The 57,671-nt window shown below is 55.6% G+C and carries 49 protein-coding genes, 1 pseudogene and 1 riboswitch (2 of these 51 running past the window's edge); of the genes and pseudogenes, 24 read left to right on the top strand and 26 right to left on the bottom strand.

The genetic code is table 11. From position 1 onward, the window contains the following. The 3 genes from groL to AC1AY0_RS01795 all read right to left on the bottom strand — a co-directional run. Nucleotides 1–1,433: the 5' portion of a chaperonin GroEL gene (gene groL, locus AC1AY0_RS01785; RefSeq protein WP_476523336.1), read on the bottom strand. It extends 193 nt beyond the left edge of the window; the window shows 1,433 of its 1,626 coding nt (coding positions 1–1,433); it begins with the start codon at nt 1,431–1,433; its stop codon lies beyond the left edge, outside the window. 268 nt (nt 1,434–1,701) lie between these two features. Continuing rightward, nucleotides 1,702–1,941: a cold-shock protein gene (locus AC1AY0_RS01790; RefSeq protein ID WP_476524190.1), complete on the bottom strand. Its 240-nt coding sequence runs from the start codon at nt 1,939–1,941 to the stop codon at nt 1,702–1,704. Between the two features lie 294 nt (nt 1,942–2,235). Continuing rightward, the gene (locus AC1AY0_RS01795; RefSeq protein WP_476524192.1) at nt 2,236–2,922 is read right to left on the bottom strand and encodes a LytR C-terminal domain-containing protein; all 687 of its coding nucleotides are present in this window, start codon (nt 2,920–2,922) and stop codon (nt 2,236–2,238) included. Between the two features lie 124 nt (nt 2,923–3,046). On the opposite strand from AC1AY0_RS01795, the gene AC1AY0_RS01800 reads away from it, so the two are divergent. The 9 genes from AC1AY0_RS01800 (at nt 3,047) to AC1AY0_RS01840 (ending at nt 11,264) form a co-directional block, all read left to right on the top strand. Beyond that, nucleotides 3,047–3,736: a uracil-DNA glycosylase gene (locus tag AC1AY0_RS01800; protein WP_476524194.1), complete on the top strand. Its 690-nt coding sequence runs from the start codon at nt 3,047–3,049 to the stop codon at nt 3,734–3,736. Nucleotides 3,737–3,831: 95 nt separating this feature from the next. Then, the gene (locus tag AC1AY0_RS01805) at nt 3,832–4,923 is read left to right on the top strand and encodes an AAA family ATPase (protein ID WP_476524195.1); all 1,092 of its coding nucleotides are present in this window, start codon (nt 3,832–3,834) and stop codon (nt 4,921–4,923) included. Continuing rightward, entirely contained in the window at nt 4,920–5,867 is a 948-nt protein-coding gene (locus AC1AY0_RS01810) for a DUF58 domain-containing protein (RefSeq protein ID WP_476524197.1), read from the top strand. Before AC1AY0_RS01805 ends, AC1AY0_RS01810 begins: the two co-directional genes overlap by 4 nt. A gap of 2 nt (nt 5,868–5,869) precedes the next feature. Beyond that, a complete protein-coding gene (locus AC1AY0_RS01815; RefSeq protein ID WP_476525938.1) occupies nt 5,870–6,433 on the top strand; it encodes a hypothetical protein in 564 nt (187 codons plus the stop codon). Beyond that, nucleotides 6,430–7,488, top strand: a complete 1,059-nt coding sequence (locus AC1AY0_RS01820) for a VWA domain-containing protein (protein ID WP_476524199.1) — start codon at nt 6,430–6,432, stop codon at nt 7,486–7,488. Before AC1AY0_RS01815 ends, AC1AY0_RS01820 begins: the two co-directional genes overlap by 4 nt. After that, nucleotides 7,485–8,522 (top strand): vWA domain-containing protein, encoded by a 1,038-nt coding sequence (locus AC1AY0_RS01825; RefSeq protein WP_476525634.1) that lies wholly within the window; start codon nt 7,485–7,487, stop codon nt 8,520–8,522. The genes AC1AY0_RS01820 and AC1AY0_RS01825 overlap by 4 nt, the downstream gene beginning before the upstream one ends. Nucleotides 8,523–8,605: 83 nt before the next feature. After that, a complete protein-coding gene (locus AC1AY0_RS01830; RefSeq protein WP_476524304.1) occupies nt 8,606–9,094 on the top strand; it encodes a DUF6466 family protein in 489 nt (162 codons plus the stop codon). Nucleotides 9,095–9,321: 227 nt separating this feature from the next. Next, entirely contained in the window at nt 9,322–9,651 is a 330-nt protein-coding gene (locus tag AC1AY0_RS01835) for a hypothetical protein (RefSeq protein WP_476525636.1), read from the top strand. A 2-nt stretch (nt 9,652–9,653) separates the two neighbouring features. Next, on the top strand, nt 9,654–11,264 hold the full coding sequence (locus tag AC1AY0_RS01840; protein WP_476524204.1) for a PGAP1-like alpha/beta domain-containing protein: 1,611 nt from the start codon (nt 9,654–9,656) through the stop codon (nt 11,262–11,264). A 6-nt stretch (nt 11,265–11,270) separates the two neighbouring features. Here AC1AY0_RS01840 and AC1AY0_RS01845 read toward each other — a convergent pair whose 3' ends face one another. From AC1AY0_RS01845 to AC1AY0_RS01860, 4 genes are all read right to left on the bottom strand, one after another. Further along, entirely contained in the window at nt 11,271–12,203 is a 933-nt protein-coding gene (locus tag AC1AY0_RS01845) for a sensor histidine kinase (RefSeq protein ID WP_476524205.1), read from the bottom strand. An 11-nt stretch (nt 12,204–12,214) separates the two neighbouring features. After that, nucleotides 12,215–13,096 (bottom strand): hypothetical protein, encoded by an 882-nt coding sequence (locus AC1AY0_RS01850; protein ID WP_476524207.1) that lies wholly within the window; start codon nt 13,094–13,096, stop codon nt 12,215–12,217. Then, entirely contained in the window at nt 13,093–14,085 is a 993-nt protein-coding gene (locus tag AC1AY0_RS01855) for an ATP-binding cassette domain-containing protein (RefSeq protein ID WP_476524209.1), read from the bottom strand. Before AC1AY0_RS01855 ends, AC1AY0_RS01850 begins: the two co-directional genes overlap by 4 nt. Nucleotides 14,086–14,204: 119 nt before the next feature. Continuing rightward, on the bottom strand, nt 14,205–15,038 hold the full coding sequence (locus AC1AY0_RS01860) for a response regulator transcription factor (RefSeq protein WP_476524211.1): 834 nt from the start codon (nt 15,036–15,038) through the stop codon (nt 14,205–14,207). Between the two features lie 54 nt (nt 15,039–15,092). Here AC1AY0_RS01860 and purB point away from each other — a divergent pair, with 54 nt between their 5' ends. The 3 genes from purB (at nt 15,093) to AC1AY0_RS01875 (ending at nt 19,565) form a co-directional block, all read left to right on the top strand. After that, complete coding sequence (gene purB / locus AC1AY0_RS01865; protein WP_476524213.1) at nt 15,093–16,529, top strand: adenylosuccinate lyase; 1,437 nt, start codon at nt 15,093–15,095, stop codon at nt 16,527–16,529. 110 nt (nt 16,530–16,639) lie between these two features. Beyond that, on the top strand, nt 16,640–19,054 hold the full coding sequence (locus tag AC1AY0_RS01870; RefSeq protein ID WP_476524214.1) for a lysylphosphatidylglycerol synthase transmembrane domain-containing protein: 2,415 nt from the start codon (nt 16,640–16,642) through the stop codon (nt 19,052–19,054). 229 nt (nt 19,055–19,283) lie between these two features. Then, on the top strand, nt 19,284–19,565 hold the full coding sequence (locus AC1AY0_RS01875; RefSeq protein ID WP_476525638.1) for an HU family DNA-binding protein: 282 nt from the start codon (nt 19,284–19,286) through the stop codon (nt 19,563–19,565). A gap of 86 nt (nt 19,566–19,651) precedes the next feature. Here the strand turns inward: AC1AY0_RS01875 and pafA are convergent, their stop codons facing one another. Genes pafA through AC1AY0_RS01905 form a run of 6 tightly spaced genes read right to left on the bottom strand, consistent with a single transcriptional unit; the run spans nt 19,652 to nt 26,228 of the window. Continuing rightward, complete coding sequence (pafA, locus tag AC1AY0_RS01880) at nt 19,652–21,112, bottom strand: Pup--protein ligase (protein ID WP_476524215.1); 1,461 nt, start codon at nt 21,110–21,112, stop codon at nt 19,652–19,654. Then, nucleotides 21,112–21,315: a ubiquitin-like protein Pup gene (locus tag AC1AY0_RS01885; protein WP_476524217.1), complete on the bottom strand. Its 204-nt coding sequence runs from the start codon at nt 21,313–21,315 to the stop codon at nt 21,112–21,114. The genes pafA and AC1AY0_RS01885 overlap by 1 nt, the downstream gene beginning before the upstream one ends. 9 nt (nt 21,316–21,324) lie before the next feature. Then, nucleotides 21,325–22,194, bottom strand: coding sequence for an inositol monophosphatase family protein (locus AC1AY0_RS01890; RefSeq protein WP_476524218.1), 870 nt, complete (start codon nt 22,192–22,194; stop codon nt 21,325–21,327). A gap of 11 nt (nt 22,195–22,205) precedes the next feature. Continuing rightward, nucleotides 22,206–23,876 (bottom strand): depupylase/deamidase Dop, encoded by a 1,671-nt coding sequence (gene dop, locus AC1AY0_RS01895; protein WP_476525640.1) that lies wholly within the window; start codon nt 23,874–23,876, stop codon nt 22,206–22,208. A 27-nt stretch (nt 23,877–23,903) separates the two neighbouring features. After that, complete coding sequence (gene arc, locus AC1AY0_RS01900; RefSeq protein ID WP_476524221.1) at nt 23,904–25,469, bottom strand: proteasome ATPase; 1,566 nt, start codon at nt 25,467–25,469, stop codon at nt 23,904–23,906. Nucleotides 25,470–25,529: 60 nt separating this feature from the next. Next, nucleotides 25,530–26,228, bottom strand: coding sequence for a DedA family protein (locus AC1AY0_RS01905; protein ID WP_476524223.1), 699 nt, complete (start codon nt 26,226–26,228; stop codon nt 25,530–25,532). Between the two features lie 38 nt (nt 26,229–26,266). On the opposite strand from AC1AY0_RS01905, the gene serB reads away from it, so the two are divergent. The 4 genes from serB to fmt all read left to right on the top strand — a co-directional run bounded on the left by serB (nt 26,267) and on the right by fmt (nt 31,122). Further along, nucleotides 26,267–26,965 (top strand): phosphoserine phosphatase SerB, encoded by a 699-nt coding sequence (gene serB, locus AC1AY0_RS01910; protein WP_476525641.1) that lies wholly within the window; start codon nt 26,267–26,269, stop codon nt 26,963–26,965. A gap of 51 nt (nt 26,966–27,016) precedes the next feature. After that, nucleotides 27,017–29,236, top strand: a complete 2,220-nt coding sequence (locus AC1AY0_RS01915; protein ID WP_476525643.1) for a primosomal protein N' — start codon at nt 27,017–27,019, stop codon at nt 29,234–29,236. 81 nt (nt 29,237–29,317) lie between these two features. After that, nucleotides 29,318–30,022 carry an HAD family hydrolase gene (locus tag AC1AY0_RS01920; RefSeq protein ID WP_476525645.1) on the top strand — a complete coding sequence of 235 codons (705 nt, stop codon included), beginning with the start codon at nt 29,318–29,320 and terminating at the stop codon, nt 30,020–30,022. 125 nt (nt 30,023–30,147) lie between these two features. Next, nucleotides 30,148–31,122: a methionyl-tRNA formyltransferase gene (gene fmt / locus AC1AY0_RS01925; protein WP_476525646.1), complete on the top strand. Its 975-nt coding sequence runs from the start codon at nt 30,148–30,150 to the stop codon at nt 31,120–31,122. Between the two features lie 165 nt (nt 31,123–31,287). Here the strand turns inward: fmt and AC1AY0_RS01930 are convergent, their stop codons facing one another. Further along, nucleotides 31,288–31,686 (bottom strand): hypothetical protein, encoded by a 399-nt coding sequence (locus AC1AY0_RS01930; protein ID WP_476525647.1) that lies wholly within the window; start codon nt 31,684–31,686, stop codon nt 31,288–31,290. 145 nt (nt 31,687–31,831) lie between these two features. Here AC1AY0_RS01930 and AC1AY0_RS01935 point away from each other — a divergent pair, with 145 nt between their 5' ends. After that, complete coding sequence (locus AC1AY0_RS01935) at nt 31,832–32,506, top strand: LuxR C-terminal-related transcriptional regulator (protein ID WP_476525648.1); 675 nt, start codon at nt 31,832–31,834, stop codon at nt 32,504–32,506. 174 nt (nt 32,507–32,680) lie between these two features. Beyond that, nucleotides 32,681–33,799 (top strand): sensor histidine kinase, encoded by a 1,119-nt coding sequence (locus tag AC1AY0_RS01940; protein ID WP_476525649.1) that lies wholly within the window; start codon nt 32,681–32,683, stop codon nt 33,797–33,799. A gap of 131 nt (nt 33,800–33,930) precedes the next feature. On the opposite strand, the gene ilvD is transcribed toward AC1AY0_RS01940, so the two are convergent. Next, nucleotides 33,931–35,796 carry a dihydroxy-acid dehydratase gene (gene ilvD / locus AC1AY0_RS01945; protein ID WP_476525651.1) on the bottom strand — a complete coding sequence of 622 codons (1,866 nt, stop codon included), beginning with the start codon at nt 35,794–35,796 and terminating at the stop codon, nt 33,931–33,933. A gap of 216 nt (nt 35,797–36,012) precedes the next feature. On the opposite strand from ilvD, the gene rpoZ reads away from it, so the two are divergent. Beyond that, on the top strand, nt 36,013–36,327 hold the full coding sequence (rpoZ, locus tag AC1AY0_RS01950) for a DNA-directed RNA polymerase subunit omega (RefSeq protein WP_033890206.1): 315 nt from the start codon (nt 36,013–36,015) through the stop codon (nt 36,325–36,327). A 196-nt stretch (nt 36,328–36,523) separates the two neighbouring features. Beyond that, a riboswitch (SAM riboswitch) is annotated at nt 36,524–36,584 on the top strand. Further along, nucleotides 36,580–37,800, top strand: a complete 1,221-nt coding sequence (gene metK / locus AC1AY0_RS01955) for a methionine adenosyltransferase (protein WP_476525652.1) — start codon at nt 36,580–36,582, stop codon at nt 37,798–37,800. It overlaps the preceding riboswitch by 5 nt. A 58-nt stretch (nt 37,801–37,858) precedes the next feature. On the opposite strand, the gene guaD is transcribed toward metK, so the two are convergent. From guaD to AC1AY0_RS01990, 7 genes and pseudogenes are all read right to left on the bottom strand, one after another. Further along, the gene (gene guaD, locus AC1AY0_RS01960) at nt 37,859–39,226 is read right to left on the bottom strand and encodes a guanine deaminase (protein ID WP_476525653.1); all 1,368 of its coding nucleotides are present in this window, start codon (nt 39,224–39,226) and stop codon (nt 37,859–37,861) included. Nucleotides 39,227–39,323: 97 nt separating this feature from the next. Next, nucleotides 39,324–40,733, bottom strand: coding sequence for an MFS transporter (locus AC1AY0_RS01965; RefSeq protein ID WP_476525655.1), 1,410 nt, complete (start codon nt 40,731–40,733; stop codon nt 39,324–39,326). A gap of 50 nt (nt 40,734–40,783) precedes the next feature. Continuing rightward, on the bottom strand, nt 40,784–41,743 hold the full coding sequence (locus AC1AY0_RS01970) for a nucleoside hydrolase (protein WP_476525657.1): 960 nt from the start codon (nt 41,741–41,743) through the stop codon (nt 40,784–40,786). 214 nt (nt 41,744–41,957) lie between these two features. Continuing rightward, complete coding sequence (locus tag AC1AY0_RS01975; protein ID WP_476525658.1) at nt 41,958–43,973, bottom strand: ABC transporter ATP-binding protein; 2,016 nt, start codon at nt 43,971–43,973, stop codon at nt 41,958–41,960. Continuing rightward, nucleotides 43,970–45,769, bottom strand: a complete 1,800-nt coding sequence (locus AC1AY0_RS01980) for an ABC transporter ATP-binding protein (RefSeq protein WP_476525940.1) — start codon at nt 45,767–45,769, stop codon at nt 43,970–43,972. The genes AC1AY0_RS01975 and AC1AY0_RS01980 overlap by 4 nt, the downstream gene beginning before the upstream one ends. Before the next feature lie 152 nt (nt 45,770–45,921). After that, nucleotides 45,922–46,389: pseudogene (locus tag AC1AY0_RS01985) on the bottom strand (MarR family winged helix-turn-helix transcriptional regulator); the annotation flags it as partial. Between the two features lie 203 nt (nt 46,390–46,592). Then, nucleotides 46,593–48,845 (bottom strand): exo-alpha-(1->6)-L-arabinopyranosidase, encoded by a 2,253-nt coding sequence (locus AC1AY0_RS01990; RefSeq protein WP_101625185.1) that lies wholly within the window; start codon nt 48,843–48,845, stop codon nt 46,593–46,595. 241 nt (nt 48,846–49,086) lie between these two features. Between AC1AY0_RS01990 and AC1AY0_RS01995 the strand changes: the two genes are divergently transcribed. Next, on the top strand, nt 49,087–49,680 hold the full coding sequence (locus AC1AY0_RS01995) for a TetR/AcrR family transcriptional regulator (RefSeq protein ID WP_101625184.1): 594 nt from the start codon (nt 49,087–49,089) through the stop codon (nt 49,678–49,680). A gap of 11 nt (nt 49,681–49,691) precedes the next feature. On the opposite strand, the gene AC1AY0_RS02000 is transcribed toward AC1AY0_RS01995, so the two are convergent. Then, nucleotides 49,692–50,342 (bottom strand): TetR/AcrR family transcriptional regulator, encoded by a 651-nt coding sequence (locus AC1AY0_RS02000; protein ID WP_101625183.1) that lies wholly within the window; start codon nt 50,340–50,342, stop codon nt 49,692–49,694. Nucleotides 50,343–50,539: 197 nt separating this feature from the next. Here AC1AY0_RS02000 and AC1AY0_RS02005 point away from each other — a divergent pair, with 197 nt between their 5' ends. The 3 genes from AC1AY0_RS02005 (at nt 50,540) to AC1AY0_RS02015 (ending at nt 53,792) form a co-directional block, all read left to right on the top strand. Next, nucleotides 50,540–51,811 (top strand): MFS transporter, encoded by a 1,272-nt coding sequence (locus AC1AY0_RS02005; protein WP_101625182.1) that lies wholly within the window; start codon nt 50,540–50,542, stop codon nt 51,809–51,811. A 68-nt stretch (nt 51,812–51,879) separates the two neighbouring features. Beyond that, the gene (locus AC1AY0_RS02010) at nt 51,880–52,809 is read left to right on the top strand and encodes an alpha/beta hydrolase (protein ID WP_242689598.1); all 930 of its coding nucleotides are present in this window, start codon (nt 51,880–51,882) and stop codon (nt 52,807–52,809) included. Between the two features lie 17 nt (nt 52,810–52,826). Beyond that, nucleotides 52,827–53,792, top strand: a complete 966-nt coding sequence (locus AC1AY0_RS02015) for a TDT family transporter (RefSeq protein ID WP_133124959.1) — start codon at nt 52,827–52,829, stop codon at nt 53,790–53,792. Nucleotides 53,793–53,885: 93 nt separating this feature from the next. Here AC1AY0_RS02015 and AC1AY0_RS02020 read toward each other — a convergent pair whose 3' ends face one another. From AC1AY0_RS02020 to AC1AY0_RS02030, 3 genes are all read right to left on the bottom strand, one after another. Next, entirely contained in the window at nt 53,886–56,240 is a 2,355-nt protein-coding gene (locus tag AC1AY0_RS02020; protein ID WP_101625357.1) for a glycoside hydrolase family 3 N-terminal domain-containing protein, read from the bottom strand. Nucleotides 56,241–56,377: 137 nt separating this feature from the next. Then, nucleotides 56,378–57,016, bottom strand: a complete 639-nt coding sequence (locus tag AC1AY0_RS02025) for a TetR/AcrR family transcriptional regulator (protein WP_476525661.1) — start codon at nt 57,014–57,016, stop codon at nt 56,378–56,380. Nucleotides 57,017–57,121: 105 nt separating this feature from the next. Further along, nucleotides 57,122–57,671: the 3' end of a glycoside hydrolase family 31 protein gene (locus AC1AY0_RS02030; RefSeq protein ID WP_476525662.1), read on the bottom strand. The gene runs 1,955 nt beyond the window's last position; only the last 550 of its 2,505 coding nucleotides appear in the window; its start codon lies beyond the right edge, outside the window; the stop codon is at nt 57,122–57,124.

A 57,671-nucleotide genomic window follows, 5' to 3' on the forward strand; every position in this document is an offset into this window, starting at 1 on the left:
CCTTCGCCGTCCGGCAGAGAACGAACCTTGTTGATCACCACGTCGCCGGACACGCCAGCGTTCTCAGCGATCTGCTTGATCGGGGCTTCGATGGCGCGGAACACGATAGCGGCACCGGTAGCCTCTTCGCCGGTCAGAGAGGTCACAGCCTCATCGGACTCAGCCTTGGCAGCAGCCTGAACGAGGGCCACACCACCACCAGGCAGCAGGCCTTCCTCGATAGCAGCCTTAGCGTTGCGCACTGCATCTTCGATGCGGTGCTTGCGCTCCTTGGCCTCAACCTCGGTAGCAGCGCCGACCTTGATGACGGCCACGCCGCCGGCCAGCTTGGCGAGACGCTCCTGCAGCTTCTCGCGATCGTAATCGGAATCGGTGTTCTCGATCTCAGCGCGAATCTGAGCAACGCGAGCGTCGATGTCTTCCTTGGAGCCAGCACCCTGAACGATGGTGGTCTCATCCTTGGAGACGATGACCTTCTTGGCGTGGCCGAGCACGGACACGTCGATGGAGTCGAGCTTCAGGCCCAGTTCGTCGGAAACAACCTGAGCACCGGTCAGGATGGCCATATCCTGCAGCATGGCCTTACGGCGATCGCCGAAGCCCGGAGCCTTGACAGCGCAAGACTTGAAGGTGCCGCGGATGTTGTTCAGAATCAGGGTCGGCAGAGCCTCGCCATCAACGTCCTCAGCGATGATCAGCAGCGGCTTGCCGGTCTTCATGACCAGCTCAGCCACGTGGACGATGTCCTGCTGAGAGGACACCTTGCCGGAGGTCAGCAGGATGTACGGATCTTCGAGAACAGCGGTCTGGTCGTCAGCATTGGTGACGAAGTACGGAGCGATGTAGCCCTTATCGAAACGCATGCCCTCGGTGAAGTCGAGGTCCAGGCCGAAGCGGTTGTTGTCTTCAACGGTCACAACGCCGTCCTGGCCGACCTTGTCCAGAGCTTCAGCGATCTTCTCGCCGACCTCAGGATCAGCAGCGGAAATGGTTGCGGTAGCAGCAATCTGGTCCTTGGTCTCAACGTCCTTGGCAGCTGCAACGAGCTCCTTGACGATGACCTCGGTGGCCTTCTCAATGCCGCGACGCAGAGCGATCGGGTTGGAACCAGCAACAACGTTCTTCAGGCCCTCGTGAACCAGGGACTGAGCCAGCACGGTTGCAGTGGTGGTGCCATCGCCGGCGACGTCGTCGGTCTTCTTGGCGACTTCCTTGACCAGCTCAGCGCCGATGCGCTCGTACGGATCCTCGAGATCGATCTCCTTGGCGATGGACACACCATCGTTGGTGATGGTCGGAGCACCGTAAGTCTTGTCAAGCACAACGTTGCGGCCCTTCGGACCCAGGGTGACCTTGACGGTGTTGGCGAGCTTGTCGAGGCCCTCCAGCATGCCCTGACGGGCTTCCTCATCATAAGCAATGATCTTTGCCATGGTTGTGTGTTCCTCCAAATGGCTATGTATACCGGTTATCACTCGCAAGTATCGAGCCGAGACCACCGGCCGTCAGCTGCCGGTTATCACTCTCGACCTCCGAGTGCTAACTGAGACATTAGCACTCACCGACCGAGAGTGCCAACATTGCGTTTGGCGATTGCGCTATGGGCATGAAATTAGACGTAGGGAATTGCAGGAGAATACAAAAAAGTCCCGGCTGCAACCAACCAGCCGAGACTTTCAGCGTCATCACAGGTAAAACCACTCACTCGGAACGTTCTTCGCCAGAAGACAACTTGACGACGTCCTTAGCCTGAGTACCTTTACCGGACGAAACGGGCGTGTACTCCACCCGGTCGCCCTCATACAGCATCTTGAACTTGTTGTTGCTGCCGTCGTCCTTGATTTCCGCGTAATGCACGAAAACGTCCTCGCCGCCGCCGTCCGGCTGTATGAACCCGAACCCCTTCTTGGCAAGGAAGAACTTTACGGTACCTTGTGCCATATTTGATCTTTCCTTTGTTCCCTAGGCGTCGCGAAAAATGCCAATAGGGAACGTAGAAAGAACCGCATCGCGCTCCCCCCTACCTCGCGACTAGTGAAAGATTGTACCGTGAAGAGGGAACATTACAAATCATTAATCAAAGTAATCGGTGAAAATGTCTCACGTAATGAGCTGAAATCAACTTGTAATACTCAATAATGTGTAGCAAAACCATAGCAAAATGCCGCCCCGGGCGTTTACCCAGAACGGCATTCAATCATATCCGCTATTCGATATTCGTTACCTCAGCGGCTATTAGTTCATCAGCACTACGGTAATCGGAGCAGCCAATCCCTGCACCTGCTGAACCGTGCTGATACCCAAGGTGTTAGCCACATCCTGAGCAGTCGCCTTATCCGATTCATTCTCGTACCACACAACCGTAGCTGACGGCAATGAGCCAGTCGGGTTGGCCGCTACCACGCTGGTGTAGCCGGAAGTCTGCAGTACGTCAGCCTTCTGGCCAGCGTAACCGGAAACGCCAGTGCCATTCACCACGCGAACCTGAGTGGCCTTATTTACAGTAGCGGTTTCGGTCTGCTGCTGCGTGCTCTGATCGCTGCTGGACGTATCAGAAGAAGTGCTGGAATCCGACGATGAAGAATCGGAGCTGGACGAATCCGTGGAATCCGACTGAGTCGAATCGGAAGAATCAGAAGAAGAATCGGACTTGGTTGTATCCGACTTTGTTGTTGACTTGGTGGTTGTGCTCGCCGTAGTCGACGTCTGAGTAGACTTCAAATTCAACAGATTCTGATATTCGCCACTGCTGACAGCCCAAGCAGTGAAACCGCACAACGCCGCAACAATAATGACAACAATAAACGGTGCAATGCGAGTAATCACCGGGCGAGAGCCACGGTGTGCGCCGACCGGACCCGCCGGTGGATTATCGAAGAGGTCCTGCTCATACGATTCGTAGGTCACCTTGTCGCGTGCCATAAGCCGCCCTCCTTAATGCAAAACTACCCACGAGTGTAACCGTCCGGCACGAAATGGGCTACCGCGCCGCCTGCTATGAACCGGACGTGCACCGTATATGCACGTTTGGCTACAGTATTGAACCATGATCAAACCGTTGAGCGAACTGGTTGAACCAGGCTGGGCCAAGGCGCTGGCCCCAGTAGAGCCGAACATCCATCAGATGGGCGATTTTCTGAGAGCCGAAAATGCGGCTGGCAGGCCGTGGCTGCCCGCAAGCCATAATGTTCTGCGCGCTTTTACCATTCCTTTTGACTCCATCAAAGTACTGATTGTTGGCCAAGACCCGTACCCCACGCCAGGCCATCCTGTGGGCCTGAGCTTCTGCGTGGCTCCCGACGTGCGCCCACTGCCGAAAAGCCTTATCAATATTTATAAGGAACTGGTGGATGATCTTGGCGTGCCGATGCCTGCCAATGGCGATTTGACGCCATGGACTGAGCGCGGAGTCATGCTGCTCAACAGATGCCTGACCGTAGGAGTCGGACGCCCCAACTCACATCAGGGCAAAGGCTGGGAGCAAGTTACCGAGGCAGCCATCCGTGCATTGAACGCCCGTGTTGATGCTGAAGGCAAGCCCAAACCATTAGTGGCTATTCTCTGGGGGCGAAATGCGCAGAGTCTCGAACCACTGCTGACCAACGCTTTCATTATTAAATCTCCGCATCCGAGCCCACTGTCTGCATCCCGTGGATTCTTTGGCTCCAAACCATTCTCTCGCGCGAATCAAGCACTGGTTTCCATGGGTGCTTCTGCAGTGGATTGGCAACTGTGATTCACTAGCCAGGCAATGCTGTTTGAGTGTGCAAGCTTGGGAAAATCAATCATTTCCCAAGCTTGCAGTCAGCGTAGGTAGTTACAGTGGTGGGCATGACTTTGTTCCCCACGCAACCACAATTGCCTCCGCAACCGTCTGTTCAGCGCCCGTTGGCCACTCCCGTAGCGGCACCGGCTCCAGGAACCGCAGCCCCTCTGGGCCTTGATGACGCCAAGCGTGCACGCATGCTGGCGGATACCATTCGTTCGAGGTTCTCCCAGACGCTGGTCGGTCAGGATAATCTGCGCGAATCGTTAATCGTCACTTTGGTCGCTGGCGGCCATATTCTTATTGAATCCGTGCCTGGTCTAGCGAAAACCACTGCGGCACAAACGCTGGCAACCTGTGTTTCCGGCTCGTTCAAGCGCGTGCAATGCACGCCTGATTTGATGCCGTCCGATCTTACCGGCACACAGGTGTTTGACTTCGCATCTCAGAAGTTCACCACGCAGATCGGCCCGATTCACGCTAATTTTGTGTTGCTCGATGAGATCAACCGTTCCAACGCCAAAACTCAGTCAGCCATGCTTGAAGCCATGGCTGAAGGTGCCACCACTATCGGTGGCCAGCGCATCGCTTTGCCGAAGCCGTTCATGGTGATCGCCACGGAAAACCCCATTGAGGAAGAAGGCACGTTCAACCTGCCTGAAGCCCAGATGGATCGCTTCATGATGAAAGCTGTGATGACCTACCCCACCGCCGATGAGGAAACCCGCATGCTGGCCATGCTGACCCGACGCGGCTCGGATATGATCGGTCCGGATACCATCACCGGCGAACGCATCACGGTGAACGATGTGGAATTCCTGCGCAAGGCGGCACGTCGAGTGCATGTCTCCGATGCCATCATGAAGTACGCGGTTGATATCGCCGCCACTTCTCGTGGCGCTGGCTCTCGACCGATTAAGGGCTTGTCTTCGCTGGTTCGTCTGGGTGCTTCTCCACGCGCCACTATCGCGCTGACCCGTATCGGTCAGGCAAAGGCACTGCTCTCCGGCCGCGATTACGTGATACCGGAAGATATCAAGGCGTTCGCCCATGAGGTGCTTCGCCACCGTATCGTGCTCACGTTTGAGGCTCTTGCCGATGGCGTGGTCAGTGATCAGATTGTCGATAAGATCGTCGAAACGGTTCCTGTTCCGTGAGTTCAGATTCTATTCGTAGGAAAATCGAGACCCTCGGCACCCAAATCAGCCTTCCCACCGTGCGTAAGGCATTGGGTGTTCTGGAGGGTGAGCATGCGTCCGGCCGCCGTGGCGGTGCCGGTGACGTTATGGATGTGCGCGCCTATGAGCCCGGGGATGAATCCCGCCTAATCGACTGGAAAACCAGCGCCAGGCAGGGCCAACCCATGGTGGTGCAACGCGAGAGGCTATCCACTTCCCGCGTATGGCTGCTTATGGACGTGGGCCGTGAAATGACCGGCATGTGCCCTTCGGGCGAGCACGCGTATGATGTGGCCGCCAATGCGTTGCGCATGTTCGCGGCCTTGTCTCTGCGCCGCTCAGATGACGTATCCATCGTGTTCGGTGACGAGGCGAGCATCACTCGTATCCCGTTCAACGGTGGTTTTGCGCAGTTTGAACGAACTCTGGACGCATCCCTCAATCGCACGTGGAATCACAAGCGCAATATTGATGCGCTGCTCGAGTATGCCCGCCGTATCAAGGATCAGCATGCACTGATTGTGCTGGCAACCGACGAGTTGGCCATTGCGGAGCGTCATATTACGGAATTCCGCCGTATCGCGAGAACCCATCCGATAGTGCTTATCGATGTGGCGACGCTGAATCCTTTCAAACCACTGGCGAAGGGGCATGCCGCCCCGCTGGATGGCGTGACCAACCGCAGGGTGCCGGCTTTTTTGCGTGCAGCAACCAGCGCACAACAGGTGGAAACACATCGTCAGTATCTTGCAGCCGCATTGGAGCAGGAATTGAACCGTACCGGATCGTTCATGATTCACGCCGGCTCCAGTGAGGAGATGTTTGACCGTTTCGTGCAACTGGTGTCTGTAGCTTTGGCTCGAACCACTCGTAATCAGCTGGGCAGCATGCCTGAATTGAGTCTGGCAGGTGATCGTTCATGACCATGACGATCCTCCCTCGTGCTGTCAATCATGCGGTAAATCTTGCTGTAGATCCCAGCGATCTGCATCCAGCAGACGCACTTTCCATCACCGGGCCACTGATTGCCGTGATTGCCGTATGCCTACTGCTGGCCATCGGTCTGATCATTGCCGTCGTGGTATTGTCTCGCCCGCCGCGCAAGCCGCGTACAGACAAACAGCTGCGCGGAGCGCATCGCAACGCCAGCGCCAAAGCCCAATGGCGCGCACGCATTGATGATGTGCTGACTCGGTACGCCAATGGCGAGCTCGTTCGTGAAGACGCATTCGTGGAACTTGCTTTGATTGCCCGCGAATTCGCCACGGCAGCCAGCGGCAGATCGCTCAAATCCAGCACGCTTGCCGATTTGACTCGCATTGATCGTTCCACTGCGAACAGGCAGGGGCTGGACATGCTGAGTCAAACTATTGAGGCATTGTATCCGCCGGAATTCGCGGATTCGGCGTTCAATATCCACGCGCAAACAGTAACAGTGGAACAGGCCGCGGAATGGGTCTCTAATCTTGTGGAAAGGTGGCGAGCATGATGCTAGCTTGGCATTGGCCTTGGGCTGCACTCGCCGGCGCCTTAGTGGCACTGGCTATTATCGTGCTAGCCATCGTGCTGAAACGGCGCAATAACGCTTCTGACGAGGCGGTGTTCTCACTGGATGATGATCTCAATACAGAGCATGCCTCCCGTCTATTCCGTCAATGGCGCGCGTTGAACCGTATTGCTGTGGTCATGCTTGCATTGGCATTGATATTGGCTATTGCGCTGATCGCACGCCCTTCTCAAGTGGATGCCAGTGATGAACGAGCTTCAAGCAGAGATATTGTTTTGTGCTTGGATGTATCCGGTTCTACGTTGCCGTACGATCGCGAGGTCATTGACACCTATTTGGAATTGATCAAGCATTTCCAAGGCGAGCGTATCGGCTTGAGTATTTTTAACTCCACATCACGCACTGTGTTCCCGCTTACCGATGATTATGATCTGGTAACCGAGCAGCTCACTGCAGCCAGCAAAGCATTGAAGGGTGTGGAAACCCAGGACGATATCGATAAGATGTCGGATGCGGATTACCAGAAAATCGCGGACTGGTTGGAAGGTACGCAGAACAGAAAGGATGCTACATCTCTGATTGGCGATGGTGTGGTGTCTTGTGCGGCTATGCTGCCCGGTTTCGCTTATGGTTCCGCTAGTGAGGCGAATGCCGAACGTCAGCGTGCTGCATCGATTGTGCTGGCCACCGATAATGTGGTGTCCGGAAAGCCTACGTATTCATTGTCTGAAGCCCTTGATCTGACTACGCAAACCAAGATTTCCGTAGATGGTCTCTACTCTGGCCCGAAGTCGAGCGAGAACGATCAGGCGACGCTGGATATGAAGTCTGCCATCGAATCCCATGGTGGAGTATTCCTCACCCAATCCAATGGCCAGTCCGTTAACGAACTGGTTAAGGATATTCAGTCTCGAAGGGATACCGAATCGGAAAGCAAGGCCAAGGCTTCAATGTCTGACGCTCCCGGCTGGTGGACATTGGCTGCGGTGATAGCGCTGATTGTTGGCATTGCTTGTGCATGGAGGTTGAAGCGATGAATGGATTCACCTTCTCCCCCGCTCTTGGCTGGATTGCAGGCGGCAGTCTCGCTGGAGCACTGGCTGTGATGGCTATTGCTGAGATTGTGCAGTTTGTTCGCCGGGGCAAGGCCAATGCCACGGATGAAACCGTGTGGGCATGTGTGCGCCGAACGCTGATGCTGGCGGTAGCCGCATTGATGGTGTTGACTCCGAGTGTGGTGGCTCCTACTACGTCTCGTGCCATCAATGCTACGGATGTGATTATTGCTGTGGATACGACTGGTTCCATGGCTGTTTCCGACGCGCAATATGGTTCCAGTGAGACCATCAGCCGTATCGAAGCTGCACGTAAGGCAGTGCACGGTATCACCGCTACATATTCTGATGCCAGCTTTGCTGCGCTTCGGTTCGGGGCTTCCGGCACATTGGATGTTCCGCTGACTCCTGATGCTCCCGCTATTGATAATTGGGCGGATACGTTGGCTGTGGAATCCACATCCGTGTCTTCCGGTTCGAGTCTGGATGCTCCAATCGATCAGTTGTTGGTGACGGCCAAGTCGATTCGTGATGCTCATCCTGATGATGCCATTGTGTTGTATCTCATCACCGACGGTGAGCAGACCTCGAATGTGGCGAGGAGGTCTTTCTCTTCCCTGCGGCAGTATGTAGATGATGGTTTCACTGTAGGCGTGGGCTCCACTGAGGGCGGCAAGATTCCGGTAATTGCTGATGGTGTGAGTGCCGGCGACTCAAGCACTACTGATCAGTGGGTTACCGACCCGGATACCGGTCAGCCTGGTATTTCGAAAATGGATGAAAAGAATCTCAAGGATATCGCCGATGAGATTAGCGGCACTTTTATTGCCGTCAATGAATCCACTACGTTGGCCGACCAGACTTCCAGTAAAACCTCTCAGCAATGGCGTGTTACCACTACGACTAAGGAACGCACGCGCACCACTGCAGTGGTTTGGCCATTGGCGATTGCGCTGGCCGTGCTGCTGGCTTGTGAGTTCGGCGCTTGGATTGCCACTTCGAGGAGATTGCTATGAATGCTTCTGCAACAGCACCTAACAAAGCACGACGAGCGCGAGTATCGCTTGGTGTGCGTATCGCGTTGATTGTCATCGCGGTAGTGCTGATGGTGGCGGCAGGTGTCGCAGCTGCGAATCTTTCCGCTACCATCAAATTCAATCAGGCTACAGCATCGCTGACTTCGAATCTTAAGGCTGCGCAGGATTCTTCCACTGATGTGAGCACGTTGAATGCACAGCAGCAACAGACTGATGCTCAATTTGCTGAGGCTGGTCAGATGCGTGCAGTGCTGTTGCCTCAGATTCGTGATGCCATTGATACCAACGCTTCTATCTCTGCTGAGCTGACGAAAATCACATTGAAGCAGGCTGAAGTGCAGCAGAATGGTGAGAGTTCGCAGGCTGAAGCTGCGCAGGCTTCCGGTTCTTCGCAGTCGAACGCTAAAAAGGGTGGCGCGCTAACTGAAGAGCAGAAGAAGCAGGTGGAAGAGCTGATGAAGGCGAATCAGCAATCCACGGACACGCAATCGAATACCAAATCCGAGCAGAAAACCACACAAAACAATGGCAACACCACCAAACCATGGTGATACGTGATTTTTTACTGCCTCCTTTTGGCTCCCCTTGTCAGGGGAGCTGTCGGCGAAGCCGACTGAGGGGTAGCCTCACGGAGCCAGCGCAAATTTCGGTATAGCAATCTACTCTGGGCTGGTTTATGCACAACAAATGTGTATAAACCAGCCCTTTTTTCATAAGCTAGAACCACATAGGTCGATTCGGCTGGACAGACGATTGCACTATCCCTTTAGCTGGATTCATGAACACTTTTATGATGAATCCCAGCTCCAGTACGCTCTCCTCTCCGAACCATATCGGAGGGTTCGCCGGCAACACGGTGACGCCGTTTGATTATGGTTCCTGCCCATGCCATGCCGCCGTAGAACGTAGCCGCAATCTCATTGGCGTGCAGCAAGCCGCCACGCTTGCGGTCTGCGACCGTTATGCCACAGCTTCAGCTCAGGCAAAGAACATTGTCTGGACCGGCAATGCCGCCAATCTATTCCGCAGGAATCTGGACCAGCTCACACAAGCCTGCCAAGTATTGGCTTCTGACATGGATGCCACCTATCGACTTGCATGGGGGTAATCATGACTGAATCCGCATATTACTGGCAAGTGGAATCCTCGGTCTATGGCGGTGTCGGCTATGCTCCTGCCACTTTGGAGGAATATACGGCGATTGCCAAAGCTTTGGACGCTGAAGCGTCTGGTTTTGACGCGCTTGCTACATCATGGAGTAGCGCTGCACTGCAATTGCAATTACACCGTACTAGTGCGCCAATGTGCCCAGCGCTGAGCACTGGCGACCCAACAACTGCAGCAGCCGGTCATAGCACTCTTGCATATGCCGCGTTGGGCAACCGTTGCCAAGAACATGCATTGGCGTGCCGCAAACTCAGTGCTGAGTTATCGAGCACGGCAAGTCTGCTTATTCGTGCTCACGCTTTGTATTCGGAAGCTGAATTATCCGTGCGACGCGTGTTCACCGAAGCGATTCAGGCCGGCACACAGTACAAGCCTGGGCATGCCATGATTGGCACTGCCGCAGTGGCGATGGGTGGTCTTATCTCCGGTTGGGTGATTGAGGGTAAGCCCAATGCATCGTGGATGTCTACCTCCACGTATCCTTTCCAGGAAGGCGTGTTGAGCGGTATCGGCGCAATGATGTCCGGTATTGCCATAGGCAAAGGCGTGGCGCACACCGATGAGGTCAATAAGGGCGCAGGCAAAATCGCCAATATTTCCGGGCCTGTAAAAGACATTGTGCAGGGCAATCATATTGAAATTACCGAAGTGTACGCGCGCAACGAGGTAGTGCGATCGAGCACTAGCGTGGGCGAATCTATGGAGAATCTACGCCGTCTTGCCGAAGAAAGGCTCGGCAAAATTCATCTCGATAGTGGTCTTGAATATGGCACTATAGCCATTCAGCGATATCAGAAAACCGATGGCACCAACGCTTGGCTGGTTACCATCCCGGGCACTGACGGTAAAGCAGATTCACCTTTCGGCTGGGAACAGAATGTGGAGCTGATGAGCTCAGACAAGGAACGCCGCATGCGTGCGGACAGCGTGCGTATGGTGACTGAAGCTATGCAACAGGCTGGCATTGGCAAAGATGAACCGGTGGCGTTGATTGGGCATTCGCAAGGCGGCATTGTGGCGGCCACTATTGCTTCCGATTGGGCGGAGGATTACAACATCGAGCATGTGGTTACCGCGGGTTCGCCGGTTGCCAATCATCCGATTCCGGCCGATACATGGGTGACCAGTGTGGAAATCGACGATGAGCTCGTGGCTGCTTTGGATGGAGCTGCAAACCCAAATACCAAGAATTGGCTGACTGTTCGCGGTCATGTCTCCCCTGCGCCAGCAGCTACTTCCAGCACCATTAACGCCGATGGCTCCTGCACGCCTGGATCAACGCCGATTTATGGCGAAACAGCGTATGATGCTGCACCTGTGGCTGGTGGCGCTACGGACGGTCGGGAAATCAGCCATTGGATCAAATACCATCAGGCCGCCTATCAGAACGCCACTGATTTAGGATCACCGGCATTGCAGCGGCACGAGTCGCATTTCCAAAACGTTATCGATGGCGAACTGAAGGAAACCCGCTACTTCCAGGGCCGTATGACCTCCAGCACTGTTCAGGCACCAGCTGACTATTCCGCGCAGATGAATCTCATGCACGAATAGCGTCGGTTAACTGTGAGATTCGCCCGGCATATGCTGCAAGGTGATAATGAGGGAAGGAGTGGAATCGGTTCGGTTCACTGTTGCAGAGAGGTGTAGATGCATGGCATGCGCCAAAGATTGGGCGACAGCAAGCCCTAATCCGGAACCTCGTTTGCCGCGTGCATCATCAGCCTGATAGAAACGATCGAACAGCTGGGCCGGATCAATTGATTCGTCCTCCGATTCCGTAATGGGATTAGCGAAGGTTACCGTATCGCCATGTTGTCTCACTACCGGCGCACCGCTACCATGGCGCAATGCGTTGGTGATGAGATTGTCGACAATGCGGCGCAATGCCGTGGCATCAGCCTCTAATGCAAAACGCTGATCGTCGAATTGAAGGCTTGGCTCCCAGCCATGCTCCTCAAACTCTGGGTAATGCCCAACCAGAACTTCGGCGATAAGCGGATAGAGTTCCACCCGTTCAACATCGAGCGTCTGATCAGGATCATTAGCACGGGCGTAGGCAAACAGCTGGTCAAGCAAGCCGTGCATATCATCCAACCGGTGGAGGGCTACCGTCAGATGACGGCGCCAAGAGGCAACGGATTGCTCGGTGTGATCGTCCTCAATATGCTCATCCAATGCCAACTGGATATGCCCCTGCGCACCCATCAACGGCGTGCGCACGTCATGTGCGAGCGCTGATAACTCACGCTGGAACTCCTGCGTTTTGGTCATCATCGCAATACGCTCGGATTGAATCGCATCCAGTTGACCATTAATCGCTCGGGCCAGTTCACGGAACGCGCTACCCGGCAGCTGTACATCCAGACGCGAGTTGCTTCCCGCAGGCCGTTCGTTCAGAAATCTCGCCATGCGTCGCATCTCGCGTCCATAGACCACAGCTGTCACGGTAATGCCCAGCACCAACCCGACTACCAGTCCCACAATCATCATGACACCCATCGTCAGCACACGTCACGATGCCGATTAACCAGTAACGCTGCTCCGGCCGAGAACGCAATCCAGCCCATATAGCAAATCAGAGCGTGCGCCCATACCGGCATGCCAAGATCAACGCCGTTAACCGTCGTAGCGAATAAGCCGAAACTATTGGAATAGAGCCGCGCATTATACGAGGGCAGCCAAAATACCGCATATTCCAACCATGAAGCATGCAAGGCCAGAATCGACAGCGCAATCGTCAATAACGATCCCAACATGCCCGTGCCAATGATTACTGAAGCAGCAATGCCAAGCGCTTTGCTGCGCACAATCATTGTCAATGACACGATAATCATAATGAATGCGATTGCACCGAGCACAGTAATGCCGCAATATTCCAAATAGGCGCTCAGGCTTTCCGCATGCCGGAAATGAACGCCTAGTGCAAGGCACGCCAGTTCAAGCGACACAATCGTCACCACCGCGTTCCATACGGTCAGCAAAGCCGCAAGTAGCAGTCGACTGACGATATATGGTGTTCGGTCGCTCTGGCCAACAGTGAGATTCTTGATAAAGCCGGCGTCCCAATCATCCATGATGACCAGCACGGCGAGTATGGCAACGAGCATGGGCAATAGCGAGCTGTTGGGGGCACCTACTCCTGCGGCTGCCAGTAGTGCAGAGTGTGAATCCATTGCCCTATCGGATGTTGTCAAACCGGCAGAGCTATTAGCTGCAGCGGTCATGCCATCGGTACTGGTTTGCGTGAAACCGGCAAACGTTCCAAGCAGTATCAGTACGGTGAGCAATCCAGCAGTCAGAAGGATAACCAGCGCAGTGACAACCCAAAACTTTTTGCCATGCACCAGTCGATACAGGTCGGCTTTGAGCAAGTTGATCATCATCGGCTCCCTTCCTGACGCATTTCCTGGCGCATGGAATGCGTGCGAGCATCATCCATAAGCGTGACGAAATAATCTTCCATGTCACGCGATTTCATCGATAGTTCCAGCACTGCCTGATTCGTCTCATGCAGGATGCGAGAGACTTCTGTTGCATCAAAATCGCCGGAAATAGTGATTGAGCCGTCAGGTTCTGCAGCAAAACGAATCGAATGAGTTGAGTTCGTGGAATCAGCCGTCAACCGGTCTTCAAGAACTGCGAGCGCGGTTGCGGTATCCGCAGTACGTACGGTCAGGCTGTCTCCGCATTCGGATTGCACCTGTTCCGCAGTCATTTCACGTACCATGTGCCCATTCGCGATAACGCCATAGTGGGTGCACATGCGCTCCAACTGGTCAAGCACGTGGGAACTCACCACAATGGTGATGCCGCGTTGCTGATTGAGTTGCACTAGAAGCCCACGCATGGCACGGGCGGCTTCTGGGTCGAGACCGTTGAGTGGCTCATCAAGCAGCAGTAGGTCAGGGCCTCCAACCAGGGCCAGTGCAAGACCTAAACGCTGCTTCATGCCGAGTGAAAAACCTTTGACTTTCTTATGACCGGTGGTATTGAGGCCTACTTGTTTGAGCAGTTCCTTGCAGACGGTTTTAGGGTCCGCTACTCCAAGCGCGAGCGCTTGCACCATGAGATTGTCGTAAGCGCTGAGGTTCGGCAGCAGACCGGGGTTTTCGATGAGTGCACCAATACGTTGCACACCGCCAGACTGGTTGGCCGTGGAGTCAGTTACATCGACAGTATTGTCGAACAGCATGATTTCACCGCTGGTGGGTTCTACCAACCCCGCAATCATCTTCATAACAGTTGATTTGCCAGCACCGTTTTTGCCGACGAATCCATAGATCGCACCTTGCGGTACGGTCATGTTGCATCCATCGATTACGCGCCTACCGGCATACTGTTTGACGAGCGAATGTACGCGAATCGCATCCATCAACTGCTCCTTGTCTCTTCGATTGTGCGTTGATGGAATCTACCGTATGAAACGGTTCTTGCGCAACGCTCGCGCAGCAATCATGCAAGTCTTGCGAAATACTTGCGAAAGTGTGATGCTCATACGCCCAGCTTGAAACCGAGCCCCCAGACGGTTGTGATGTAGGTGTCAGTGCCGGAAGGCTTCAGTTTGGCACGAATCTTGCTCACATGAGCGGTAACGGTATTCTCGTCGACCATGTAGGGCTCTCCCCAACACAGTTCATACATCTGCTGCTTGGTGAACACGGTGTTCGGATGGGCCATGAGCAGTTCGATGATGTTGAATTCGATGTTGGTCAGTGCCACAGGCTGGTTGTCAATGGTAAATGTGCGAGCGGCGCAGTTGAGGGTCCATCGAGCTGCGGTGAGTATAGGAGCTGTTGCGGCGGTCTCTCCCCCAGTCGGCTCCGCCGACAGCCCCCTCGTCAGAGGGGGCCGATATAACGCATCATCAATCACAGAATCAGGATTACCAACCTGCTTCGCCGATAGTTCTCTCGTCAGAGAAGGATATTGAGAATCGTTGCCTGCGGCAATTGAATATGAGCGCCCGCGTAATTGGGCTTGGACTCGAACTACCAGCTCGTCTAAATCAAATGGTTTGACAAGGTAATCATCAGCGCCCAGCTTGAGCATGGAAACACGGTCGGCTACTGTATCGCGCGCGGAAATCACGATAATCGGCACTCCGGTACCTGTCTCACGCAATTCACTAATCAAGCGATCGCCTGGCACACCGGGCAGCATCAAATCGGTGATAATGCAGTCGAACATCTCCCGTTCCAGCAGCAGCCGCGCTTCAGAACCTGAGTAGGCGGGTGTGCAGTCATAACCCGCTTTCGTCAGTTGCGTGCACACCACTTCATTGATGTCCGCATCATCTTCGATTACCAATATTCGCGCTTCACTCACGGTTATCCAGCATACGACACCGCCCGGTTCACGGCTGGAAGTACCCTAGAGGGCATGAAGCTTACTGATATTTCCCCTGCAATCGCATTGACCCCGCTTGATGGCCGTTATCACAACGCTACTGCCCCGCTCGTGGAATACCTGAGCGAGCCTGCTCTGAACCGCGAGCGTATGCGCGTTGAGGTCGAGTGGATGATTCTTCTGGCCAATGGTTTTGAAGGCAATGGCAACCAGCCGATCGTTGATGGCGTCAAGCCGTTCACCGAGGCGGAGAAGGAATTCCTTCGCGCTATTCCGGAAGATTTCGGTGCTGAAGGCATTGCCGCGCACGCCGCGCACGAAGCCGTGACCCATCATGATGTGAAGGCTGTGGAGTACTACATCGACGATCAGATCGATAAGGCTCCAGCCGAACTGACCAACATCAACGGCAAGCTGAAGACCCTCGTGCATTTTGCCTGCACTTCCGAAGACATCAATAACCTTTCCATCGCTCGCTGCGTGAAGAATGCCATGGAGAACGTGTGGACTCCGGCATTCAAGGAGATCATCGACCATCTGGCTGAAAAGGCTGAGGAAAACAAGGACAAGGCCCTGCTGTCCTTGACTCACGGTCAGCCGGCTACTCCGACCACGCTCGGCAAGGAACTCGCCGTCTACGTCTACCGTCTGAACCGTCAGCTCAAGCACATTGAAAACCAGGAATACTTGGGCAAGATCAACGGTGCTACCGGCACGTTCGGCGCTCACCTGGCTGCTTGCCCGGATGTTGACTGGATTGCCGTCTCCCGTGAATTCGTCACCAACCGTATGGGCCTGACTTGGAATCCGCTCACTACGCAGATCGAATCCCACGACTGGCAGGCTGAGCTGTACTCCACTGTTTCCCACGCCAACCGCATTATGCACAACCTGTGCGTGGATGTGTGGATGTACATTTCCCGTGGCGTCTTCGCTCAGGTGCCGGTTAAGGGCGCTACCGGCTCCTCCACCATGCCGCACAAGGTGAACCCGATTCGCTTCGAGAACGCCGAAGCAAACTTCGAGATTTCCTGCTCGCTGCTGGACACGCTGTCCGCCACGCTGGTGGAATCTCGTTGGCAGCGTGATCTGACCGACTCCACCACTCAGCGCAACATCGGTTCCGCACTCGGCTACTCCCAGCTGGCCCTGTACAACCTAATGGGTGGCTTGAAGTCCATTCACCCGAACGATCACGTCATCTCCCGTGAGTTGGATGAGAACTGGGAGGTGCTTGGCGAGCCGATTCAGACCGCCATGCGCGCCTGCGAGCTTCGCGGCCTGCCCGGCATGGATAAGCCGTACGAGAAGGTCAAGGAACTGATGCGCGGCCACGAAATCAACAAGGAACAGGTCGAAGCATTCATCGACCAGCAGTCCTTCGACCCGGAGACCGCAGCCCGTCTGAAGGCGCTGACGCCCGCCACTTACACTGGTGTGGCTTCCAAGCTGGTGGCTTTTGACCGCTGAACGTCAATTGAGTAAAGTCTCATAACACACTAGGGCGCGTGCGCAATTGCGTACGCGCCCTACCATTAGAAGCGCAATTCCACATAATCGGCAAGTGAACAGGAGTTCAGGTGGCAGAACCGATTATCGACGATGTGGCACCTCGCCGCACCCGCGATTTCGCAGATTTGACTAGGGCCGCAATGTCTCTGCTGACTGCGGCCATCGTCATGGTGTTTGCCGTATTCATGGGAGGCATAACCCATGGCGTGGAGTCCGATGCGCATACCGCCGCGCAGGCCATCAACTGGTTAGCCAACTATCCTTCCACGGTTTTAACCCAACTGGTGACCATCATCATGGTAGTTATCGTGTTGGCACAGATTCTTGTTGCTCGCGAATGGTTGCAAGCCGCTGTCTCCGCCATTGCCATGCTTGCCGGCTACGGCACCGTCTGGGCTATTTCAACGATTATCAGCGGGCTTACCGATCAGACACTTGCCATAGCTTTAATCTCAGCGGCTACCTCATACGGTTCAGGACTGTTGCCTGATATATACGCTGGCATGGCCGCATTCCTTACTGCCGCCGGCCCGCGCCGCACCCGTTCCAGCGTCAAATGGAGCTGGAATATTCTGTATGTCACTGCAGTGGTAATGGTGGTGCTTTCCTGGCATTCCGTGACCGGCATGCTGGTTTCCATGACGGCCGGACGCACTGTCGGCATGCTGATACGTTTCCTCGTTGGCACCCAGAACAAGGGTGTCTGGGGTATGCCGCTGGTCACTGCACTCAAAGGTATTGGGCTCGACACCGCATCATTGATACGGCATCAGGAACCGGTGATTACCAAGCGCAGCTCGCTTGCGGCTTCACTGGAAGATGATTTAACCGCTGGCTCACGCTTGTATGATCTCGAAACCACCGATGGTCGCAAGTTCATTGTGTCGGTGATTGATGCGCAAACCCATACTGTTGGCTATTTGAAGCAGGTGTGGGATTGGATTCGTTTTACCAGCGTGTCCATTCGCCGAGATAAATCAGTGCGAGACGCTGTGCAGCATCATCTTTCCATGCTGCTTGGCCTGCATAACATCAAACTGCCCGCGCCTTCCCCCTATGGCATCGCCGATACCGACGAATCCGCTATTTTGGTGTTGGATGCGAACACTATCGCCATGCCTGCCAATCTGAAGACTCTGACTCAGGCGGATGCGGTTGCCTATATGCGCTATCTATCCGTGGCGAACCGTCGCGGCTACACGCACCGACGTATTACGCCCGATACTTTGGCCCGTCTCGAAGATGGCACTCCAGTGATTGCCGGATGGCTTAACGGAGACAATGCCTCGAGTGCTGCAAACACCGCGCTTGATAAGGTACAACTGCTTGCCTTGCTTTCCGCGCTCATCGGTGTTCAGCCGGCCATTGATGCAGCCCGAGAAGCGTGGGGTGATTTGACGCTCTCTACGCTTGCCCCCTTTATTCAGAAGGTTGCGGTGCCTTCTCCCACGCGAGCTTTGGACACATGGGATAAACAGCTGCTCAAATCGTTGCGCAGTAGTATTACTGCGCTTTCTGATGAAGACACCGCTGAGGCTGCTGAACCGGTGACGCTTGCTCGCTTCTCCTGGCGTTCGATGATTACCATGCTGCTGGTGCTTGTAGCCGTGGTTGTGGTGTTCACACAGCTCAAGCCCGAAGAAATCATCGATGCCCTGACTAATGCCAACCCGATTATGGCCGTGGTCACGCTCACTTTTGGCGTGTGCGGCTGGATTGGCTCCTCCATATCGCTGGGCTCGCTGATGGATCGCGGTAGGCGCAACAATACTGGAGTGTTCATGAGCCAGGTGGCCGGCGGTTTTGCCACCGTGTCCATGCCGGCCGGCGTCGGCCCATCGTTTGTGAATCTGCAGTTCCTGAGAAAATCCGGGTATCGCAATACTACGGCAACCGCCATTATGAGCGCGGCTCTTGTGGTGTATTACGTGGTGTATTTCGCCATGCTGGTGCTTATCGGCATGTTTACCGGACGTAACATGCTTTCCGGCGCTATTCCAACCAATACGTTGGTGATTGTGTTGGGTGCTGTGGTGGCGCTGATTTCCGTCGCTATGATGATTCCACCGGTGCGGCATTGGGTGACGAGGCAGTTAATGCCATTGGCGAAAACGTATATCAATCAACTGTTTGATGTCTTGTCGCAGCCTCGTCAGCTTGCCATCAGCTGCGCCGGCGCTCTCTTCCAGAACATCACCACCGGCTTGGCGTTCTGGTCGGCATTGCAGGCGTTCGGTTATTCTACGAATCCGATTGAAACCACGTTCATGTTCATGCTGGCATACGCATTGGGTTCCGCAGTACCTACCCCAGGTGGTTTGGGCGGTGTGGAAGCAGCCTTGACTTTTGCGTTCGTTGCTGTGGGCGTGCCGCAAGCTGTGGCATTGTCGGCAACATTGCTGCACCGTGTGGTTTTCTACTGGTTGCGTATTCCGCTGGGTGCCGCAGCTATGAAATGGTTGGACCAACATAATCTGGTGTGACCAGACAGGCGGCAATATGCCAAAAACCGGTAAAACGTCAACAAAAATGCATGCATAAACCCCCGATAATGGGCCGACTTCCATTCTGTGAGCAAATTCGGCGCAAAATCGCGGAAAAAAGATGTGAAAAGCCTTATAAAGTGCGGGTTTCGGCAGGTCTATGCGCTATCATCATGTGATGAACACGGACAAGCACCGCGCTTGCCCACTGACCCAAGAAGGATGCTTTATGGCATACAACAAGTCTGATCTCGTCTCGAAGATTGCCCAGAAGTCCAACCTGACCAAGGCTCAGGCCGAGGCTGCTGTTAACGCCTTCCAGGATGTTTTCATCGAGGCTATGAAGTCCGGCGAAGGCCTGAAGCTCACTGGTCTCTTCTCCGCTGAGCGCGTCAAGCGCGCTGCTCGTACCGGCCGCAACCCGCGCACCGGCGAGACCATCAACATCCCGGCTTCCTACGGCGTGCGTATCTCCGCTGGCTCCCTGCTGAAGAAGGCTGTCACCGAGTGACTCTTCGCCCCTAGCGGCCAGCTTGCACATCAAGCGAGATAAAAGAACCCCGACCATGACGGTCGGGGTTCTTTGCATTTGTATTGCTATCTCAAGGATTCCATAACAGCATTGAATTCCTCAGTCGGCTGAGCTTCGAATGGATCGAGCAGCACGGCTTCGCGGCGTTCTGGGGCCGTGATAGTCAAGTGGGTCCAATCAGCGGAGAACTGAGCGCCTGAGGCAAGTGCTGCCTCTACGAATCGGCCACGCAATGCAGCGCGAGTATCGGCTGGGGCCTCATGAACTGCACGCTCTACTTCGCCATCTTGCATCAGTCGACGCATCTGACCACGGGCGGTAAGCGAGCCGTACAGTTTACCGTTGGCGATGTCGTGGTAATCCAGCTCAAGCTGTTCCAGCTGAGCTAAGGAAACATCAGGCTTACGGCGGCGCAATGCCTCGAATACGCGGCGTTTGGCCGCCCAATCCACATGAGTGGCGAGTGCATCATAATCGCCCGCTTCCAAGGCATTCAGCACACGATTCCACTCCCCCAGCACTTCAGCAACCGAGGATACTGAGAATGATGAGGCAAAAGCCTCACCATGCTTGGCGATGCATGCTTCGACTGCGTCATAATACTTGCGCTGTAATTGCAATGCAGTGAGCGATTCGCCTGAAGATAGGGCCAGCGGTGCAGCAGGATCATCAAGGAATCGGCTCACCGTGCGATTGGCTGCAGCCGGGTCTGCGAATGCATAATCCTCAAATCCGGATGGCACATTATGCCGGAACGCATCTTCAATAACACACAGCACCAAGTGCGTCACGGCGAGCTTCATCCAAGTTGCCCATTGCGAACGGTTGGAGTCGCCAATGATCACATGCAAGCGGCGGAACGCATCCGGGTCTGCGTGCGGTTCATCGCGCGTATTCACCATCGGGCGTGATCGCGTAGTGGCGGAGGAAACAGCCTCATCCAAGAAGTCGGCTCGCTGGGTGATTTGGAAGCCTTCGGGCGTCATGCGGCCTGCACCGGTGAATAATTGTCGTGTAATAAGGAATGGCAGCAACTGGTGTTCCACTGCCTCCAACGGCACAAAGCGGCGGACCAGATAGTTTTCATGGCAGCCGAACGCATGCCCCGCGGAATCCACATTGTTTTTGAACACATGGATAGTGGCATGTTCACCGTACGATTCGCGCAGCTTCGCCTGTGCTTTCAGAGCCAAACCGCGCATTACTCGTTCGCCGGCGAGATCCTGCGCCAAGGCTTCGCGTGGATCGCGGGCCTCTGCGGTGGCGTATTCGGGGTGTGATCCAACGTCCAAATATAAACGGGAACCATTGGTCAGGTACGTGTTGGTGGATCGGGAACGCGAGACGATGGGCTGGAACATGGTCATCGCCACTTGGCCTGCATCCACTGGCTTGCTAGCCCCGGTCACGGCCACGCCATATTCGGTTTCCACGCCGAAAATACGGCAGAACCCGTCCATCTCAGCGGATGGCACGGGTTCTGTGGCGTGGAGGGCTCGAGTGCCGCTGTCACGCAATTGGGGCATCACTCGCCGCCTTTTTGCACAAAGCTGTTGACGTATTCTTCAGCATTGGTTTCGAGGGTCGATTCGATGTCGTCAAGGATGCTGTCGAGCACGTCGGACTGGTCTTCGGCAGCAGTGTTGGATTCGGTTTGAGCTGCTGCGAGAATATCGTCCTCGTGGGTTTCCTGCGACTGGGCTTGCGGTTGTTCGAATTGTTGTGGCATGGTGTCCTTCTATTTCAAATATTGCTTGAGTTCGCGCACAATCAAACCATTGGTGGCCACCACATCGTTATCGTGACGCCAGTGGATGCGGTCGCCGTCCCAACGGCTCAGCGTACCCTGAGCTTCCCAGACCACTACAGTGCCTGCAGCGATGGCGGGGATATCCCACACGTGCAGCATCGGTTCGAAGTACGCGTCATAGGTGCCGTCGGCCACCTTGCACAAATCAAGGGAAGCGGGACCAACTCGCTTGATATCAGCCGGCTTGCCAGCCACCAGCGAAGAGGCTACATCCAATGCGCGCTGGGATTCGCCAGGCAGGAAGGACATACCGTAGCTCAGCACGGAACCTTCCAGCGAAGAAGTCATGGACGGCACCACTTTATCGCGCTTTTCGCCGACTGCGGTTTTATGAATACGCACAGCGCCAGCACCCTTGGCCGCCAGATAGGTCAGGCCCAATGCGGGAGCATGCACCACACCGAGAATAGGCCTCGGCTCGCAGTTCTCATCAAATTCAAAGAGAGCGGCGGTCAGTGTCCATTCGCTCATGCGGCGCACGTAATTGATGACGCCATCGATCTTGCCGATATACCAGTAACGCTGGCCGGGGCGGCTCTGAGAAGGACGCGTGGACCAGAAACCGTCAAAGTGGGCGATATCAGCCAAACGCGTACTCATGAAACGCAGGATCCTGCTATCGGCTTCCAGCTTGTACCGGTTACCGTTGCGGGATTGATCATCGGCAACGGACTGCACGATGTTGCGAGGATTGATCTGATCATGGAGGGCATGTTTGCCGGCTTCTTCGAGGAGACCGGCTACCGTCAGCGCAAGACTGCGCAGTTCCTGTGGGCTCTGTGTCTTTGTGTCTTCCATAGCAGTCCAGTTTATCCTTCCGTGCTGATGGCTAGTGCTTTCAGCAAATCAATGGCGTGTTCCGCGGTATTGAGCTGATGTTCACAATCCTGCTTGGTGAAGCAGAGCGGATTGGAGATATCCAAGGAGAAGAGGTGAGCAGCTGAAGCTGCCGCATGGCTGGCGTTGCCGTAGAATTCAGCAGCATCGTCATCATCAGCAGCATAGGTGTCACGTGCGGTCAGTCGGGACCAGCTCACTGCTGCGACTTCTTGGCCAAATTTGCCAACCAACTTGCCCCTGAGCCAGGCACGGGTGTTTTCAGGAGGTTCGCTGGCTGCTTGTGCGATGTCTTCCGCACGTACCACGCGTTCGGTATGCGATTCCAGTTTGGTGAATACGCTGGCTTTTGGATTCAATGCCGCCCATGACAAATCGATGACTTGCAGACGCGGGTCATTCCAGCCGAACGATTCCTCCGGTGCCCGGCCTGCCGAAGCTGCGATTTTGCGACGCATTTTCTCCAGCAGCTGCCATTTCAACAGCCATTCGATGCGGCTTGCCTCATTGCTGAGCTTCAGGCGTGCGTCATTATCGGCGTGACGGATGGCCGCCACATCGGCGAGCGCTTGCCCCCACATCGCCATTACCGAAGTAGTGGATTTATCCGGCCAAGCCGGCTCACCCTTCGTATCCGTACCGTCCAGCAATGCGGCGACCTGATAGACAGCTTGCCGCAGTTTGAGCTGAATCAGCCATGCCGTGGTTTCACCGCCGTGTTCCAGCGGTAACGAAGCACTGAGCGACAAATCATGCGATACCGTGTGCATGGCTTCAACCGGATCAGCCAGTTCGAGGCCGTCCAGGAAGGTGTCTATATCGAAGCCGGCTTCCTGGGCGTGCTCGAGCAGCCACAGCAGCATGCTGGTGGTGCCGAGTTTCAACACTTGCGGCACCTGCATGCGATTCGCGTCACCGACGATGACATGGAGACGACGGAATTCGTCGGTGGAATGTGATTCATCACGGGTGTTGATAATCGGACGTTCGAACGTGGTTTGCAACCCGATTTTGGAATGAATGTAATCAGCGCGTTGGCTCAACTGGTATCCGGCGATTTCGCTATGTTCGCCGATTCCTACACGCCCCGAGCCGGTGTAGATCTGCCGCGTGACGAAGTGCAGGGTCATAAGTCGTGCCACCTGCGTGAATGGCACATTGCGCAACATCATGTAGTTTTCATGAGTGCCCCAACTGGAGCCTTTGCCATCCACATTATTGCGATGCAATACGATGGGGGTTCCTGTTGCCGCCGCAGCACGCTCGGTGGCGGCCTGCATAATCAGGTCTCCTGCATGGTCATAGCGCACTGCTTCAAACGGGTCCGTGGTTTCCGGAGCGGAATATTCCGGATGCGCATGATCCACGTAGACACGGCCGCCATTGGGGGCAATTACGTTGGTGATGTTGAGCTGCGGAGCATCGGTGAGCATATCCGGACGAGCTGCGGCGCGTTCAAGACGCGTGCCACGTGCGTCGTTGACCGGATCTTCTTGCCGGTAATCCCAACGAATGGTGTTACTGTGCTGGCTCGCAGCGCCATTGACCACGTCAAAGGAGAGCTGCACTGGATTGTAGTGGCCGGCACCGTTCAGTGACACTGCATATTCGGTTTCAGTGCCCATGACACGTTTGACTGTCATATCGGGTAAACACTCCTGTTCTTTCGTCTATTCGACAGAACGAATGCGCCGAATCGGGTCCATGCCGTTGATGCGAGCCCACTGTTCGGGGTCAACGTCTGCCATGGAATCTCGGGTTTCAAGGAATTCGTCTTCCACCGCGGCGGCCAGCAATGATATGGTAATTGCCACGTTTTCACCGGATTCGATGGATTGCTTGACCGCGCGGGTCTTGGCGCGATCCACAATGTTCTTAAGCATCGCGCCGGAAACCACGTCCGCCAGGAACAATGCCGACCATTGGCCGGATTCGCTTTGCACGTCGCAGATATGGCGGCGTTCTGAAGTTTCGTAGATATCGCGCACCAACACTGTGGACAGCGCATGAGCGTCCACTCCAGCTTCCAACGGCAAATCGTCGGTCAGATAATGGTTCACGATGGCGACTGCCTGCTCAGCCTTTGGCCGCCCGACGCGAATCTTTACATCCAATCGCCCTGGGCGCAGTACGGCCGGATCAATCATGTCCACGCGGTTGGAGGCGCCAATCACCATCACATTGTCGAGTGATTCCACGCCATCAAGTTCGGAGAGGAACTGCGGCACAATCGTGGTTTCCACATCAGAGGACACACCAGAACCGCGAGTGCGTAGCAAGGAATCCATCTCGTCGATGAACACTACTACGGGTCGGCCTTCCGCGGCTCGTTCGCGAGCACGCTGGAAAATCAGACGAATCAGTCGTTCTGATTCTCCGACATATTTATTGAGCAGCTCCGGACCTTTGACGGAAAGGAATACACCCTTCACCATGCGTTCGGTGTCGTCCACCGTACCGTTGCCGTCCATGTCATAGCCGCCCTCGCACAGTGCATTGGCTACGGCTTTGGCAATCATCGTCTTGCCATTGCCAGGCGGACCATACAGCAGTACGCCCTTCGGCGGCTTCAGATCATAGCGCTGGAACAATGCACGATGCTGGAATGGCAATTGCACTGCGTCACGGATTCGCCCAATCTCCTGATCGAGACCGCCGATATCCGCGAATGTAACGTCCGGAGTCTCCTCCAATACCAGATCCTGATCGCCTTCCGTGGGCAGGATTTCCAGCGCCAGACGAACGGACGGATCCACAATCACACGGTCACCTTGATTGATGGCGTCATGCGCCAAGGAACCGGACCGGCGAATCAGCACAGGATTGCCTGCAGTGTCCGTTACTACCAAGCGCCCGTCATCCAACGACTCTTTGACAATGCGAATCTGACCTACGGTATCGCTATCGCGCTGTTCAACCAACACCAGCTTTTCATTGAGCATCACTGTGGCACCAGTGGTCAGACGAGCGGCATTCACATTGGAGGCCACCGGTACCACCATGCGGCGCGTACCGGAAATCACCTCAGCCGAGGCGTGCTGGATACCATCTGCATCAATATGCGTGGAGTCGACCTTCACCATGGTGGCGAACGTCAGCGGAGGTTGCGCAAGCTGCGCCAACTGGGATTTGGCTTTCGTCAGTTCCTTGCCAGCTCGGCTTAATGCCTCGGCAAGCGCATGATTGCGTGCCATCAGCCGATCATTCAATGCGGCAAGGTCTTCTGCTTCGCTCATCCACGCTCCTTGACTGTGCGATAGGTCGTATTGGATACCGTCTACTGTTCAGCAACTCGCTTACTGCTGTTTTCGGCTACGCACCACACTACGCACTTTGCGCACCACGAACCAGACGATGACCACAATCACTGCGGCAATGACCACGTCCTCGAATACGCCGAGCGCACCCTGAATCGAACACCATTGGTCACCAAGCAGGTATCCGGCAGAGACAAGAATCGTGTTCCATACTGCTGAGCCGAGCAGGGTCCAGCCGGTGAATTGCAGGAAATTCATGCGATTGAAGCCTGCCGGAATCGAAATCAGCGAGCGCACCACCGGAATCACACGGCCGATGAGTACCGACCATGTGCCGTATTTGGTGAACCAGTCGTTGGCTTTGCTGACATCGTTGCGGCTGACGCCAGGAATCTTATCGGCGGCGCGATTAATGCGATGCAAACCAACCCAACGGGAGATGCCATACAACGTCCAAGCACCGAGTACCGAACCGATAGTGGCCCAAATGATTGCTCCCGGCAGGCTCAAGGTTCCACGTGCTGCGGTGAATCCGGCGAGCGGCAGAATCACTTCGGATGGAATGGGCGGGAATACGGATTCCAATGCGATGGCCAAGGCCACGCCAACGCCACCGATGGTTTCCATCAGAGTGATCAGCCATTCGGTGATAGTGCCGATCAGTCCGCCTTCGGATGCGGTGCATATGGGAGTAGGGTCTGCCGCAAGGGCTACGGCAAGCTCAGGGGAAAAACTCATAGCGGGTATTGTCCCAAGGTTTTTCGACAATCTAAGGCATGGTGCAAGAAGATGTGCAGTTTGTTGACAAGTCCGGCGAAGCTGGGGAATTCGTGACGCCGACGTTGAGCAAGCCTGGTTTGTTGGTGATGGATGTGGATTCCACGCTTATCGATGAGGAGGTTATCGATGAGCTGGGTGAGGCAGCCGGCAAGGGTGCTGAGATTTCTGAAGTGACTGAACGCGCGATGCGCGGTGAGTTGGAGTTCTGTGATGCGCTTCGTGCCCGCGTGGCATTGCTGAAGGGGCTTCCGGTTTCGGTATTTGATACTGTGCACGACAAGCTGCATTTCACGAATGGTGCTGTGGAACTGATTGATACGCTGCATGCGCATGGTTGGAAGGTCGGCGTGGTGTCCGGCGGCTTCCACGAGGTGGTGGACAGGCTTGCTGCCGAGGGCAATATTGATTTCTGGATTGCGAATCGATTGGAAGTTGAGGATGGCCAGCTCACTGGCAAGGTGCTGGGTGAGATTGTCTGCAAGACAGTGAAATTGCATGCGTTGAAGGCTTGGGCAGAGCGCCTTGGTGTGCCGATGAGTCAGACGGTGGCTGTGGGCGATGGCGCCAATGATATTCCTATGATTCAGGCCGCAGGGCTTGGATTGGCTTTCTGCGCTAAGCCGAAAACGCAGCTTGCCGCTGACGAGGCTATTAATACGCGCGATTTGCGCCTGGTACTTGACTACCTGCAGTAGATTGTGGGGTAAATTTTTACCCTCCTTGAATTCCCCGCTTATAGTGGTCTCATGACTTTTGAGGGTGCTGAACAGTTGGCGTTTGCGGGGCTTGCCCCACGCAAACGCCGCAAGCGTGCGCCCGCAGAGCATACTCCGGCTGAGCATAATCCTATTGCCCAAGTGGTGTTGGAAGTGCAGGCACTGCATTTGGGGCAAACGTTTGACTATCTCATTGACGAGAAAGATAGTGAGGCGGCACAGCCGGGTGTGCTGGTTCGCGTTCGGTTCGGCGGGCAGCGCGTTAACGGTGTGATTTGGAACAGGGTTGATTCCAGTAGTACGCCCCGCTCCTCGCTGCGCTATCTTGAGCGCGTGATGACTGCAGACGTGCTGGTCCCAGCGTCCATGCGTGAAGACATCACTCGCATTGCGCAAGCCTATGGTGGTACGCGTGCGAATATTCTGCGCTTTGCGGTGCCTCCGCGCGTGGCCAAGGTAGAGGCGGAACAACGGCTTGCCGCATCATTTGTACGACCGGTGGCTTCAAAGGTTATCGATGGCGCCAAGCGAGGGGATGAGCGAGTTAGCGCTCATTATGGCAATGCTCATGTGCTGCAGGATGGGTTGACTGGCAATCGGTTCCAATCATTCGTGTTTGATGTAATGCCAGGAGCCACTGAATGGCAGAAGAACATGGCATGGATGGTGGCCACAGCGTTGACTGCAGGCAAATGTGCTGTAGTGGAATTGCCAACCATGCGAGAAGTCAACGACCTCATTCCTGTGCTGCGTAATTATGGTCTCATGCCGTTCGCGCCATCGGCTTCCGGTGGTTGGATTGGCGATGTTGCTGTGCTCAATGCGGAAACCATGCCAGCCGCAGATCGATACCGCACGTATCTGGCGGTGGCATTGGGCCAGGTAAAGGTGGTTATCGGAACAAGGGCTGTGGCTTATGCGCCGGTCGAGGGGCCGGCATTGTTTGCGATTCTTGAGGATGCCGCCTACCAGAACATGGATGGCATGATGCCGTATCCGCAGGCGCGTGGCGTGATGAGGCTCAGAGCCAAGGCTCATGGCGGCGTGTTCGTAGCCATGGCTAATGCTCGTTCACCGCAAAGTCAGTGGGAGAACTCCGGACCGGATACGGTGGAAACGCCAGTGAGTGGATTTTCCACTGAGATCCATCCGCTTCCTTCTCCTCTTAAGGATGCAACACCGTGGGTGCGTTGGCTGAATCGTGAGGAGCTGAACCGTCTCGCCGATCCGACCATTGGTGCGCGAGTGCCGCATACCGCTGTGCGCGTACTAAGCGCTGCTTTGGAAAGCGGACCAATCTTGCTGTCGATTCCGCAAGACAGTATCAGCGAAACATTAAGCTGCGCGAAATGTCATCGTCAGGCACGGTGCCCGAAATGTATGGGACCATTGCAGTTGCCGTCCGATCAGTCGGATACCACGCCACGGTGCCGTTGGTGTGGTGCTCCAGCTTTGCATTGGTCATGCCCATCATGCAAGCATGAGCGCATGCGTGTGGTGCGTGTTGGTGCTGCCGGTACCGCCGCCGAGCTTGCCGGGCTTTTCCGCGGTGTTCCGGTAGTGGTATCCAGCAAGGCGCGAGGTTTGGTGCAGGATGTGCCAGCTAAACCCATGATTGTTATCGCCACGCCTGGATTCGAACCTCGCGTGCATCCTGTAGAAGGTTCACAGGGTGCGGCAGGCCGTGAATATCGAGCTGTGGCTATTTTGGACGCGTGGACGAGCCTGTATGCGCTTGGCGTGGATGCACGTTTAGATGCGCTGACTGCTTGGATGCGCGCGGTATCGTTATGTGCTCCACGTTCCCGTGGTGGGCAGGCGCTGATTCTCGGTGAAACCGACCCAGCGATAGCTCAATCACTGATGGTCTGGGATTCTCGTATTCTTGCCGGCAAAGACATGGAAGAGCGAGTGGAAACTGGTATGCCTCCTACTGTTGCCGCCGCTTGTGTATGGGGGCGCAGGGATGCGGTGATGACGCTTATGCAGCGCATTGGCGCTCTTGGCGGTGATTGGTCAGTATGCAGCGATCTGCCAGGCATGCTGGGACCAGTTCCCATCCCCCAGCCGGAAACTGTAGATGCCCGCGAATTAGAAGCCACCGCAGATCGAGTGAAAGCTGTGATTCGTGTGCCGCAAACCGAACGAGCCGAACTTGCCGTTCGTCTTCACCGCGAAACCGCACGTCATGTGGCAGCGCGAGAGCCCGGCGAGCTACGTTTCCAAATCGATCCCAAGGATCTTATATAACCCTTGCGAATGCGTAGCAGTCGCCTACGCATGGAACCATAGAACCCGATACATATCCATCACTACAGAAAGAGGCTGTACATGAAGGGCTGGCCAGGAGAACCGGATATGGAGTACGACGTGCTGGTTGCGGACGGTGAAGCTGCCGCCAATGCCGGTAAACCCATTACCGATGTTATTTTCGATTTCGGCAATGTCTTGATTTACTGGGATCCGGCTGCGGTGATGATTCCACGCTACAGCCAGAAAACCATCGATGAGTTTCTTGATAATGACATTTCCGGTTTCTATGACGTCAACGATTTGATGGACGGCGGCATGGATCCTAAGGACGCTATCGCCATTATGCGCAAGGATAAAGGCGATAAGTGGGCGGATATGCTTCAGTATTACATCGACAACTTCCGTGATTCCCTGACCGGTATTGTGCCGGGCGCCCGTGTACTGGTCAATGATTTGAAGGCCGCTGGCATTGGCGTGTGGGGCTTGAGCAATTGGGAAGCCAGCCTGTTCCATGTGGCTGAAGAGCAATGCGACATTCTTGAACAGCTGGATGGCAAGCTCGTCTCCGGTTTTGTCAAGCTGCGCAAGCCGCATAAGGAAATTTATGAGGCTGCGTTGAAGGAATTCGGTATCAAGGCCGATGGTGCGGTATTCATCGATGATAAGGCCATGAATATTGTGGGTTCCAATGCTGCCGGTATCCGCGGCGTGCGCTTCCAGGACCCGGTGAAGCTGCGCGCCCTGCTCATCGCCAATGGCGTCAACATCCCCGCCGTTCAATAACAAGTTTTAATTAACGCAAGCCCCGGCTCCCCTCCCTGAGGGGAGCTGTCAGCGACAGCTGACTGAGGGGAGCTCTACAACGGCAGTATCATGCCACGATTCGTTCATGCATTGTAAGGAGTATTATGCTGAAACTTGTGTTCGCAGGCACGCCCGATGTGGCGGTTCCTTCGCTGAAGGCATTCGCTGCTGACCCACGCTTCGACGTGGTGGGTGTTATCACCCGTCCGGATGCGCCTACCGGTCGCGGCCGTAAACTGATGCCCAGCCCGGTCAAGGCCGCAGCATTGGAACTTAGGCTTCCCGTAATCGATGCAAAGCCTCGCTCCCCCGAATTTCTTGATGCTCTGACGGCATTGGATGCGGATATCGCCGCAGTGATCGCCTATGGCAATATTCTGCCGAAGAACGTGCTCGATGCTGTGCCAATGGGCTGGTACAACCTGCACTTCTCGAATTTGCCGAAATGGCGTGGTGCCGCTCCCGCCCAGCGTGCTATTTGGGCCGGCGATGCCACTACCGGCGCCGATGTGTTCAAAGTGGGCGAAGGTCTCGATGATGGCCCGATTGTGGCCTCGATGACTATCGAGCTCACCGGCCGCGAGACTTCCGGCGAACTGCTTGACCGCCTGGCTGAGGAGGGCGCACCGATGTATGTCGACGCGTTGGCCGCAGTCGGTGATGGCACGGCTACGTTCACGCCACAGCCGGCTGAAGGCTTGGAATACGCGCATAAAATCACCGTGGAGGATGCCCGCATCGATTGGAATGATTCCGCTGAGGCAATCGACCGCCAAATCCGTGCCTGCACACCTCATCCCGGTGCTTGGACCAAGCTCTACGCAGAAGGCACCAACATCGCAGAATCCGAGCCGATTACGCTGCATATTCTCGCTGCCCGTCCCGCCGACGCCGCGAATCCGAATACGCCAACGGACCTACAACCCAGCGTGCTCAAAGCCGGCAAGAAGAACGTCTGGGTTGGCACCGGCACCACTGCTCTGGAACTCACCGAAGTCAAAGCTCAGGGCAAGAAAGCCATGCGCGCCGCTGATTGGGCCCGTGGCGCACGTCTATCTGCCGATGCCTGCGTGCAGTAAGCCATTGTTTATAGGTCTTGGCTATGACGATGCATCGTTGCATCTTACAGCCAAGACCTATCACCCGTGTAATACGCTGAATCAGGTGACGAATCAATATCTTGATCGTAACCTGATTTATTTCTAATGAAATAACACTTTTAGTACGAGATCAGATAATTACTCTTATTTATTCGCTTTTGAATTTGTTTTATCACGTAAATAAAAAATAATTGCCAAAACAACCATTGATGCAATATTCAATATGTCGCACAGCCATTCAATAACGTCTTGATTTAAGAAACCAATTTGTACTATAGGCGCATACCGCATTCCTAAGGACAACCAGGATAGAACACAAATTGTAGTCGTTATTACAACAAATAATGTCGGATACCCTTGTGAAAGCCACACGAATACAGGAATAGCAGCGCCCAGCAAGCACCATAACGCAAACCATGTATATGCGCCCAGAGGTAGAGCATCCTGATCACTGCTAGGAATGGCGGCCAATACATGAATGCCTATAGTCAAAACAACAACAGACATCACATACGCAATCCATACGGCAACCGATCGCATCATATTCCACCTCCTCGCGTATATATAGATGCATCGTTGTGAATATAAATAGTATTCATACACGTGAAGCAAATGCCATGCAATGCCATATCAAGAAAAACTTGATTTGTCTAAGACTATAGTGCAGTAGGCCTGTATCATATATGCCATGAGTGCAATCAATGCTGATAAGCCCATCACTATAGGAATCTTAGATAATGACATCTGCGCTTTAACAATGATGGATATGCTTATCAGGCACGGGAATCCTGATATCGACGTAATTTGGAAAGAAACTCAATCTCAACGATTTTTCGAACGATTCATGTTCGAGCATATTCTTCCAGATATAGTCATCGTAGATCTCGCTCTCAACGGCATATCAGGCGTTGATATTTGTCGGAATATACGCAAACGATCCAAAACAATCAATATTGTTGCAATAACATCATATCCACTTGAGCATTACCAATCTCAAGTTTCCCAAGCTGGAGCACAAGCCTTGGTCAGTAAGACCATAGTAGGAACACCTGATTTCATTCAACTTTTACGCGCCTTGAATCAAAATCTCATAACGGATATCCCCAAAAGAATTCTATATTTCAACGCTCCAATAGAAACATATCATCAGATGCAACAAGAAGCATCACCCTCTCTGTTGTCACAGCGTGAAATCAATATCCTGCGTTTGTATGCAATTGGCAAAACAACTCAAGAAATCGCCAAGCAACTTGGCATATCAATTGGTACTGTTCAATCTCACACCAGCCACGCTGCACATAAGCTAGGTGTCCAGCATCGTTTTGAAGCAATAAGAATATGTCAGCAGCAACATCTCATGTAATGCGATAGGGCAATGACAATGAATCTTTTACAAAAAATACGTTTGATGTATCTTACTGCTGTTCAAAGCACTATTAAACAACGATTTACTGGCACAGTAAATCATATAAATAGTTATTGGTATGTAATTCCCATAAGCGTATGCTGTTTAATTCATATAATTGCCATATCAGCAATGTCTATTGATTTTACAATTTTACAAATCATATTTCTTGCACTTTCTTTTGCACCACTGTTCCTAATACCACATTTTATTTTCTTTTCTTGTTGGGCAATTTTAACAATATGGTGCATTGGAATATTTCCAAGTACTACTACTCCTCTCCCAAACAGTTATTTCATCACATGCCTTTTGGCCATTGGCATTTTAGGCTACAAACAACTCAGACAAGGAATTCCTGCAGCAATTGTAATAGGAATAATCTCTTTTTTATCACAAGAAATAACTATTGGGAATAATGCCAACTCATCATCTATATCTCATATACAAGCAAATTATTTTCTCACGGATTTGCTTTTCCCCACATCATTATTACTATTGGCCGCCATTGTGGGACATACAATGCAGCAGGAACACAACAGAGAACAGCTCCGTCACAAACTACGTGAAATCGAAAACGAAAAAGCCATCACACGCAATCTGCATGATCATATTGCCAACGATATAACTGATGCCATTTTGATTATCAGACATCTGCAAACAGCCGATGAGGAAAACATCAATCCACACATAGAGGATGCGATCGTTCCACTCGAACAAGCAAATTCACGAATCCATGAACTCATCCGTCATCTAGAAGCAAAACATACTGAAAACCACGAAAGCAGTCCTGCAATGTTATCCATCAGGGATGATGTTTATCCGTTCCCCACGAAAGCTTCAAACAATATAAACATTAATTTGCAAGAACAACTGCAGGATATTTTCGCTCAGCAGCAACGCCGCCTTACCGATATGGGATTTGAAGGTATAGCGTTGCTCCCTGAGACACTGTTTCATGACGATACGGAAGCGATTGGAACATTACTCACCGGTTTCGTACGAGAAATATTCAGCAATATCGCCAATCACGCCAATCCGGACTGCGGCTACGTGGTAACTGTCGAAGCAACACCCAGTCAATACGCCGTGAGAGTTACTGACGTTCCACAAACACAGTCCCTCCCCTCAATAGCACATTCGCATAATGGTCTCACCTATTACCGCAGTGCCATCACACAAATACAAGGAAGTTTGAATATTTCTCACTCCGATGGATATTGGTCGATGGAAGCATTGATCCCACGAGAATAAAAAAATAGGCTCCAATCTCTTTCTACAGCAAAAGATTGGAGCCTACCGTGAATGTGTATTCAAACTATAGAACTACCCCTCAGTCACTATCGGTGACAACTCTGCGGCAAGGGGAGCCAGAGGGGGTTCTATCAGGCAAGGCCCGAGAGCTTGTTAATAAGCTCCGGGTCGCGCGTAGCGCCCTTGTCGGCGGAGCGGGCGAAGGCGGCGTAGGCCTTCAGGGCCTGAGACACCTTGCGGTCGCGGTGAGCCACGTAGCCGTCACCGGCCTCGAGCTCGGCACGACGCTCAGCAAGCTGCTCATCGGTCAGTTCGACGTTCACGGAACGGTTTTCGATATCGATGTTGATGATGTCGCCGTTCTTGATGAGCGCAATCGGACCCTTGTTAGCAGCCTCAGGTGCAATGTGGCCGATAGCCAGACCGGAGGAACCGCCGGAGTAACGGCCGTCGGTGAGCATAGCCACCTGCTTGCCGATACCCTTGCCCTTGACGAAGGAGGTCGGGTACAGCATCTCCTGCATACCCGGGCCACCCTTCGGGCCCTCGTAACGAATCACCAGAGCCATGCCAGGCTTCAACGTGTCATCGAGAATGACCTTGATGGCCTCTTCCTGGGATTCGACCACCAGAGCCGGTCCACGGAACTTCCAAATCTCCTGCGGCACGCCTGCGGTCTTGACCACGCAGCCGTCAGGGGCCAGGTTGCCACGCAGCACGGCGAGGCCGCCTTCGTGAATCTCCGGGTGGTTGATGTCGTGGATGGCACCGTTCTCACGGTCGGTGTCGAGCGTGTCGAACAGGGTGGTGTGCGTCCACGGTTCCGGGGAGATGATGTGGCCCGGAGCGGCCTTGTACATCTGCTTGGCTTCCTCGGTGCAGGTGTCGCGCATGATATCCCAATCGTTGAGCTTGTCCTCAAGGGTCGGGTAGTCGATGGAGTGCACGTTGCGGTGCAGCTTGCCGGCACGATCGAGCTCACCCAGAATACCGGTGATGCCACCTGCACGGTGAACATCGGAAATCTCCCACTTGCCGGACGGCGAAGCCTTGCAGATGCACGGCACAGTGTGAGAGATGCGCTCGATGTCATCCAGCGTGAAGTCCACGTCTGCGGACTGGGCCATTGCCAGGATGTGCAGCACGGTGTTGGTAGAACCGCCCATAGCCACATCCATAGTCATGGCGTTCTCGAAGGCTTCCTTGGTGGCGATGGAGCGCGGCAGCACGGAATCATCGTCATCGCGGTAGTACTGGTTAGCAATCTTGACCACCTGTTCGGCAGCACGCTTGAACAGGTCCTTACGGTAGGAGTGGGAAGCCAGGATCGTACCATTGCCCGGCAGTGCCAAGCCGATGGCTTCGGTTAGGCAGTTCATCGAGTTCGCGGTGAACATGCCGGCGCAGGAACCGCAGGTCGGGCAGACGGTCTTCTCATAGTTGAGCAGATCCTCTTCGGAGACGTTGTCGTCCGCGGAGGCGTACATCACGGAAATCAAATCCGTGTTCTTCTTGACTGTGCCGTCGGCCAGCACAGTGGTGCCGGCTTCCATCGGGCCACCGGACACGAATACGGTCGGGATGTTGAGTCGCAGTGCGGCCATCAGCATGCCCGGCACAACCTTGTCGCAGTTCGGGATGCAGATCAGAGCGTCAGCGCAGTGAGCGTTGCACTGGTATTCAACGGTGTCAGCGATGATATCGCGGGAAGGCAGGGAGTAGAGCATACCGGTGTGGCCCATAGCAATACCGTCATCCACGGCCATCGTATTGAACTCGCGGGGAATGCCGCCAGCTTCCTTGATGGCTTCGGAGACGATACGGCCCACCTTGTTCAGGTGAACATGGCCAGGCAGGAACTCATCGAAAGAGTTCGCGATGGCAATGATGGGCTTCTTGCCCATGTCGTCGCCACTGACGCCAGCGGCACGATACAGGGCGCGCGCGCCTGCGAAGACGCGGCCGGACATGAGTTTTGCAGATCGCATTTCAGTCATAATCCCATTCAAGCCCTTGCATGGGACACGGCTCTTGTCAAGAGTCGAATAATGGAATTTTCGAAAATGTAACCTTTTTCACACCCAACTACGGCACTTCCTATGCCGTGAACTGGTAAGCAAACGAATCAGACGGACGAATGACCCGAAGTCCCGCCACAAGGCTACACTTGCTTCGGTTGAGATAGATTTTCCAACGTTTGGAGACACATACTTATGGCAGAAGATACCGAGGTCAAGGGTAACGAGGCATTCGGCACTGACCCGCACCCCACCGGTCTTGCAAATCCGCCGATTGACGACCTGATGAAGCACGCCGACTCCAAGTACGCGCTGGCCATTTTCGCCGCCAAGCGCGCGCGTCAGATCAACTCCTACTTCACCCAGCTCAACGAGGGTCTGCTGCAGAACGTCGGCCCGCTGGTGGAATACCAGAACAACGAAAAGCCGCTGTCCATCGCCTTCCGCGAAATCGACGAGGGCCTGCTTGAGGAAACCTTGGGCGAGGACGACGTCAACGAAGGCAACTGATTGACCTTCGCTCCTTCGAGGGAAGCTACTGATGTAAGGCACGTCACTCGCTGATTTTCAGCCGACACACTTGCCTTGCTCACATCAATAGACTATAAATCGAACAAGAGCAAACATGCACAGGGCTCGCGCCACCGCGCTGGTTGGCACGAGCCCTTTTGTTATGTCTGCTCTGCTGTATCAACAATTGAAGAACCGTATCATTGTGCCTCGCATTTCAGCGGGGCGATAAGTCCTAACGAAAGGGATGATATGACTGAAGAGAAGCGGCTTATTTCCGCAGAATCCGTAACCGAAGGCCACCCTGACAAGGTTTGCGATCAAATCTCCGACGCCATTTTGGATGACCTGCTCGCCCAAGACCCCACCAGCCATGTAGCTGTTGAGACTTCCGCTGCAACCGGCGTATTCCTAGTGTTCGGCGAGGTTACTTCCGAGGGTTACTGCGATGTACAATCCAAGGTTCGCGAAACCCTGCGTAATATTGGCTACACTTCCTCCGAAGTAGGCCTTGACGCTGATTCCTGTGGCGTTATCGTTGCCATCACCGGCCAGAGTGCTGAAATCAATCAGGGTGTTTCCCGTCTTTCCGCCGCTCAGGAAACCGCGGCCAGCCGCGAGGAGCGCTATGAGGCTCAGGGTGCTGGCGATCAGGGCGTGATGTTCGGCTACGCCACCGATGAAACTCCGGTTTTGATGCCGTTGCCGATTTATTTGGCACATCGTCTAGCGTTCCGTCTCACCGAAGTGCGCAAGTCCGGCGAAGTGCCGCATCTGCGCCCGGACGGCAAGACTCAGGTCACTGTGGAATACGATGACAATGACAAGCCGGTTCGTCTCGATACCGTGCTGATTTCTACCCAGCATGATCCTGAGGCTACGCACGAATGGCTTGAGGCTCAGCTGAAGGAGCATGTCATCGATCCGGTATTGAAGGACGTGCTTGGCGACAAGGTGCCGTACGAAGGCTACCGTCAGCTGGTCAATCCTACTGGCTCCTTCATTCTCGGCGGCCCGGCAGCCGATGCAGGTCTGACTGGCCGTAAGATCATCGTGGATACCTACGGTGGTGCCGCTCACCACGGTGGTGGCGCGTTCTCCGGCAAGGATCCTTCCAAGGTGGATCGCTCCGCCGCATATGCCACCCGTTGGGTTGCCAAGAACATTGTGGCCGCAGGTCTTGCACACAAGGCTGAGGTCCAGGTGGCCTACGCTATTGGCGTGGCCGACCCGGTGTCCATTAATGTGGAGACCTTCGGCACCGAGCAGGGCGTGACCCGTGGCCAGATCGCCGCCGCCGTGCGTAAGGTATTCGATTTGCGTCCGGCCGCCATCATCGACGAGCTTGATCTCAAGCGCCCGATCTATTTGAAGACCGCCGCTTATGGTCACTTTGGCCGCACCGATGTTGAGTTCCCGTGGGAGCGCACCAATAAGGTGGATGAGCTCAAGGCTGCAATCGCCGAAGCGTAACGCATCCTCTACCTCTGGCTCCCCTCAAAAAGAGGGGAGCCATTTGTTTTACTGACAACTATTTACTGACAACTTCACGACCCTGCACCCAAACAGTACGAATGTTCTCCGGTACGGCAAGGTTCACAATCTTTTGGAAGATATCTGAAGCTGGCTCATTGTCTTCGAAGATGGGCAGACGAGCGCTCGGGAACTTGGTATCGACCACTTGAGCATCCCAAGCATATCCAACTTCTAAGCGTCCAATCGGCAAGCCCAGGGATTCGCCGCCACCGGCAGTAGCCACATAGAACGCGTTGTTCAAGGTCAGGGCGCTGTTCGTCACTCCCCTCTCCCCTGCTGCCAGACCACGATTCACACCGGTTTCCAACATGCGTGAGGATGTCACCGCCTGACGAATTGCGCCATACAAGTCCGGATTGTATCCACCGGAAATATCACTGCCCATTGCCACATGCATACCGGCATCCAAGTATCGGCGAATCGGCGCCACCGACCCGGCGAAGAATGCGTTGGAAAGCGGGCAGTGCACGGCTATCGCACCGGTTTGCGCATATACTTCCATATCTTCTTCAGACAGATACACGCTATGCGCCAGAATGCTGCGATCGGTCAGTAACCCGAACTCGTGCAGCATATGCGTATCGCTTTTGCCATAGCATTCATACGCGTAGCCGTGCTCCCAATCGCTTTCACTGCAATGGGTTTGAATGTAGGCCACATCATGATAATGCGTGGCCAGTTCTCCAAGCCCGCGCAAGGCCTCATCCGTGCAGCTGGGAATGAATCGTGGAGTGATTACCGGGTACACGCCCTGCACACTGCTCTGGCTGAGTTCGGCGACCTCCTCGATGAATCGCTTGGTCTCCTCGATAGCCGCCTGAGCCGAAGCATCACGATAATATTCCGGATTAGCTTCAGGATCATCCATCACCACCTTACCCACCAAAGCGCGCTGGCCAAGCCGGGCGGCTTCCTGAGCCAATACTAGAGAACCCTTGCGGTCAACAGTGGCGTAATAGGATGCCGTGGTGGTGCCGGTGGAGAGCATGCGGCTCACCAAATCCTCATACACCTTGTGAGCGAAAGCCTCATCAGCGAATTTGGCTTCCGTGGGGAACGTGTATTTACCGAGCCAGACTTCCAATGGCTCATCCAATCCGGTGCCATCCTGCGCCCATTGTGGAGCATGAACATGCAGGTCGATGAAGCCCGGCAGCAGATAGGAGCCTGCGGCAATAGCATGATAGATGCCACGTTCCTGTGCGTGCGCTCGCTCCGCTTCGTATCGTTCATCATCTGGTTCCAATACTGATTGGATGATGCCGTGTTCGTCGATCAGGAATAGTGAGTGATCGAAATACTGTACGTCGTCGCGAGTGCGCGAAGTGAAACCTGAACCTTCAATGGCTAAGGTAATCGTCATTGATTATCTCCTTTATCTCATTGTCAATAGTGAGAAAAGGCTCGCATACGAACTGGGGAGAACCAATTTGTATGCGAGCCTTGCATGGATTGAACTATCAGTTCTGGCTGTAGATCTTCTTGCGGAAGAGCAGGAACACGATCAGGCCAAGCAGCATTACGCCACCGCCGATCAGGAGCAGGTTGGCGTAGCCGGCCGCCGCACCGGTGGCACCGGTGATGCTGGAGCCTGCCAGCGACTGGGAGCCCATCAGACCGCCGATAACGGTGATGCCGATGGATGCAGTGACGTTCATCACCAGATCGTTCATGCCCACGCCACGGCCGGATTCGCTCTGCGGCAAGGTGTCAATCACAGTGGAAACCACCGGGGAGTAGAGCAGACCCACGCCGCAGTAGAACAGGCATGCGGTGAGCGTGAGCACCAGGAAGCCAGCGTTGACAGCCAGGGCGGCGGTCACGAAGCCGGCAATCATCAAGCATGCGGCGGTGATCAGTGCTGGTTGGCGACCGATCTTGCCGATGATCCAACCGGAGGAGGTGCCGACCACTGCGGCGCACACGAAGGCCCACACAATGTAGGTGGAAACCTGTGCGGTGGTCATGCCGTAGACGGAGGTGCCGATGGCGTTGAACAGCGGGGAAATGCAGTAGTTGGTGAAGTAGAACACCAGAATCAGGCTGATGGCAGCCAGCCAGCGGGTGTTCTTGAAGAACTCCGGGGTGATGAACGGGTTGGCGGCCTTGTGGATGTACACGGCGAAGATGGCGAACAGCACCACAGCCACGGCGAGCATCCACCATGCCATGTAGGAGAAGAACAGGGTGAGGAAGGCGCTAGCCAAACCGAAGATGGTGAAGCCAAGCCAGTCAACATGTTCGTTGCCACCCTGACGGCCCGGCAGGTTCTTGAGCAGGGTCGGCAGGAAGAAGATGGTCACCACGGGGATGAGGAACAGGTACTGCCATGCAATAGAGCTCAGCACACCAGCTGCGAACACGCCAATGGAGGCGGACAACTGGTAGGCAGCGGTATACAGGCCGAAGAAGATGACCTTGAGCGACGGCTTCAGGTACTTGGTGGCGATGACCAGGAACACGGAACCAGCGACCTGTTCACCTGCGGTTTGCAGCACGCGAGCAATAATCACGGTCCAGATGTTCGCAGTGAAGAAGAAGTTCGCCACGAAGCCGAACAGGGAGCCGACGAGCAGGGTCACGAGACCGGCTACGACCAGTCGCTTCAGGGAGACGAAATCGCCAAGAGAACCGTAGATAAAGCAGACGATGCCGAGCACCAGCGATGGGAATGCAGTAATCAGCGAAGCCTGTGCCGGAGCTCCTACATCTTCACCAACTTGGGTGAACACCAAGTTGAAGCCCTGAAGGCACAGAGTGCCGAGGATGAAAGTGATCAGCAGCAGAATCAGCGCCTTGATGGCCATCTTGTTGCTGGTTTCCGGGTCAGTCCACGGATCTGCAACCGGAGTTGTAGTGGTTTGTGTCATTATTTTCTTCCTTTATTTCTTTCTCTCCATTAGGGGAAGTTTGGAAAGTGTCACTCGGCGTTCTTAGCGAGACCGGTGATGCGGGTCATGAATTCATCCAGGAAGCGAGGCACATCAACGTCGATGGCGGCCTTCATGGTTTTGACCGGATCGTTCATGCGCGTGTTGTCGCCGATAGTGCGGCCGCGGGTCGGGCTTTCCACGTCCACCTTCATGTTGATGGGCAGCGCGGTGATCAGGGTCGGGTCCACAGCCACGCCCACAGCGAGTGGGTCATGAAGGCCGCAACCGCCGAGGTGTGGCGACGTGGTCTCGTACGCCTTGATGTAGTAGTCGGTCATGTCTGCGAGGAAGTTGCCGGCTTTGGTGCCAAGGTCGCGCCACTGCTGGGTTTCCTTGTAGGTGAGCAGCGTCTGCAAGGTGACGTCGAGACCGACCATTGTGGCTGGGGCTCCGGAACGGAACAGGTAGTCGGCGGCTTCCGGATCCTGGGAGATGTTGGCTTCCTCCCAACCGTTTACGTTGCCGCATACGGTCAGAGCTCCGCCCATCAGCACGATCTTGCCGATTTCATCCTTGATTTCAGGGGCTTTCTTCAAGGCTGCAGCAATATTGGTCATTGGACCAGTGGGGACGTAGATCAAATCCTTACCGTACGTCTTCACGGCATCGATAATGAAGTCAACCGCGGATTCGGTTTCCGGCTCACGGTTGGAGTCCGGGATGTCTACGTCGCCGATGCCGTTCTTTCCGTGAATGAATGCGGAAATGTCGAGCACTTCGAAGGAATCAGTGGTGCTGGAGTGCGGCAATCCCTTATACACCTTGACTTCCGGATGACCGAGCAGATCGGTGATGGCTAGGGAATTGCGCACGCCCTGTTCGAGCAGCACGTTGCCGTACGTACCGGTAATGCCAATAAGCTCGACTTCCGGACTGCCGAGCGCATAGGAGATGGCGAGGGCATCGTCCACGCCGGTATCAAGGTCAAGAATCAGTTTCTTTGTCATGGGAGCGCCTTTCCCTGTGCTGTGCTCAATAACCGAATGGCTATTGATTTACCTCGTTAATATTAACGAGCATCGGGCAAGCTCACCGAATTACCGGGCGTGGCTAAGAATGCCACCACAACCATGCTGACAAGTGCAATAGTGTTGTCAATAAAAAATCGGACTCCCCTTGTGTCAGGAGAGTCCGATGATGACTTATACCAGGCAGTCCGTGCTACTCGAGTTCTACAGCACCGGTATACAACTGATAGTATTCGCCCTTCTGCGCAATCAACTCATCATGCGAACCACGTTCGATGATGTTGCCATGATCGAGCACCATGATTACGTCGGAGTTGCGCACGGTGGAGAGACGATGGGCGATCACGAAGACCGTACGTCCCTTCATCAATGCATCCATGCCAGCCTGCACCACTTCCTCGGTACGGGTATCAATCGAGGAGGTGGCCTCGTCAAGAATCAGGGCCGGGGAATCGGCCACTGCGGCGCGGGCAATGGAGATCAGCTGACGTTGGCCTTGGGAAAGACCGGAACCGTCGCCTTCAAGCACGGTCTGGTAACCCTGCGGCAGCATGCGGATGAAACCGTCCGCGTTCACCAGTTTGGCGGCCTCGATGCATTCCTCATCGGTGGCGTTGAGGCGACCATAGCGGATGTTGTCCATCACGGTACCGGTGAACAGGTTCACGTCCTGCAGCACAATGCCCAGCGAGCGGCGCAGATCAGGCTTCTTAATGTTCTTCACATCGATGCCGTCGTAAAGGATCTGACCTTCCTGAATGTCATAGAAGCGATTGATCAGGTTGGTTACCGTGGTCTTGCCGGCACCGGTGGCGCCGACGAGCGCCATCTTCTGGCCGGGCTTGGCGAACCAGGTGATGTCGTGCAGTACGGGCTTGTCCGGATTGTAGCCGAAGGTCACGTTGGTGAAACGCACGTCGCCCTGCAGCAGCGTCAGGCGACCGTCCGGCGAGGTGATCGCCTGCTCCTTAGCCTTCAGCGCCACTTCACGAGCGGCGCCATGCAGCTTTTCGGCGGCCTTCAACGAACGGGTACCATCGTCGCCTTCCTCACGCTTCCATGCCCAGTGGCCGGTCTCGTGATCGACCTCGGTCATGGTGCGGCCATCTTCGCCCAGTTCCACGTTGACCAAGGTCACGGAACCGTTGTCGGATTCCACAGGTTCATCCATCAGCGCGAAGATGCGGGATGCGCCGGCGAGCGCCATCATCACCATGTTGAGCTGCATGGAGACCTGGCCGAGCGGGTTGATGAACGAGCGGGACAGGGTCAGCAGGGAAATCAGGGTGCCGAGGGTCAGTGGGCCGAAGCCGTTCAGTCCCACGTTGCCCACGCCGGCGAGCGCCATAGCGCCGCCCACGATGGCGAGCAGGATGTAGAGCATGTAACCCATGTTGCCCACCACTGGCATGGTGACGTTGCCCCAAGTGTTGGCTTCTGCGGATGCTTCGAACAGTTCCTGGTTCTTCTCGTCGAAGGTCTTCTGTGTGGCATCTTCATGGTTGAAGACCTTGATGACCTTCTGCCCGTTCACGGATTCCTCCACGAACGCGTTCACATCACCCAGCCACTGCTGTTGCTTGACGAAGAAGCGGCCTGCGCGACCCACGATGGCCTTGACCACGAAGAACAAGCCCACGGTGAACAACAGCACGAATACGGTGATCGGGATGGAGAGCCACAGCATGGAGATCACTGCCGCGATGGCGGAGATGGCTGAGGCGAACATCTGCGGGAAGGACTGGGAGATGGCCTGGCGCAGCGTGTCCGTGTCGTTGGTGTAGCGGCTCATGATGTCGCCGTGTTCGTTGGTGTCGAAGTAGCGAATCGGCAGATGCTGCTGGTGGGCGAACATGTCGTCACGAATCTTCTTTAGTGTGCCTTGTTCCACGGTGACAATCAGCCACTGCCAGAGCCAGCTGGCCACGATACCGGCCACATACAGGCAGCCCATCAGGGTGATGGCTTGCAAGAGCGGACCCCAATCCGGGTGCTTGGCACCGACCATCGGCAGAATGTAGGTGTCGATCAGCGACTGAAGGAACAATGCGGATCCGGCCTGGGCGGCGGCACCGACGAGGATGCATACCACGATGGCCACCACGCGCCACTTGTACTGCATGATGTAGCCGAAGATGCGCTTGGTGGTGCCGGGAGCCGGCTTGCCCATAGCGGGCTTTCGGTTCTTGAAGCTTTGCTTATCGCTCATCGTGCCTCTCCTTCCTCAGCTGCGTTCTTGATGTTTTCGGCTTCCTTGGCTGCGGCCTGCTCAAGCTCGGCTTGGCCTGCCGCAGTGTTCTTGGTCTGCGATTCGTAGATGGAACGGTATTCATCGCAGGTCTTGAGCAGTTCGTCATGCGTACCGCGGGCCATGATGCGGCCTTCGTCCATGACCAGAATCATGTCGGATTCCTGCACCGAGGCCACGCGCTGGGCGATGATGATCTTGGTGGTGTCCGGAATCTCATGGTGGAAGGCTTCACGGATCAGCTTGTCGGTTTTGGTGTCGACTGCGGATGTGGAGTCATCCAGGATCAGGATCTTCGGCTTCTTGAGCAGTGCGCGCGCGATGCACAGACGCTGACGCTGGCCACCGGACACGTTGGTACCGCCTTGTTCGATGTAGGTGTCGTACTTATCCGGGAATTCCTGAATGAAGCCGTCTGCCTGTGCGAGCTGGCATGCGTGGCGAATCTCCTCATCAGTGGCATCCGGGTTACCCCAGCGCAGGTTTTCGGCGATGGTGCCGGAGAACAGCACGTTCTTCTGCAGCACCATAGCCACCTGATCGCGCAGAACCTCAAGATCATATTCGCGCACATCGCGGCCACCGACCTTGAGCGAGCCGGCGGACACGTCATAAAGACGGGGAACCAGCTGCACCAGCGAAGACTTGGCGGAACCGGTGCCGCCGACGATGCCCACCGTTGCACCGGAGGGAATGGTCAGGTTGATGTCATCGAGCACCGGCTTCTCGGAGCTGTCGGAGTAACGGAAGGTGACGTCATCGAATTCGATGGAGCCATCAGTCACGGTCTTGACCGGGTTCTGCGGGTCGACCACAGTGCTCTTTTCCTGCAATACCTGGCAGATTCGTTCGGCGGACGCCTGGGAGATGATGAACATGACAAAGATCATCGACAGCATCATCATGGCCATCAAAATCTGCATGGCATAGGTCACCAGAGCGGTCAGGTCACCGGTGGTGAGTCCCAGTGCGGCATTGTTGCCGGACGCCACAATCTGCTGGGCGCCCATCCAGGAAATGAGAATCATCGAGGCATAGATGCAGAACATCATGATTGGGCTGTTGAAGCTCATGATGCGCTCGGCCAGCGTGAAGTCCTTGAAAATACGCTTGGAAATGCGGTCGAACTTATGGATTTCGAAGGATTCACGATTGTAGGACTTCACCACGCGAATGCCCTGCAGGTTCTCGTCCACCACATTGTTCAGCGCGTCATAGGTGTGGAACACGCGCTCGAACACCGGGTGCACCAACACCGCGAGCCCACACAGGCCAATGGCCAAGATCGGGATGCAGGCAAGGAACACCATCGAAATCGACGGGCTGATGCGGAACGAGAAGATCCATGCCACAACCACCATGATTGGGGCACGCACGCCCATGCGCACCATCATGCCGTAGGCCATCTGCAGATTGGTCACATCAGTGGTGAGGCGGGTGATGATGGAGCCGGTGGAGAATCGGTCGATGTTAGTGAAGCTGAAGCGCTGCACCTGTTCAAACTGGTCGCGGCGCAGGTTCTTGGCGAAGCCGGCTGCGGCGATGGCAGCATACTTTCCGGCCAGGAAGCCGCAGGCCAGGGAGACCAGCGAGCAGACCAGCAGAATCAGGCCGAACTTGATGATGGCCGGCATGCTGCCACCGGTGATGCCCTGATCGATCAGGGTGGCCATCACCGTGGGAATCACGATTTCCAGAATGGCTTCGATGAACACGAACAGCGGGGCCAGCAGGCTTTCCCTGGTGTATTCACGCATCGATCCCAACAGTGTGCGGATGATGTGCTTCGGACGAGCCGGTTCCACGGCTTTACGCGAGCGTTCAATGGCTGCTTCAGTGGCAGCCGCGCTGTCTTCCACGGTCGCATTGCCAGCCGAAGCAACACGCTTGGTTGCGTTAGTGCTCATTTACTCTCCTCCTTCATATCCTGTTCGTATTCTCGTTGTGCGGCATCGATGTTCGCCCGCATGCGTCTGACACAATCACGCAAGGCGGCTTGTTCGCTATCCGTCAGGCCTTCAACCAGCAGATGTTCCACACGCTCACCATTGGCTTTCAGGTCGGCCACGATGGAATCCGCCTTGTCGGTCAAAACGATGCGTTTGAGTCTGGCATCATGGGCCACCGGCTCGCGCACAATCAGACCTTTCTTTTCCATCAGCGTCAATACGCGGGATGCAGTGGAACGCGTGATGCAGAATTTCTGCTCTATGGTGTGCTGGTAGATGTCGCGGTCGCGATTGCGCGCCAGAAAGATGATGATATGGGCGTTGCCACCGGTCGCGATACGCGCGGATTCCGGCATGCTTTCACCTAAATATCGATCTACGGCTTTGCTTAGTGAGCGCATTTCGATGCTGAGAGCATGATGATCCATATCGCTCCCCCATTCGATTGCCTTATTGTTTGTGATAGTTGCGCTGCATCTGCAACTGTTGTATATGCAACGAAACAGTGTAATGCGCACCACATACAACAGTTGCACATGCAACAATCAGCGTGTCGCAACAGCACAACGAAACACAGAGCAGAACAGAACAAAAGGCTCCCCTCAGCGAGGGGAGCCAAATCGTGCGTTCCTTACTTATTCAGTTCGGCGTAGCCGTTCAGCAGGAACTTGGTGACGTCCTTGCCGGCTTCACCCATCAGCGTGGGCAGCGAGTTAATCGGCATGGAGTTCAGGAACATGCGCATCATGGCGTTATCGGTGAGCTTCGGCAACTTGCCGGCCTCGCCTGCAGCGGTCAAGTCCTCGACCACCTTGGAGCCGACCGGATCGGCGGACCATTCGCCGAAGGTGGACCATTCGGTCAGCGGCTGGGTCTTGCCGTCGCCGTCGAGCTCCACGCTCACCGTTGCGGCGATGTCACGAGAGCTCGTGCCAATTTCGATGCCGTATTCGCCGGCTTCCACATGCCAGTCGTTGAACTTCTCGGACCAGTAGGCGAACGCGCGTTCGTCAAGGTCGATGGTCACGGTTGCGGATTCGCCGGCCTTCAGGAACACCTTCTTGAAGCCCTTGAGTTCGTGTACCGGGCGCGCAACGTCCGCCTTGCCGGGTGCCACGTAGACCTGCACGGTTTCGGCGGCATCCACCGCGGAGGTGTTGGTCACGGTGGCGGTTACGGACGCGGTGTTGGCGCCGGTCTTGGCGGCAGAGATATCGGAGACCTCGAAGGTGGCATAGCTCAGGCCGTAGCCGAACGGGTAATCGACGGCCTTCTTATAGGTGTCGTAGTAGCGGTAGCCCACGAACACGCCTTCGCCGTAGTCCACATGGCCTTCCTCGCCCGGCCAGTTGAGCATGCTCGGGTCATCATTGATGTCCAGCGGAATGGACTGGGCAAGCTTGCCGGAGGGGCTCACCTTGCCGAAGATCACATCGGCGAGCGCCGGGCCACCGGCCTGGCCGAGCAGCCAAGATTCCAGAATGCCCTTGGCATACTGGGCCCACGGGTGCACGGAGACCACGGAACCGTTGGAGAGCACCACGGCCACGTTCGGGTTCACTTCGGCAACGCGGCGCAGCAGTTCGATCTGCTTGGCCGGCATGTCGAGGTTTTCGCGGTCGAAGCCTTCGGATTCGGCGGCTTCCGGAAGCCCCAGGAACATGAGTACCTTGTCGGCGGTCTTGGCGGTTTCAATGGCTGCAGCTTCCAGCGCCGGGTCCGCAGGCTCAAGATCGAGCGTGAAGCCGGGGGCGAAGCTGGCCTCGATGCCGCGCTCGGCAAGCGTGTCAAGGAAGCTGGTCATCTTGGTGGGGGTGATGTGCGAAGAGCCACCGCCCTGGTAGCGCGGGGTGCGTGCGAATTCGCCGATGACCGCGATCTTCTCGCCTGCGCTCGGGTCGAGCGGCAGGATGGCTTCATCGTTCTTGAGCAGCACCATAGATTCCACGGCGGCCTGATGGGCCACTTCGTCGTGTGCATCCACGTCGAAACGGTAGCCGTCAATGCTCATGGCGGCACGGGCCTTGTTGGTCAGATCGATCATGCCCTGAGCCATACGGTCCAGTTGGGCCGGAGCGATGCGGCCGTCGCGGGCGGCGTATACCACCTGATCGTCGGTGTAGCTTGGCGGCATTTCAAGGTTCAGACCGGCGTTCAGGGAGGCCACGCGATCGTGGTCGGCGCCCCAGTCGGACATGACGATGCCTTCGAAGCCCCATTCGTCGCGCAGTACGTCGGTCAGCAGCCAATGGTTCTGAGAGGAGTGCACGCCATTGATACGGTTGTAGGAGCACATGATGGTCCACGGCTGAGCGGTTTTGACGATGTGCTCAAATGCCGGCAGGTAGATTTCACGCAGAGCGCGCTGGCTGATGCGAGCGTCCACGCGCAGACGGTCGGTCTCCTGATTGTTGGCTGCGAAGTGCTTCAGGGACGTGCCTACACCCTTGGATTGCACGCCGGCAACGATGCCGACCGCTTCATGGCCAGCCAAATACGGGTCTTCGGACCAGTATTCAAAGCAGCGGCCTCCGAGCGGGTTGCGCTTGATGTTCACACCGGGGCCGAGGATCACGGCCACCTTTTCTTGAATGCATTCCTCGGCCATTGCCTCGCCGACCTGATGAATGAGTTCCGGGTTCCATGAACTGGACAAGCCAGCGGCCGGAGGGAAGCAGGTGGCCGGCACGGAGTCATCCAGATCGGTTTCGCCGGTGCTGGAAGCCAGGGATTTGCGCAGACCGTGAGGGCCATCGGTAATCATGTAACCGGGGACGCCCTTGGACTCGACACCCTGCAGATGCCAAGCGTCACCGCCGGAGGTGAGGGATGCTTTCTCTTCGAGGGTCAGGTCCTTGACGGAAGGGTAGGTCTGCTCGCTCATGGGAACCTCTTTCTTTGAGTTGTGCGATATCAGTCAGTCCGTGCGGCCTGGAATCAAGCACCATTGCGCAGCGCTTAACTATCCGTGGTATTCACCCGTGGCAATCATCCATGAATCCCAGATGGTGAATTCCAGGTCGTTTTCTCTCGACCAACCGGTTGGTAGGTAGATTATCAAATTCAGAACCACAACACGCCAGAATCATTTGAAAACACTACTAACCAACCGTAAGGTTACCTTCATGAACAGTACCTCTCCCACTACGCAGACCGATGATCGCCGCAATGCCATCATCGAAGCCACCGTCGAATCATTCGGCAAACTCGGCTACTACGGCACTTCCCTGCAGCGCATCGCCACTGAAGTGGGACTCACCAAAGCCGGGGTATTGCATTATGTGGGCAGCAAGGAAGGCCTGCTCAGCCTGGTGCTCAGTGAAGTCTACGACAAGGAAACCGTTGCGCTTACCGCTGGCATGGTGACTGAAGAACACCCACTGATACCCGATATGTTGCGCCGCGTGGTGGCAGTCAATGCAAAGCGACCCTCACTGGTGCACATGTTCTCCACCTTGAGCGCCGAAGCATTGGACCCCGATCACCCTGCGCACGCCTACTTCGCCGATCGCGAACGGCAGACCGTGGCCAATGCGCAGAACATCAATTGGTTCGTGCCGGACAACGTGAACGTGGAGCATATTCTGCAGGCGAGCTTCGCCATGATGGATGGTATTCAGTTGCGCTGGCTGCGCTCCCCTGGGCAGGATCTCAATGCCATGTGGAGCGATTGCGAGGCGGTGCTATTCCCGCTGCCGCAATGGAACGGGTATCGGTAAACCGCAGCGCCCTAGCGGCAACCTTCCCATTCCGGCAATGGATAGAAGAAGTCCTCGCACACTTTCCAGTGCTGTTCCAAATCAAAATCATTCTCACCCAGCCAACGCATCTGCAGGCCATCAAGCGCACTACCCATCGTGAGGTACAAATCCACGATCGCCTTGGGATCGCGATACCGCTCCGGTACATTCCACTCAATGTTCGCCACATTATCGCGGCCCCTCAAACCACGTTGCGCAAAATAATCGTGGGCAGGATGCCGCGGATCCATAGCCTCGGCGCGCAGCACCAAATACAGTTGCGTCAGCCGCGGATTATCCAGCGCCTGCTTAACCGACGTGCGATAAATAGCGGGGAAAGATTGCGGCCGACCGGTCTCGCGATAATCGCTGAACATGGCTTCCAAGCATGCCTGCGTGGGATTATCGGATTCAAACTGCCCCAGTACCAGCAGCAATAGTTCATTCTTGTTCTTCACATGGCGAAGCATGCCGGCTTGGGTAATGCCGATGCCATCGGCGATCTCTTGCAGCGAGGCTCCATAGAATCCGCGCTCTGCAATGACTTTGGTTGCCTCGCGAATGATCTCCTGCCGTCGTTCATCACCACTCTTGCGTCGACGAATCGCGCGTCCGGTATCCGGAGAGGCAGCGGCAGCCATAATCACCCTTTCCCTGCATGAAATTTCACTCTCACGCCATCATAGCGGAGTCAGAAAACCCTTGCATAGCAACGGAACACGCCGACCACCGCAGTCTCATTGCCGAAAAGTGCGCCCCTCGCTATCATCTCCTTTTGTAAGTAAGTACTTACTTACTTGAGACAACGGGGTTCTCAAGTTTTACAAGGAGGTTCACAATGTCCACCAACGCACCAAAGACCAAGGCATGGAGGCCGTGGTTCGTATTCGCAGGCTGCTGCGTGCTCTCATTCATCGGCTTCGGCCTCATCGTCAACACCCAAGGTCTGTACTTCAACGCACTGTCCGCGGAATTCGGTGTCGGCCGTTCCCAGGTCTCCCTGCCGCTTTCCATTGAGCAGATCACCGCAGCCATCACCATGCTGTTCGCAGGCGCACTGCTCAAGAAAATCGACTCGCGCATCGTAATCAGCGTCTGCATCGCACTTGCCGGCGGCGTGTTCATCTTGGGCTCCACTTTCACCGCCATCTGGCAGTTTGATGTGGCCTTCGCCGTGCTCGGCGTCGCCTACGTGATTCCCATCGCTTTGACTCCGCCGGTACTGCTTTCGAACTGGTTCAACAAGAAGCTTGGTACGGTTATGGGTATCGGTATGGGCATCTCCGGCATCGGCGGCGCCATCTTCAACCCGGTCGTCTCCAACCTGATCACCGCCCAGGGCTGGCGTACCGCCTACCTCATCACCGGCATCGCCGTGCTCGTGTGCATTCTGCCGTTCTCCATCTTCGCGCTGAAGTTCGCTCCGGATCCAACCAAGGGTGAACTGCCGTACGGCTACGAGGAACAGGCCGGCAATGGTACCGCCACCAACACCGCCGCCCAGGGTCTCGACGCCAAGAAGGCCTTCATGACCCGCGCCTTTATCTTCCTGTCCATCGCCATCATCATCCAGCAGTTCTCCAACTCCCTGCTGCAGCACATCTCCGCTCACGAAGTGCAGTACGGCTTCACCCTCTCCCAGGGTGCACTGGTGATGACCGGCACCCTGCTCGGCGCCGCCACCGGAAAGATGCTCATCGGCATTCTGCTCGATCACCTGAAGCCGGCCGTCGTGGTCTCCCTGTTCACCTGCATCGGCATCCTCGGCTGGGGCGGTCTGCTGATCTCCCACATGCAAGCGCTGTCCATCGTGGCGGGTCTCTTCGCCGGCATCGGCCAGGGCTTCGTGCTGGTCGGCATCCCGTGGGTCATCCGCAACTCCTTCGGTCCGAAGGACTACAGCACCATCCTGTCCATCATCTCGATGTTCGGCTCCTTCGCCAACGCGGCATTCACCACGCTGCACGGTACGCTGTTCGACTCCACCGGCAGCTACGTGGTTTCCATCTCCGGCGGCATCGTCATCTACGTCATCGCAGCCGCACTGGTCATCGCCGCATACACCGGCCGCCCGTTCCGCGAGAACAAGGAACTAGCCGAAGCTCAGTAATGAGCCGCATGCATCCGCTCCACGAACTGTAACGTATTACTCAACGAACTGAAATATAAGGAATAACCATGATTGTCGATCGTCAGGAAGCCATTGATCTGCTGGCCGAACGCGCCGCGCTGATGGCCAAGAACGATGCGCCGCATCTTGCCGCTCAGATTCTGCCGGAAGGCATCGAATCCATTAAGGATCTCCCCTATTTAGAGGATGGCCTGTCCGATCACCTGCTGGATATCTACCGTCCGGAAGGCGCTGCCGAAGGCGAGCCGCTGCCCGTGTTCATCGATTTCCACGGCGGTGGCCTCTACTACGGCACCAAGGAGAACAACCTGTGCCGCGACATGATTCTGGCCGGCAAGGGCTTCGTGGTGGTCAACGCCAACTACCGCCTTGTGCCGCAGGTGAGCTTCTTCGACCAGATTGGCGACGCTCTGGCGGTCATGGCTTGGGTCAAGGATCATGTTGCCGAATATCAGGGCAACCCTGATCAGGTGTTCGTTACCGGTGATTCTGCAGGTGCCACACTGGCCATGTATGCACTGGCCGTCAACAATTCCAAGGTGGTGCGCCAGCGCTGGTTCATGCAGCCCAGCGGATTGGACGTTCGCGGCTTCGTGGCAACCTCCGGCATGTTCCGCCTGGAAGGTGGTGTCTATGAGCCGTTGATCAGCTATTACACCGCCGCCTACTTCACCAAGCCGAGCGAAATCATCGCCATCGCGCCATACAAGAACGATCTCGATCGCCTCATCGTGGACGGCAACCTGCCTCCCACCTATCTCATCACCAGTGATGAGGATGTGCTCGCCGACAATTCCCTGGAATTGGCCCGTATCATGGTGCACCGCAATCGCGATTGCGAGCTGCGCATGTGGCCGCTCGGCCAAGGTAAGGTTCTGGGCCATATCTTCAACGTGACCCAGGCCGGCGATGCTTCCAACGCCGAGGCTTTGGAAGTCATTGACGATATCGCTCGATTCGCACGGCGGTACCTGTGAGCGCCGCAGCATGCGGCATGAAAATCGCTAGCGCCACACCGCTTCCCCAAGCTGGTGTGGCGCTAGCCGCTTTTTCATACGGAAATCTTGCCGCTTCTCTACTGCCGGAATTCTGGTGGACTCCGATACATATTGTGAGCGCCATATTAGGTTTGATGCTGCTGATACCGGTATTAGCCAAACATTGCATAGCCATCCGCAGCACCACGGTACGCACCTGTCTAGCTACCGACTATCGCAATCCAATGATTGCGCCATTGACTACTACCATGCCGATGGCTCTTATTACTTTGGGAACGTACTTCGCTCACTTTGGTTCTTTTGGATTGCGCTGCGCACAAATCATCTGGTGGTGCGGGGTGCTGTGCATCGCTTCGCTAATGGTCTATTTTGCTTGGCGGTTCATAGTGCGTGAGTTCCATTTGACGTCTGTGTGCCCTGCATGGCTGGTTGGATTCGTTGGCATTCTGGTGGCCGCTGTGACTTCCGGAACCGTTGGACTCGCATGGGCAGGTCATAGTATTTTTGTCATCGGTTTCGTCATCGATATCATCATGCTGGTGTTGATTTCCAGCCGTATCGCCTGGCATGGTTTGCCAGCTGGCATCAGACCGACGATGACCATTTACAGTGCGCCCATCAGTCTTTTGGTTGCCTCGTATTACAGCACAAGTGCCACACATAATCCTATATTTATGCTGATGCTGCTCACTTGTTCGCAGTTCTTATTTGCATTCGTCGCGGTACTGCTGCCGTGGATGCTGGCCACTCCCCCATCTCCCGCGTATGCGGCGTTCACCTTCCCCTTAGTGATCACCGCCACTGCTCTGCAGGATGCGCTGCTTGTTTTTAAGCAGGCTGGTTGGCATGTACCACTGTGGGCACATGGGGTGCAGCTTGGTGAAACCGCTCTTGCCGGAGTCATGATCATCTTGGCAACGGTGGTATTTGTGCGCATAGGCAAACGCGCGGTGCTTTCGTGATGCGAGTCGCATATATATGATGATGCCCTGTTCCTTGATTAAGGAGCAGGGCATCATCATATCCGAGGATTCTCGGTGACTACTAGCCGATTGCTATGCCACGGTGAAGGTGGTGCGCTTCAGGTCTTCACGGCGGGATGAATGACCGATGAGCAGCTCGAATTCGCCGGGCTCCACAATGCGGTTGGCTTCGGAATCCACGATGGTGCAGTCGGCCACCGGGATATCGAAGGCAACGGTCTTGGTCTCGCCGGGTTCAAGTGCCACACGCTGGAAGGCCTTCAGTTCGCGGTCGGTCCAGCTGTAGGAAGTCACGATGTCGCCGATGTAGGACTGCACGACCTCGGTGCCGGCCACTTCACCCGTATTGGTCAGGGTGATTTCGGCGTGCACGGTATCGGTTTCGGTAAAGGTACCGTCTGCGTTGGATGCGCTACCCGTGATGGTTGGCTCGCCATATTCGAAGGTGGTGTAGCTCAGGCCTTCGCCGAATGCGAATGCCGGATCCTGGGTGAGGTCAGCGTAGCGATCGCCATGCTGGCCGCGCACCTGGTTGTAGTAGACGGGCAGCTGGCCGGCGTGACGCGGGAAGGTGACAGGCAGGCGGCCAGATGGGTTGGTAATGCCGAAGATGATTTCGGCGATGGCCTGACCACCCTTCATGCCCGGGTTAGCGGCCCACAGAATCGAGCCGGTGCCGGTTTCAGGGTCGCTCACACGCTTGGCGAACACACCGTTCTCCCCCACGATGGATGCAGGCAAGATCTGCGGCTTGGAGCTCACCAGCACGGTGACCATCGGCTTGCCGGTTTCCTTGGCCACAGCTGCAAGCGCGTTGAGCAGCGCGTTCTGGCCACCGAGCAGTTCGAGGGTGGCGGTGGAGCAGGTTTCGCCGGTGAGCTGCACGGTATCGCCCACCACGGCCACGATCAGGTCGGACTGGCGAGCGTTGGCCACGGCTTCGTCGAGCATTGCCTGATCGACTGCGGCGGAGACACCGATCTTCGGGCGAGGCTGCCCATCTGGGTAGAGTTCACCGGCCGGATCGGTAACGAGGTCCACGATGTTGGCGCCGCGGGAGTACACGACTTCAGTGTCTTCGCCGGCAAGCTGCTTGATGCCGTCGAGCACGGTGGTGATCATCTCGCGCGGCTGTCCGTCCGGCATCCAGGAGACCTGGCCGGAGTTGCCGGTCCAGTCGCCGAGCTGGTTTTGTGCGTCATCGGCCAGTGGGCCGACCACGGCGATGCGCTTGGCCTTGTTTGCAGCGAACGGCAAGTTGCCGTCGTTGCGCAGCAGTGCCACGGCTTCGCGAGCCAGTTCGAGGTTGATGCGCTGGTGTTCCTCGGAGCCGATGATGGTCTTGATGCGTTCGGCATCAGGCAAGCGCGGGTCCTCGAACAGGCCGAGGCGGAACTTCAGGGCAAGAATGCGGGCGACGGCTTCATCAATCAGGGATTCGTCCAGCAAGCCGGTCTTTACGGCTTCAATGGCACCCTCGTAGAACTGCGGGGTGGTCATGACCAGATCGTTGCCGGCCTTGACCGCGTCTGCGGCAGCGTGCACATAATCCGGCTTGACCTTCTGCTCCCAGACGGAGCGGCCGACGTTATCCCAGTCGGTGATCAACGTGCCGTTGTACTTCCATGCGCCGCGCAGCTTATCGGTCAGCAGCCACTTGTTGAAGGTGACCGGCACACCGTCGATGGATTCGTAGCCGAGCATGAAGGTGCCGCAGCCTTCCTTGGCCACACGCTCGAATGGCGGCAGGAACCAGGATTCGAGCTTGCGGTGAGACAGGTCAGCCTCGGAAGCATCGCGTCCGCCTTGGGTTTCGGAATAACCGGCGAAATGCTTGGCGCAGGCCAAAATCGCATCCTTCGGAAGCTTCTCGCCGGCCTTGGCGCCACCCTGATAGCCCTTGACCATAGCGGAGGCGAGCTCACCAATCAGCGTTGGATCCTCGCCGAAGGTTTCATCCACGCGGCCCCAGCGGGTGTCGCGGGCGATGCACAGCACTGGGGAGAAGGTCCAGTGCACACCGGTGCAGGAGACTTCCTCAGCGGTGGCGCGGCCTGCAGCACGCACCTTTTCAGCATCCCAGCTCAGTGCCATGCCGAGTTGCGAAGGGAAGATGGTGGCTCCAGGCCAGAAGGAGTAGCCGTGGATGCAGTCATCTCCGATGACCAGCGGGATGCCGAGGCGGGTTTTCTCGTTGACGGTTTTGACCGCGCGCGGCAGATCTTCCGGACTGGTGTGCAGGATGGAGCCGACGTGCTTATTGACGATGAGGTCATCCAGATCGCCACCGCGCGCGTCAAGCTGCATCATCTGGCCGACCTTCTCTTCCAGCGTCATGCGGGAGAGCAGGTCTGCGATGCGCTCGGACGCAGGCAGTTCAGGATTCTTGTAAGGCAAGGTTTCGGCGGTTGCGGTGTTTTCGGTCATGGCAGTTTCGCTTTCTTCGATGAAATCGAACATCTTTAATTACCGATTGGTAGTTTAACGCGATATGAGAAACAACACGCGGAAAATAGCGAAAGCTTTGCCCCAGGGAGGCATAACGAAGCAGTAACTGCGCGTAATCAGCGATAGCCGTCCCACAGGGGCGACGGGAACAGCAACGGCTCGAATTCAGCCCACTCCTCGTTCAGGTCAATGGCGGGTTCGCGCAGCCAGCGCAACTGGATGCCATCCATGACCTCCAGCGCTTTGCGCACCGTGGGGCGTACTTCATCGAACGAAGAGAATGATGGAGGAATGCGCCAGTCAAAGCCGGAATAGTACTCCCAAATCGAGTTCTGGCGATCGGCAAACTCCTCATGCAGCGGGTGATCGGGGTTAAAGGTTTCCACCTGCAGCACGGAAAATAGCTGCACCAGCATGCGACGCTGGGAATTGTAATGCACCAGATATCGCAGATAGGCCGGTAGACGAAGATCTTCAACAGTGGATCCCGGAAGCCCGGAAGACTTGAATTCGCTGACGTTGCCGCCCTCGTTATAGTTCTCGAGGTACACCATCGAAAGCATATTGTCTTTGCTGCCAATGTATCGCAGCACGCCCTGCTTGGTGACGCCTACTGCATCCGCCACATCCTGCACCGAAATGCCGTTGTACCCACGTTCAGAAATCAGGCGCACTGCGGCATCGAGAATCTCACGTTTGCGCTCAAGCGGCGATTTACGAACTCGTTTGTGATTGGAAGTGGTTTCTGCAGCCATAGCTGCCTAGTGTATCCCACTTCATTACCAAGCGGTAATGAAGGGCTCCCACTGCGAAATGCAATGGGAGCCTGCTTTAATGGTCATTAGATTGCCGCGGATTCGTCACACGGTGCGCAACAATGGCTCAGCCACGGCCTGAATCACTGAAATCGGCATATGCGAGTCATCGAAGTCGTGGCGAGGATGGCTGCTGGCCTTGCTTTCCAGCGTATGCAATGCCCCTAATGCCCCGGCACCGTTCTCGCGGATAAGCGAGTATGCACGCTCTTTGGTGAGGTAATCGATCTGCGCGTCGTACAGTACACGGAATGCGTCTTCGATGGCCGGATCTTCCGCAATGCTCAATGCGCCCGAAACCACAACCCGCGCAACGGTCGGAACATCGGTGAGGGTAACCGTCAGACCAAATGTATCCGCATCATACGAAGTCTGGATTTCAACAGGCTCACCATCTACAGTAACCACAAGATCAGCCTGCGCCACACCTTGGAAGGTGATGCTCCAGGCGCGATATTCGGGGACGGCTGCAGTATTGCCAGCCGCCGGCTCGATGACGAAACTGGAGAGACCATCAGCCTCATGCCAAGCAAAGGTCATGGCGGTGGCGGCCAATGCCGATTCGTCTGGGCGAGCCTGATTGGAGCCATCGTCT

This window comes from Bifidobacterium sp. LH_416, assembly GCF_056357055.1.

Excerpts from the sequence above, each read along its gene's own strand:
- AC1AY0_RS01790 (WP_476524190.1), bottom strand. The coding sequence starts at position 1,941 with ATGGCACAAGGTACCGTAAAGTTCTTCCTTGCCAAGAAGGGGTTCGGG.
- AC1AY0_RS01795 (WP_476524192.1), bottom strand. The coding sequence starts at position 2,922 with ATGGCACGCGACAAGGTGACCTACGAATCGTATGAGCAGGACCTCTTC.
- AC1AY0_RS01800 (WP_476524194.1), top strand. The coding sequence starts at position 3,047 with ATGATCAAACCGTTGAGCGAACTGGTTGAACCAGGCTGGGCCAAGGCG.
- AC1AY0_RS01805 (WP_476524195.1), top strand. The coding sequence starts at position 3,832 with ATGACTTTGTTCCCCACGCAACCACAATTGCCTCCGCAACCGTCTGTT.
- AC1AY0_RS01815 (WP_476525938.1), top strand. The coding sequence starts at position 5,870 with ATGACGATCCTCCCTCGTGCTGTCAATCATGCGGTAAATCTTGCTGTA.
- AC1AY0_RS01820 (WP_476524199.1), top strand. The coding sequence starts at position 6,430 with ATGATGCTAGCTTGGCATTGGCCTTGGGCTGCACTCGCCGGCGCCTTA.
- AC1AY0_RS01825 (WP_476525634.1), top strand. The coding sequence starts at position 7,485 with ATGAATGGATTCACCTTCTCCCCCGCTCTTGGCTGGATTGCAGGCGGC.
- AC1AY0_RS01835 (WP_476525636.1), top strand. The coding sequence starts at position 9,322 with ATGAACACTTTTATGATGAATCCCAGCTCCAGTACGCTCTCCTCTCCG.
- AC1AY0_RS01840 (WP_476524204.1), top strand. The coding sequence starts at position 9,654 with ATGACTGAATCCGCATATTACTGGCAAGTGGAATCCTCGGTCTATGGC.
- AC1AY0_RS01845 (WP_476524205.1), bottom strand. The coding sequence starts at position 12,203 with ATGATGATTGTGGGACTGGTAGTCGGGTTGGTGCTGGGCATTACCGTG.
- AC1AY0_RS01850 (WP_476524207.1), bottom strand. The coding sequence starts at position 13,096 with ATGATGATCAACTTGCTCAAAGCCGACCTGTATCGACTGGTGCATGGC.
- AC1AY0_RS01855 (WP_476524209.1), bottom strand. The coding sequence starts at position 14,085 with ATGGATGCGATTCGCGTACATTCGCTCGTCAAACAGTATGCCGGTAGG.
- purB (WP_476524213.1), top strand. The coding sequence starts at position 15,093 with ATGAAGCTTACTGATATTTCCCCTGCAATCGCATTGACCCCGCTTGAT.
- AC1AY0_RS01875 (WP_476525638.1), top strand. The coding sequence starts at position 19,284 with ATGGCATACAACAAGTCTGATCTCGTCTCGAAGATTGCCCAGAAGTCC.
- pafA (WP_476524215.1), bottom strand. The coding sequence starts at position 21,112 with ATGCCCCAATTGCGTGACAGCGGCACTCGAGCCCTCCACGCCACAGAA.
- AC1AY0_RS01885 (WP_476524217.1), bottom strand. The coding sequence starts at position 21,315 with ATGCCACAACAATTCGAACAACCGCAAGCCCAGTCGCAGGAAACCCAC.
- AC1AY0_RS01890 (WP_476524218.1), bottom strand. The coding sequence starts at position 22,194 with ATGGAAGACACAAAGACACAGAGCCCACAGGAACTGCGCAGTCTTGCG.
- dop (WP_476525640.1), bottom strand. The coding sequence starts at position 23,876 with ATGACAGTCAAACGTGTCATGGGCACTGAAACCGAATATGCAGTGTCA.
- arc (WP_476524221.1), bottom strand. The coding sequence starts at position 25,469 with ATGAGCGAAGCAGAAGACCTTGCCGCATTGAATGATCGGCTGATGGCA.
- AC1AY0_RS01905 (WP_476524223.1), bottom strand. The coding sequence starts at position 26,228 with ATGAGTTTTTCCCCTGAGCTTGCCGTAGCCCTTGCGGCAGACCCTACT.
- serB (WP_476525641.1), top strand. The coding sequence starts at position 26,267 with ATGGTGCAAGAAGATGTGCAGTTTGTTGACAAGTCCGGCGAAGCTGGG.
- AC1AY0_RS01915 (WP_476525643.1), top strand. The coding sequence starts at position 27,017 with ATGACTTTTGAGGGTGCTGAACAGTTGGCGTTTGCGGGGCTTGCCCCA.
- AC1AY0_RS01920 (WP_476525645.1), top strand. The coding sequence starts at position 29,318 with ATGAAGGGCTGGCCAGGAGAACCGGATATGGAGTACGACGTGCTGGTT.
- fmt (WP_476525646.1), top strand. The coding sequence starts at position 30,148 with ATGCTGAAACTTGTGTTCGCAGGCACGCCCGATGTGGCGGTTCCTTCG.
- AC1AY0_RS01930 (WP_476525647.1), bottom strand. The coding sequence starts at position 31,686 with ATGATGCGATCGGTTGCCGTATGGATTGCGTATGTGATGTCTGTTGTT.
- AC1AY0_RS01935 (WP_476525648.1), top strand. The coding sequence starts at position 31,832 with ATGAGTGCAATCAATGCTGATAAGCCCATCACTATAGGAATCTTAGAT.
- AC1AY0_RS01940 (WP_476525649.1), top strand. The coding sequence starts at position 32,681 with ATGTCTATTGATTTTACAATTTTACAAATCATATTTCTTGCACTTTCT.
- ilvD (WP_476525651.1), bottom strand. The coding sequence starts at position 35,796 with ATGACTGAAATGCGATCTGCAAAACTCATGTCCGGCCGCGTCTTCGCA.
- rpoZ (WP_033890206.1), top strand. The coding sequence starts at position 36,013 with ATGGCAGAAGATACCGAGGTCAAGGGTAACGAGGCATTCGGCACTGAC.
- metK (WP_476525652.1), top strand. The coding sequence starts at position 36,580 with ATGACTGAAGAGAAGCGGCTTATTTCCGCAGAATCCGTAACCGAAGGC.
- guaD (WP_476525653.1), bottom strand. The coding sequence starts at position 39,226 with ATGACGATTACCTTAGCCATTGAAGGTTCAGGTTTCACTTCGCGCACT.
- AC1AY0_RS01965 (WP_476525655.1), bottom strand. The coding sequence starts at position 40,733 with ATGACACAAACCACTACAACTCCGGTTGCAGATCCGTGGACTGACCCG.
- AC1AY0_RS01970 (WP_476525657.1), bottom strand. The coding sequence starts at position 41,743 with ATGACAAAGAAACTGATTCTTGACCTTGATACCGGCGTGGACGATGCC.
- AC1AY0_RS01975 (WP_476525658.1), bottom strand. The coding sequence starts at position 43,973 with ATGAGCGATAAGCAAAGCTTCAAGAACCGAAAGCCCGCTATGGGCAAG.
- AC1AY0_RS01980 (WP_476525940.1), bottom strand. The coding sequence starts at position 45,769 with ATGCGTGAATACACCAGGGAAAGCCTGCTGGCCCCGCTGTTCGTGTTC.
- AC1AY0_RS01990 (WP_101625185.1), bottom strand. The coding sequence starts at position 48,845 with ATGAGCGAGCAGACCTACCCTTCCGTCAAGGACCTGACCCTCGAAGAG.
- AC1AY0_RS01995 (WP_101625184.1), top strand. The coding sequence starts at position 49,087 with ATGAACAGTACCTCTCCCACTACGCAGACCGATGATCGCCGCAATGCC.
- AC1AY0_RS02000 (WP_101625183.1), bottom strand. The coding sequence starts at position 50,342 with ATGGCTGCCGCTGCCTCTCCGGATACCGGACGCGCGATTCGTCGACGC.
- AC1AY0_RS02005 (WP_101625182.1), top strand. The coding sequence starts at position 50,540 with ATGTCCACCAACGCACCAAAGACCAAGGCATGGAGGCCGTGGTTCGTA.
- AC1AY0_RS02010 (WP_242689598.1), top strand. The coding sequence starts at position 51,880 with ATGATTGTCGATCGTCAGGAAGCCATTGATCTGCTGGCCGAACGCGCC.
- AC1AY0_RS02015 (WP_133124959.1), top strand. The coding sequence starts at position 52,827 with ATGAAAATCGCTAGCGCCACACCGCTTCCCCAAGCTGGTGTGGCGCTA.
- AC1AY0_RS02020 (WP_101625357.1), bottom strand. The coding sequence starts at position 56,240 with ATGACCGAAAACACCGCAACCGCCGAAACCTTGCCTTACAAGAATCCT.
- AC1AY0_RS02025 (WP_476525661.1), bottom strand. The coding sequence starts at position 57,016 with ATGGCTGCAGAAACCACTTCCAATCACAAACGAGTTCGTAAATCGCCG.